51 protein-coding genes and 1 tRNA gene (2 of these 52 only partly in view) are annotated in these 57376 nt (G+C 64.3%); 17 read left to right on the top strand and 35 right to left on the bottom strand.

Annotated elements, in window-relative coordinates:
* Positions 1-388, top strand: the 3' portion of a protein-coding gene (locus FJ546_RS04600) for an HAD family hydrolase (RefSeq protein ID WP_140888271.1). Its footprint begins 335 nt before the window's first position; only the last 388 of its 723 coding nucleotides appear in the window; its start codon lies off the left edge, out of view; it ends in the stop codon at positions 386-388.
* On the opposite strand, the gene FJ546_RS04595 is transcribed toward FJ546_RS04600, so the two are convergent.
* Together FJ546_RS04595 and FJ546_RS04590 are read right to left on the bottom strand one after the other, a co-directional pair.
* A complete protein-coding gene (locus tag FJ546_RS04595; RefSeq protein WP_181167815.1) occupies positions 372-1202 on the bottom strand; it encodes a methyltransferase in 831 nt (276 codons plus the stop codon). The genes FJ546_RS04600 and FJ546_RS04595 overlap by 17 nt on opposite strands.
* A gap of 16 nt (positions 1203-1218) precedes the next feature.
* Complete coding sequence (locus FJ546_RS04590) at positions 1219-3246, bottom strand: long-chain fatty acid--CoA ligase (protein ID WP_140888270.1); 2028 nt, start codon at positions 3244-3246, stop codon at positions 1219-1221.
* Positions 3247-3713: 467 nt separating this feature from the next.
* On the opposite strand from FJ546_RS04590, the gene FJ546_RS04585 reads away from it, so the two are divergent.
* From FJ546_RS04585 to FJ546_RS04565, 5 genes are read left to right on the top strand one after another with little or no spacing between them, the layout of a single operon-like run.
* Entirely contained in the window at positions 3714-5312 is a 1599-nt protein-coding gene (locus FJ546_RS04585) for an ABC transporter substrate-binding protein (RefSeq protein ID WP_038651939.1), read from the top strand.
* A 45-nt stretch (positions 5313-5357) separates the two neighbouring features.
* On the top strand, positions 5358-6365 hold the full coding sequence (locus tag FJ546_RS04580) for an ABC transporter permease subunit (protein WP_140888269.1): 1008 nt from the start codon (positions 5358-5360) through the stop codon (positions 6363-6365).
* 26 nt (positions 6366-6391) lie between these two features.
* Complete coding sequence (locus FJ546_RS04575; RefSeq protein WP_246686755.1) at positions 6392-7276, top strand: ABC transporter permease subunit; 885 nt, start codon at positions 6392-6394, stop codon at positions 7274-7276.
* Positions 7276-8127 carry an ABC transporter ATP-binding protein gene (locus FJ546_RS04570; RefSeq protein ID WP_095771745.1) on the top strand — a complete coding sequence of 284 codons (852 nt, stop codon included), beginning with the start codon at positions 7276-7278 and terminating at the stop codon, positions 8125-8127. Before FJ546_RS04575 ends, FJ546_RS04570 begins: the two co-directional genes overlap by 1 nt.
* Entirely contained in the window at positions 8124-8954 is an 831-nt protein-coding gene (locus tag FJ546_RS04565; protein ID WP_140888267.1) for a dipeptide ABC transporter ATP-binding protein, read from the top strand. Before FJ546_RS04570 ends, FJ546_RS04565 begins: the two co-directional genes overlap by 4 nt.
* Positions 8955-9100: 146 nt before the next feature.
* On the opposite strand, the gene FJ546_RS04560 is transcribed toward FJ546_RS04565, so the two are convergent.
* The 4 genes from FJ546_RS04560 to FJ546_RS04540 all read right to left on the bottom strand — a co-directional run bounded on the left by FJ546_RS04560 (position 9101) and on the right by FJ546_RS04540 (position 13203).
* Positions 9101-10375 (bottom strand): cysteine desulfurase-like protein, encoded by a 1275-nt coding sequence (locus tag FJ546_RS04560; RefSeq protein ID WP_140888266.1) that lies wholly within the window; start codon positions 10373-10375, stop codon positions 9101-9103.
* Positions 10376-10423: 48 nt separating this feature from the next.
* Complete coding sequence (locus tag FJ546_RS04555) at positions 10424-11098, bottom strand: amino acid ABC transporter permease (RefSeq protein WP_010913215.1); 675 nt, start codon at positions 11096-11098, stop codon at positions 10424-10426.
* A gap of 150 nt (positions 11099-11248) precedes the next feature.
* Positions 11249-12046 (bottom strand): ABC transporter substrate-binding protein, encoded by a 798-nt coding sequence (locus tag FJ546_RS04550; RefSeq protein ID WP_140888265.1) that lies wholly within the window; start codon positions 12044-12046, stop codon positions 11249-11251.
* 395 nt (positions 12047-12441) lie between these two features.
* On the bottom strand, positions 12442-13203 hold the full coding sequence (locus tag FJ546_RS04540) for an HpcH/HpaI aldolase/citrate lyase family protein (RefSeq protein ID WP_140888264.1): 762 nt from the start codon (positions 13201-13203) through the stop codon (positions 12442-12444).
* Positions 13204-13326: 123 nt separating this feature from the next.
* Here FJ546_RS04540 and FJ546_RS04535 point away from each other — a divergent pair, with 123 nt between their 5' ends.
* Positions 13327-14421, top strand: a complete 1095-nt coding sequence (locus FJ546_RS04535; RefSeq protein ID WP_140888263.1) for an LLM class flavin-dependent oxidoreductase — start codon at positions 13327-13329, stop codon at positions 14419-14421.
* Here the strand turns inward: FJ546_RS04535 and FJ546_RS04530 are convergent.
* The 13 genes from FJ546_RS04530 to FJ546_RS04470 form a co-directional block, all read right to left on the bottom strand.
* On the bottom strand, positions 14418-14831 hold the full coding sequence (locus FJ546_RS04530; RefSeq protein ID WP_095787228.1) for a RidA family protein: 414 nt from the start codon (positions 14829-14831) through the stop codon (positions 14418-14420). The two genes, FJ546_RS04535 and FJ546_RS04530, sit on opposite strands and share 4 nt — an antisense overlap.
* A 65-nt stretch (positions 14832-14896) precedes the next feature.
* Complete coding sequence (locus FJ546_RS04525) at positions 14897-16045, bottom strand: acyl-CoA dehydrogenase family protein (RefSeq protein ID WP_140888262.1); 1149 nt, start codon at positions 16043-16045, stop codon at positions 14897-14899.
* 78 nt (positions 16046-16123) lie between these two features.
* Positions 16124-16936 (bottom strand): enoyl-CoA hydratase family protein, encoded by an 813-nt coding sequence (locus FJ546_RS04520; RefSeq protein ID WP_140888261.1) that lies wholly within the window; start codon positions 16934-16936, stop codon positions 16124-16126.
* On the bottom strand, positions 16933-17403 hold the full coding sequence (locus tag FJ546_RS04515; RefSeq protein WP_010913223.1) for a MarR family transcriptional regulator: 471 nt from the start codon (positions 17401-17403) through the stop codon (positions 16933-16935). The genes FJ546_RS04520 and FJ546_RS04515 overlap by 4 nt, the downstream gene beginning before the upstream one ends.
* Positions 17397-18170, bottom strand: a complete 774-nt coding sequence (locus tag FJ546_RS04510) for an SDR family NAD(P)-dependent oxidoreductase (RefSeq protein WP_140888260.1) — start codon at positions 18168-18170, stop codon at positions 17397-17399. Before FJ546_RS04510 ends, FJ546_RS04515 begins: the two co-directional genes overlap by 7 nt.
* Positions 18167-20461, bottom strand: a complete 2295-nt coding sequence (locus FJ546_RS04505) for a bifunctional salicylyl-CoA 5-hydroxylase/oxidoreductase (protein WP_140888259.1) — start codon at positions 20459-20461, stop codon at positions 18167-18169. The genes FJ546_RS04510 and FJ546_RS04505 overlap by 4 nt, the downstream gene beginning before the upstream one ends.
* Positions 20462-20602: 141 nt before the next feature.
* On the bottom strand, positions 20603-21202 hold the full coding sequence (locus FJ546_RS04500) for a VOC family protein (protein ID WP_095771756.1): 600 nt from the start codon (positions 21200-21202) through the stop codon (positions 20603-20605).
* A gap of 77 nt (positions 21203-21279) precedes the next feature.
* The gene (locus FJ546_RS04495) at positions 21280-22116 is read right to left on the bottom strand and encodes an ATP-binding cassette domain-containing protein (protein WP_140888258.1); all 837 of its coding nucleotides are present in this window, start codon (positions 22114-22116) and stop codon (positions 21280-21282) included.
* Positions 22109-22987, bottom strand: coding sequence for an ABC transporter ATP-binding protein (locus tag FJ546_RS04490; RefSeq protein ID WP_140888257.1), 879 nt, complete (start codon positions 22985-22987; stop codon positions 22109-22111). Before FJ546_RS04490 ends, FJ546_RS04495 begins: the two co-directional genes overlap by 8 nt.
* Complete coding sequence (locus FJ546_RS04485; protein ID WP_140888256.1) at positions 22984-23826, bottom strand: ABC transporter permease; 843 nt, start codon at positions 23824-23826, stop codon at positions 22984-22986. The genes FJ546_RS04490 and FJ546_RS04485 overlap by 4 nt, the downstream gene beginning before the upstream one ends.
* Positions 23819-24826 (bottom strand): ABC transporter permease, encoded by a 1008-nt coding sequence (locus tag FJ546_RS04480; protein WP_140888505.1) that lies wholly within the window; start codon positions 24824-24826, stop codon positions 23819-23821. Before FJ546_RS04480 ends, FJ546_RS04485 begins: the two co-directional genes overlap by 8 nt.
* Positions 24827-25039: 213 nt before the next feature.
* A complete protein-coding gene (locus FJ546_RS04475) occupies positions 25040-26569 on the bottom strand; it encodes an ABC transporter substrate-binding protein (protein WP_140888255.1) in 1530 nt (509 codons plus the stop codon).
* Between the two features lie 111 nt (positions 26570-26680).
* On the bottom strand, positions 26681-28255 hold the full coding sequence (locus FJ546_RS04470; protein WP_140888254.1) for an NAD(P)/FAD-dependent oxidoreductase: 1575 nt from the start codon (positions 28253-28255) through the stop codon (positions 26681-26683).
* Positions 28256-28375: 120 nt separating this feature from the next.
* On the opposite strand from FJ546_RS04470, the gene FJ546_RS04465 reads away from it, so the two are divergent.
* The 6 genes from FJ546_RS04465 (at position 28376) to FJ546_RS04435 (ending at position 38969) form a co-directional block, all read left to right on the top strand.
* Positions 28376-29167, top strand: coding sequence for a cyclase family protein (locus FJ546_RS04465; RefSeq protein WP_140888253.1), 792 nt, complete (start codon positions 28376-28378; stop codon positions 29165-29167).
* Positions 29168-29463: 296 nt separating this feature from the next.
* Entirely contained in the window at positions 29464-31035 is a 1572-nt protein-coding gene (locus FJ546_RS04455; RefSeq protein ID WP_140888252.1) for an NAD(P)/FAD-dependent oxidoreductase, read from the top strand.
* The gene (locus FJ546_RS04450) at positions 31035-31517 is read left to right on the top strand and encodes a MarR family transcriptional regulator (RefSeq protein WP_140888251.1); all 483 of its coding nucleotides are present in this window, start codon (positions 31035-31037) and stop codon (positions 31515-31517) included. The genes FJ546_RS04455 and FJ546_RS04450 overlap by 1 nt, the downstream gene beginning before the upstream one ends.
* 41 nt (positions 31518-31558) lie before the next feature.
* The gene (locus FJ546_RS04445) at positions 31559-33712 is read left to right on the top strand and encodes an indolepyruvate ferredoxin oxidoreductase subunit alpha (protein ID WP_140888250.1); all 2154 of its coding nucleotides are present in this window, start codon (positions 31559-31561) and stop codon (positions 33710-33712) included.
* Entirely contained in the window at positions 33705-35294 is a 1590-nt protein-coding gene (locus tag FJ546_RS04440) for an indolepyruvate oxidoreductase subunit beta family protein (protein ID WP_140888249.1), read from the top strand. Before FJ546_RS04445 ends, FJ546_RS04440 begins: the two co-directional genes overlap by 8 nt.
* 267 nt (positions 35295-35561) lie before the next feature.
* A complete protein-coding gene (locus tag FJ546_RS04435; protein WP_140888248.1) occupies positions 35562-38969 on the top strand; it encodes an acyl-[ACP]--phospholipid O-acyltransferase in 3408 nt (1135 codons plus the stop codon).
* Positions 38970-39171: 202 nt separating this feature from the next.
* On the opposite strand, the gene FJ546_RS04430 is transcribed toward FJ546_RS04435, so the two are convergent.
* The 9 genes from FJ546_RS04430 to FJ546_RS04390 form a co-directional block, all read right to left on the bottom strand.
* On the bottom strand, positions 39172-40452 hold the full coding sequence (locus tag FJ546_RS04430) for a DUF1501 domain-containing protein (RefSeq protein WP_140888247.1): 1281 nt from the start codon (positions 40450-40452) through the stop codon (positions 39172-39174).
* A 46-nt stretch (positions 40453-40498) separates the two neighbouring features.
* Positions 40499-41980, bottom strand: coding sequence for a DUF1800 family protein (locus tag FJ546_RS04425; RefSeq protein ID WP_140888246.1), 1482 nt, complete (start codon positions 41978-41980; stop codon positions 40499-40501).
* Positions 41981-42095: 115 nt separating this feature from the next.
* Positions 42096-42374, bottom strand: coding sequence for a hypothetical protein (locus FJ546_RS04420; protein ID WP_140888245.1), 279 nt, complete (start codon positions 42372-42374; stop codon positions 42096-42098).
* 109 nt (positions 42375-42483) lie between these two features.
* The gene (locus FJ546_RS04415; RefSeq protein ID WP_140888244.1) at positions 42484-42939 is read right to left on the bottom strand and encodes a periplasmic heavy metal sensor; all 456 of its coding nucleotides are present in this window, start codon (positions 42937-42939) and stop codon (positions 42484-42486) included.
* Positions 42936-43382 (bottom strand): hypothetical protein, encoded by a 447-nt coding sequence (locus FJ546_RS04410; protein ID WP_246686745.1) that lies wholly within the window; start codon positions 43380-43382, stop codon positions 42936-42938. The genes FJ546_RS04415 and FJ546_RS04410 overlap by 4 nt, the downstream gene beginning before the upstream one ends.
* Before the next feature lie 119 nt (positions 43383-43501).
* Positions 43502-44038: an RNA polymerase sigma factor gene (locus FJ546_RS04405; protein WP_140888242.1), complete on the bottom strand. Its 537-nt coding sequence runs from the start codon at positions 44036-44038 to the stop codon at positions 43502-43504.
* Between the two features lie 45 nt (positions 44039-44083).
* Complete coding sequence (locus tag FJ546_RS04400; protein WP_140888241.1) at positions 44084-44542, bottom strand: acid-shock protein; 459 nt, start codon at positions 44540-44542, stop codon at positions 44084-44086.
* 222 nt (positions 44543-44764) lie between these two features.
* Positions 44765-44953 carry a YodC family protein gene (locus FJ546_RS04395; RefSeq protein WP_019863018.1) on the bottom strand — a complete coding sequence of 63 codons (189 nt, stop codon included), beginning with the start codon at positions 44951-44953 and terminating at the stop codon, positions 44765-44767.
* A gap of 141 nt (positions 44954-45094) precedes the next feature.
* Positions 45095-45170, bottom strand: a tRNA-Thr gene (locus FJ546_RS04390).
* A gap of 289 nt (positions 45171-45459) precedes the next feature.
* Between FJ546_RS04390 and FJ546_RS04385 the strand changes: the two genes are divergently transcribed.
* Positions 45460-46605 carry a hypothetical protein gene (locus FJ546_RS04385; RefSeq protein ID WP_140888240.1) on the top strand — a complete coding sequence of 382 codons (1146 nt, stop codon included), beginning with the start codon at positions 45460-45462 and terminating at the stop codon, positions 46603-46605.
* 15 nt (positions 46606-46620) lie between these two features.
* Here FJ546_RS04385 and FJ546_RS04380 read toward each other — a convergent pair whose 3' ends face one another.
* Together FJ546_RS04380 and FJ546_RS04375 are read right to left on the bottom strand one after the other, a co-directional pair.
* The gene (locus FJ546_RS04380) at positions 46621-48222 is read right to left on the bottom strand and encodes a cisplatin damage response ATP-dependent DNA ligase (protein ID WP_140888239.1); all 1602 of its coding nucleotides are present in this window, start codon (positions 48220-48222) and stop codon (positions 46621-46623) included.
* Between the two features lie 4 nt (positions 48223-48226).
* On the bottom strand, positions 48227-49234 hold the full coding sequence (locus FJ546_RS04375; RefSeq protein ID WP_140888238.1) for a ligase-associated DNA damage response exonuclease: 1008 nt from the start codon (positions 49232-49234) through the stop codon (positions 48227-48229).
* 123 nt (positions 49235-49357) lie between these two features.
* Here FJ546_RS04375 and FJ546_RS04370 point away from each other — a divergent pair, with 123 nt between their 5' ends.
* The 3 genes from FJ546_RS04370 to FJ546_RS04360 all read left to right on the top strand — a co-directional run bounded on the left by FJ546_RS04370 (position 49358) and on the right by FJ546_RS04360 (position 51345).
* Complete coding sequence (locus FJ546_RS04370) at positions 49358-50275, top strand: class I SAM-dependent methyltransferase (RefSeq protein ID WP_140888237.1); 918 nt, start codon at positions 49358-49360, stop codon at positions 50273-50275.
* Between the two features lie 120 nt (positions 50276-50395).
* Complete coding sequence (locus tag FJ546_RS04365; RefSeq protein ID WP_246686744.1) at positions 50396-50746, top strand: hypothetical protein; 351 nt, start codon at positions 50396-50398, stop codon at positions 50744-50746.
* Between the two features lie 71 nt (positions 50747-50817).
* Complete coding sequence (locus tag FJ546_RS04360) at positions 50818-51345, top strand: AAA family ATPase (RefSeq protein WP_140888235.1); 528 nt, start codon at positions 50818-50820, stop codon at positions 51343-51345.
* A 9-nt stretch (positions 51346-51354) separates the two neighbouring features.
* Here FJ546_RS04360 and FJ546_RS04355 read toward each other — a convergent pair whose 3' ends face one another.
* The 5 genes in view from FJ546_RS04355 to FJ546_RS04335 are tightly spaced (at most 30 nt apart) and all read right to left on the bottom strand, a layout consistent with a single transcriptional unit that may run on beyond the window.
* Entirely contained in the window at positions 51355-52296 is a 942-nt protein-coding gene (locus FJ546_RS04355) for a glyoxylate/hydroxypyruvate reductase A (protein WP_140888234.1), read from the bottom strand.
* A gap of 29 nt (positions 52297-52325) precedes the next feature.
* Positions 52326-53954: an ABC transporter ATP-binding protein gene (locus FJ546_RS04350; RefSeq protein WP_140888233.1), complete on the bottom strand. Its 1629-nt coding sequence runs from the start codon at positions 53952-53954 to the stop codon at positions 52326-52328.
* The gene (locus FJ546_RS04345) at positions 53951-55105 is read right to left on the bottom strand and encodes an ABC transporter permease (protein ID WP_140888232.1); all 1155 of its coding nucleotides are present in this window, start codon (positions 55103-55105) and stop codon (positions 53951-53953) included. The genes FJ546_RS04350 and FJ546_RS04345 overlap by 4 nt, the downstream gene beginning before the upstream one ends.
* The gene (locus tag FJ546_RS04340; RefSeq protein WP_140888231.1) at positions 55105-56202 is read right to left on the bottom strand and encodes a microcin C ABC transporter permease YejB; all 1098 of its coding nucleotides are present in this window, start codon (positions 56200-56202) and stop codon (positions 55105-55107) included. The genes FJ546_RS04345 and FJ546_RS04340 overlap by 1 nt, the downstream gene beginning before the upstream one ends.
* A 30-nt stretch (positions 56203-56232) precedes the next feature.
* Positions 56233-57376 carry the 3' portion of an extracellular solute-binding protein gene (locus FJ546_RS04335; RefSeq protein ID WP_246686743.1) on the bottom strand. 719 nt of this gene lie beyond the right edge of the window, so only the last 1144 of its 1863 coding nucleotides appear in the window; its start codon lies off the right edge, out of view; it ends in the stop codon at positions 56233-56235.

Below are 57376 nucleotides of genomic sequence, written 5' to 3'. Positions count from 1 at the left end.
CTTGGCGGTGCTGCACAAAAGATCCTACCGGCTTGGCGTCGCCACCAACGATTCCACCGGCGGCGCGGAAAAGACCTTGGTCACGCTGGGCGTAGCCCAGCTGTTCGACGCCGCCTATGGCTATGACGCGGTGGCCAATCCCAAACCCGCGCCCGACACCATCCAGGCCTTTTGCGACCTCACCGGCCTGAAGCCGGCGGAGATCGCCATGGTCGGCGACAACCGCCACGATCTCGAAATGGCGCGCGCCGGCAACTGCGGCCTGGCGGTGGGCGTGCTCTCCGGCACCGGCACGCGCGAATCGCTGGCCGGCATTGCCGATGTCGTCCTCGATTCCGTCGCCGACCTGCCGGACTTCCTGTCGACGCGGGTCAAGGAGACGGTTTGACCGCTCCTGCCAGCGCAGGTGCGGTCTCGGCCTCGAAACGAAAGACGCCGCTCGGCTTCAGCGCGGCGTCTTTCGCGTCGCCGAAATCCGGCACCTGATATTCGGCGAGCAGTCGCAGCCGGGACAGCGGCAGGTCATGGCGGCGGGGATCGCCGACCAGCACCTCGATACCGGCTGCCAAACAGCGATCGAGGAACGGGGTGACCCTCTGGGCAACCTCGTGGCCGTAGAACACGTCGCCTGCAAGCACGAGATCGACGGCCGGCGGCGGACCCGTGGTGATATCCTGGTGGACGATCCTGATCTCGACGCCGTTGGCGTCCGCGTTGAGGCCGATGGCGGCAACGCCGTTGCGGTCGATCTCGGCGGCGATCACCTCGCTTGCGCCGGCCATGGCGGCGGCAATGCCGACAATGCCCGAACCCGCCCCCAGGTCCAGCACGCGACGGCCCGCCACGGTCATCGAATTGTCGAGGATGTGGCGCGCCAGCACCGCGCCGCCGGCCCACGCATAGGCCCAGTAGGGCGGTTGCGGCTCTGGCGCGTCGTCGTCCGCGTCAGCATCGTTTTCAGCATCGACGAGCCGTCTCAACCCACTGCCGGGGTGCGCGGTGTAGAACCGGATTTCGGCAAGTCCTGGCACCGGCACAAGGCGCATGTTCGCCTTGATGAAGTCCGCCGGGTCGAGGCGCGGGCGGCGGCTTGGCAAATCCTTGCTCGGTCCCTCGTCGCCGGAGGGACGGCCCCTCGCTAAAGCGCGCTGCGCCTCGGCACTTTGTTTTGATGCATGTCGTTCTCCCAAAACCGAGGTCACTTTTGGGCGATGTGCATCAGGCCCGCAGTGCTCGCCGCAGGATCTTGCCGACCGGCGTCTTCGGCAATTCGGTCCTGAACTCGATATATTTGGGCCGCTTGTAGCCGGTCAGGTTCTCGCGGCAAAAAGCGGTGATGGCTTCCACGGTCAGGGCCGGATCCTTCTTGACGATGAACAGCTTCGGCACTTCGCCCGAATGCTCGTCCGGCACGCCGATCGCCGCCACTTCGAGCACGCCTGGATGCATCGCCACGACCTCCTCGAGCTCGTTCGGATAGACGTTGAAGCCCGACACCAGGATCATGTCCTTCTTGCGGTCGACGATCTTGGTGTAGCCGCGCTCGTCCATGAAGCCCATGTCGCCGGACTTGAAGTAGCCGTCCTTGGTCATCACCTTGGCGGTTTCGTCAGGCCGGTTCCAGTAGCCCGCCATCACCTGCGGTCCCCTGATGCAGATCTCGCCGACCTCGCCGAGCGGCAAATTGTTGCCGTCATCGTCGCGAATGGCGATTTCCGTTGAGGGCAGCGGCAGGCCGATCGTGCCGGTGAAGTCGCCGGAACTGAACTTGTTGGCCGTCGCCACCGGCGAGGTTTCCGACAGGCCGTAGCCTTCAGTGACAGGGCAGCCGGTCAACGCCCTCCAGCGTTCGGCAACGCCCTTCTGCACCGCCATGCCGCCGCCCAGTGTCAGCACCAGCGGCTTGAAGTCGAGTTTGCGGAAGTTCTCATTGTTGAGCAGCGCGTTGAACAGCGTGTTGAGGCCGGGGAAGATGTGGACCGGATACTTTGCCAGTTCCTTGACGAAGCCCGGAATATCGCGCGGATTGGGAATGAGCACGTTGCGAGCGCCTTGCTGCATGCCCATCAGTGCGTTCACCGTCAGCGCGAAGATATGATAGAGCGGCAGCGCGCAGATGAAGTTCGGGTGCGCGGGCTTCGGCTTGATCGTATAGGCGTCTTCCATCCACTGTGCGTTCTGCACGACATTGGAAAGCACATTGCGGTGCAGCAGCGTGGCGCCCTTCGACACGCCCGTGGTGCCGCCCGTATATTGCAGGAAGGCGACATCGTCAGCCGCGACCTTGGCCGGCTTGAAGCCAAGGCCGGCGCCGGCTTTCATCGCCGCGTTGAATTTGACATGCCCGGGCAGCGACCATGCCGGCACCATCTTCTTCACGCGGCGCACGACGAAATTGACGATCGAGCCCTTGAGGCCGCCAAGCATGTCACCCATGGCCGCCACCACGACATGCTTGACCGCGGTTCTGGCGATTACCGCCTGCAAGGTATTGGCGAAGTTTTCCAGGATGACGATGGCTTGCGCGCCGGAATCCTTAAGCTGGTGCTCCAGCTCGCGCGGCGTGTAAAGCGGATTGATGTTTACCACGACATAGCCGGCGCGCAGGATGCCCATCATCGCCACTGGATATTGCAGAACGTTAGGCATCATGATGGCGACGCGCGCACCCTTTTGCAGACCGTTCGATTGCAGATAGGCACCGAAGGCCGCCGACAACTGCTCGACATCGGCATAGCTGATGGATTTGTCCATGCAGGTGAAGGCCGGCTGGGCGGAAAACTGCTTGCAGGCGGCGATTAGGAAATCGCCGATCGAACTGTAGGGCAACGCACCGATCTCGGCCGCCACGTTCTTCGGATAGCTCTTGAGCCACGGCTTTTCGGGCAGGCCGGCGGCAAGTTCCGTAAGCGCCTTCGGCAACCGCTTGGCGACAGCCATCGCCGGTTTCGATGGCGGCGCTGCCTTTGCTGGCGATGCGGGCTTTGTTACCCCGGCCTTTGCGGGAGAAGCTTTTGCAGAAGTCTTCGTCGGCGAAGTTTTCGTCGCTGAGGGCTTTGCCGGGGCGGCTTTTGCCGCCGGCTTCGCAACGGCCTTGGCGGTGGCCGCCTGTGCCGTCTTGGCAGGCTTTGCGCCTGTGCTGGCGGTCGAGGCCTTGGCACCGGCTTTACCTTGGCCGTCGGCGGCGGCTGGTTTCGAGGCTGCCTTTGCCGACGCTTTCACCGGCGCCTTTGATGCTTTTGCCACCCGTTCCTCCTCGACAATTCCTGTTCGCCCGTTTCGGTCGCCTATGCCGCGCCCGCCTCCGAATTGACAGAGACGTCCTCCGTGCCGCCAGCATACCCATCTATGTATTGCCTCTATCGGCGGCGGTGCAAGTCTTGCCCTTGCGGCAAGGCACCGAAAGATTTGCCGTCGAAAATCTTTCCCGCCGGCGACACTTGGAACCGGCATCTTCCCGCATCGATGATCGGATGAGGGCGGACGCGGCGTCCATGTCGCCATATGCCAGATCAATAAAAAAATGCGGTCGTTAATAATCTCGTGAATGGAAAAAACTGCTAATTTTTTCTGTCATTTAGCAAAATGGCGGATTTTTTTCCTGCTTCCCGAGGGGTAGGCAAACGGGGTGTTCCAAAGCCGGAAAAACGGTGCTTATATGCGCGCTTCGCGAGCCTGATAGAGGGGCTTGGAAGAACATCAGGGAGTGCTCAATGAAAAAGAAACTCGCTTTTGCGGCCGCTCTGCTGGCCGCAAGCGTTCTCAGCGGCATGGCCAATGCAAAGACGCTCGTCTATTGCTCGGAAGCGTCGCCTGCCAATTTTGATCCGGGTACCACGACCGGCGGCAACGACTTCGATGCCTCGTCGCGTACCGTCTATTCGCGTCTGGTCGAATTCAAGCATGGCGGCACCGAAGTCGAGCCCGGCCTTGCCGACAAGTGGGAGATTTCCGACGACGGCTTGGTCTACACTTTCCACCTGCATCCGGGCGTCAAGTTCCAGACCACCGACTATTTCAAGCCGACGCGTGATCTCAACGCCGACGACGTCGTTTTCTCCTTTGATCGCCAATTCAACAAGGCGAACCCCTGGAACGGCGACAAGTATCTGCCGAACCTGACCTGGGACTACTACACCGGCATGGACATGCCGAAATACGTCGCCAAGTGGGAAAAGGTCGACGACCTGACGGTCAAGCTGACGCTGACCGAGCCGAATGCGCCGATGCTGGCGAACCTTGGCATGGACTTCGCTTCGATCGTGTCGAAGGAATATGCCGACCAGCTGGAAAAGTCCGGCAAGATGGCCGATTTCTCGACCAAGCCGATCGGCACGGGTCCGTTCCAGTTCGTCGACTACCAGCTGGATTCGGTCATCCGCTACGCGGCCCACCCGGATTATTTCAAGGGCAAGGAAAAGATCGACGATCTCGTCTTCGCCATCACGCCTGACGCCACCGCCCGCACCCAGAAGGTGCTCGCCGGGGAATGCGACATCGCGCCCTATCCGAACCCGGCCGACATCGCCACCATCAAGGCCAACAAGGACGTGACCCTGATGGATCAGGCCGGCCTGAACATCGGCTATATGAGCTACAACACCACCATCCCGCCGCTCGACAAGCCTGAGGTGCGCCATGCGCTCAACCAGGCGATCGATCGGGAATCGCTCATCAAGTCGCTGTTCCAGGATGCCGGCGCCACGCCTGCCGAAAACCTGATCCCGCCGACCATGTGGTCGTGGAACAAGGATGTGAAGACCGACGCCTACAATCCGGAAGCGGCCAAGAAGGTGCTGGCCGACGCCGGCCTGAAGGAAATCCAGCTCTGGGCATCCGACCGCGTTCGCCCGTACAATCCGAACTTCCAGCGCGCTGCCGAACTGATCCAGGCTGACTGGGCCAAGGTCGGCGTCAAGGCGGAGATCGTCAACTACGAGTGGACCAAGTATCGCTCGGAAGGCAAGAAGAAGGACCGTCCAGGCGCCTTCCAGATCGGCTGGACCGGCGACAATGGCGATCCGGACAACTTCTTCGCCACCCTGTTCGCCTGCTCGGCCATCGGCGTGTCGAACTACTCGAGCTGGTGCGACAAGGACTTCGAGGATCTGATCCAGAAGGCCAAGAAGACCAGCGACCAGGCCGAGCGCACCAAGCTCTATGAGCAGGCGCAGGTGATCTTCGCCAAGGAAGCGCCCGCCTTCCTGCTGGTCCACAGCCAAGTCTATGCGGTCGTGCGCAACAATGTCAGCGGTTTCAAGATGGATCCGCTCGGCATTCACCGCTTCGACGGCGTTGACAAGGCCGAATAAGGCTATAGAGCGGGGCGGCGCAATGAAGCGCCGCCCCCCTACATCATGCTGAAATATATCCTCCACCGAATTGCACTTTTGATCCCGACGCTTGTCGGCATCACGATCTGCGCCTTCGCCTTCGTCAGGCTGCTGCCCGGCGATCCTATTCTTGCCATGGCCGGTGAACACGGCGTGGCGCCGGCGCGTTATGAAGAGCTCAAGGAACAGTTCGGCTACAATCTGCCGATCTGGCAGCAATACACACGCTATGTCGGTGAGGTCGTGACCGGCGATTTCGGCGTCTCGATTTCGTCCAAGCGCCCGGTGCTCGAAGAGTTCAAGACGCTCTTCCCGGCGACGCTGGAACTGTCGTTCTTTGCCATGATCTTCGCCATGCTACTGGGCATTCCGGCCGGCATCTTCGCGGCGGTCAAGCGCGGCTCCTGGTTCGATCAGTCGCTGATGGGCACCGCGCTCGTCGGCTATTCCATGCCGATCTTCTGGTGGGGCCTGCTGCTGATCATCTTCTTCTCCGGTTACCTCGGCTGGACGCCGGTTAACGGGCGCATCGACCTGCAGTACTTCTTCAAGCCGATCACCGGCTTCATGACCATCGACACCTTGCTCTACGGCAAATGGGCTGCATTTCGCTCGGTATTGCGCCATCTGGTGCTGCCGACAATTGTGCTCGGCACCATTCCGTTGGCTGTGATAGCGCGCCAGACACGCTCCGCCATGCTCGAGGTGCTGGGCGAGGACTACGTGCGGACAGCCCGAGCCAAAGGGCTTTCGTCGGCCCGGGTCATCGGCGTGCATGCTCTGCGCAACGCACTCATCCCGGTGGTCACCACCATCGGCCTGCAGGTTAGTACGCTGCTCGCAGGTGCTATCCTTACCGAAACGATCTTCTCGTGGCCCGGCATCGGCAGGTGGATGGTCGAATCCATATCCAAGCGCGATTATGTCGTCGTGCAGTCTGGCCTGCTCTTGATCGCGCTTATCGTCATGGCCGTGAATCTGATCGTCGACGTGCTCTATGCCGTTATCAACCCACGCATAAGGGCGGCGTGATGAGCCAGTCGACCGAAATCGCCCCGATGGCCGCCGGCAGCCCGGATCGCCTCACCGGCCTCAGGACCTTCTGGTTTTATTTCTCGGTGAACCGGGGCGCCGTTATAGGCCTGTTCGTCTTCCTCCTTTTGGTGCTGGCGGCGCTCTTTGCGCCGCTGCTGGCTCCCTACGCGCCAGACATCCAGGACAAGACCGCATTCTTGCGGCCGCCTGCATGGCAGGCAGGCGGCAGCTCGCAATATCTGCTCGGCACCGATCCGGTCGGGCGCGACATCCTTTCACGCCTGCTCTACGGCGCGCGCTTCTCGCTGCTGATCGGCGCGGTCGTGGTCTCGCTGGCGCTCATCGGCGGCATCACGCTCGGCCTGCTGGCCGGCTATTTCCGCGGCTGGGTCGACGTGGCGATCATGCGCGTCATGGACCTCATCCTGGCCTTCCCGTCGCTGTTGCTGGCGCTGGTGATGGTCACTATCCTCGGTCCCGGCCTGTTCAATGCGATGCTGGCCATCGCGCTCGTGCTGCAGCCGCATTTCGCGCGCCTTGTGCGCGCCGCGGTGATGGCGGAGAAGAGCCGCGAATATGTCGTGGCGGCGAAGGTTGCCGGCGCCGGGCATCTCAGGCTGATGCTTCGCACCATCCTGCCCAATTGCCTGGGACCGCTGATCGTCCAGGGCACCTTGTCGTTCTCCAACGCCATCCTCGAAGCGGCCGCCCTCGGCTTCCTCGGCCTCGGTGCCCAGCCGCCGACGCCCGAATGGGGCACGATGCTCGCTTCGGCGCGTGAATTCATCCTGCGCGCCTGGTGGGTGGTGACCTTCCCAGGCCTGGCGATCCTGATCACCGTGCTTGCCATCAATCTGATCGGCGACGGTCTGCGCGATGCGCTCGACCCGAAACTGAGGAGGTCGTGATGGCGCTGCTGGACATCCAGAACCTCGTCGTCGAATTCCAGACCGCATCAGGTATGTTCCGGGCGGTCGATGGCGTTTCCTTGCATGTCGACGAGCGCGAAGTGCTGGCGATCGTCGGCGAATCCGGTTCCGGCAAGTCGGTCTCGATGCTTGCGGTGATGGGCCTTTTGCCGTGGACAGCCAAGGTCACGGCCGACCGCATGAGCTTCAATGGCCGCGATCTTCTGAAGCTGAGCCCTGCCGAGCGGCGCAAGATCGTCGGCAAGGACATGTCGATGATCTTCCAGGAGCCGATGGCCAGCCTCAATCCCTGCTTCACCGTCGGCTTCCAGATCGAGGAGGTGCTGCGTTTCCATATGGGCATGGACGGTGCGCAGCGCCGGGAGCGCGCCATCGAACTCCTCACGCAGGTCGGCATTGCCGAGCCGGCGGAACGGCTGAACTCGTTCCCGCACCAGATGTCGGGCGGCCAATGCCAGCGCGTCATGATCGCCATTGCCATCGCCTGCAATCCGAAGCTTCTGATCGCCGACGAGCCGACTACCGCGCTCGACGTCACCATCCAGAAGCAGATCCTCGATCTCCTGGTCTCGCTGCAGGCCAAATACGGCATGGGCCTGATCATGATCACCCACAATATGGGCGTGGTGGCCGAGACCGCCGACCGCGTCATCGTCCAGTACAAGGGCCGCAAGATGGAAGAGGCCGACGTGCTGTCGCTGTTTGAGCAGCCGAAGAGCAATTACACCCGCGCGCTTTTGTCGGCACTGCCGGAGAACGCCGTCGGCGACCGGCTGCCGACCGTCTCCGACATGCTGTTCGAGCCGGCGCCCTCGGGAGCCGCCGCATGAGCGTCAAGGTCGTCGAAGGCAAGAATATCGTGCGCGACTACCATGTCGGCGGCGGGCTATTTCGCGCGCAGCGCACAGTGCATGCGGTCAAGGGCGTTTCCTTCAGCGTCGACAAGGGCAAGACGCTGGCCATCGTCGGTGAAAGCGGCTGCGGCAAGTCGACGCTTGCCCGCATCATCACGCTGATCGATCCTGCGACTTCGGGGGAGCTGTTCATCGACGGCAACAAGGTCGACATCGCCAGGGGTGGATTGACCAAGGAGATGCGCCGCAAGGTGCAGATCGTCTTCCAGAACCCGTACGGCTCGCTCAACCCGCGCCAGAAGATCGGCGACGTGCTGGGGGAACCGCTGCTCATCAACACCGACAAGCCGGCCGAGGAACGGCGCGACCTCGCCATGAAGATGCTGAAGAAGGTCGGCCTTGGCCCCGAGCACTACAACCGCTACCCGCATATGTTCTCGGGCGGCCAGCGCCAGCGCATCGCCATCGCCCGCGCGCTGATGCTGAACCCCAGCCTGCTGGTGCTGGACGAGCCGGTCTCCGCGCTCGACCTCTCGGTCCAGGCGCAGGTGCTCAACCTGCTCGCCGACCTGCAGGACGAGTTCCAGCTCACCTATGTCTTCATCAGCCATGATTTGTCGGTCGTGCGCTACATCGCCGACGACGTGATGGTGATGTATTTCGGCGAGGCGGTCGAATACGGCCCGCGCGACGAGGTTTTCGCCGACCCCAGGCACAGCTACACCAAGACGCTGTTCGCCGCGACGCCGCGCGCCGACGTGGCGAGCATCAAGGCCAGGCTGGCGAAGAAGAATGCGGCCTAGACAACAAGGTCGCCATCGGAGGGCGGTAAGTCCAGAGGTCGTCATCCTAGGGTCTGCGCCGCGTCGCTTCGCTCCTTGCTTCGCCCGTGGATGACGACGCGGAGTTAGCCGTGTCCCTCGTTTCCCTGCAAAAGATGTCGGATGAACTACGACAGCCTGGCGATGATCGCGCGCAGCGCCTCGCCGAACTTATGGATTTCCTCCACCGTGTTGTAGTGGACCAGCGAGGCGCGGATGGCGCCGCTGTCCATCGACAAATTGAGGCGCTTCATCAGCCGCGGCGCGTACATGTGGCCGTCGCGGATGCCGATCTGCATCTCGGCCATCTCCTCGACGATGCGCTGCGGTGACAGTCTGCCGATGTTGAAGCAGAAAGTCGGCACGCGCTCGTTGATGCGGGCCTCGTCGGCGACGCCATAGATGGCCGCGCCGCAGCCTTTCAGCACGGCAAGCATCTCGCGCGCCAAAAGCAGCTCATAGTCGCGGATGGCGCCCATGCCGGCGACGATGTTCTCGCGCCGCGAGCGGTTGTTGGCCGGCGCAAGGTTGCGGCCGATCAGTTCCAGATACTGCACGGCGGCATCCATGCCCGAGACGTTCTCGTAGATGAAGGTGCCGGCCTCGACCTTGTAGGGCGGTTCGTCGGGGATGAAGTCCTCGCGAAAAGTCGGCAGCCGCTTGAGCGTTTCGAACCGGCCCCAGAGAAAACCCATATGCGGCGAGAAATTCTTGTAGCCGGAGCAGACGAGATAGTCGCAATCCCAGGCCTGCACGTCGATCAGCCCGTGCGGGCCGTAGTGCACGCTATCGAGGAACACTTCCGCGCCGGCCGCATGCGCGATCTCGGCCACGGATGCGACATCGACGATCGAGCCGATCGAATGCGCCGTCACCGTGCAGGCGACGAGGCGGGTGCGGTCGGAAACCAGCGGGCGCAAATCGTCGACATGCAGATTGCCGTCCTCGCGCATGCGCCACCATTTGAACTTGGCGCCGGCGGATTCCAGCGCCAGCCAGGTGGCGATGTTGGCGTCATGGTCCATGTCGGTGATGACGATCTCGTCGCGTTCCGAGAGCATCTGGCCGATGCCGAGGCTGACGAGGCGGATGAACGAGGTGGCGTTCATGCCGAAGCAGATTTCCGCCGGGCTATAGGCGTTGATCAGCAGCGCCACGCTTGTCCGGGCATCGGCGACGGACTGGTCGACGGTGACGCTGCGGCCGTAGCGGCCGCCACGCTGTACATTGTGCGAAACCAGATGGTTGGTCACCGCGTCGAGCACGCTCTGCGGGATCTGCGCGCCGGCGGCATTGTCCATGAAGATGAAATCGCCGGCCCGTCGCAGGGCGGGAAACATGGCGCGGATGGTGTCGACGGGGAACGTGGCGGCGTTCGCATTGTCGGTTTGGCGCTTGTTCACGGGCAGGCTCCTGCGAAGAATTTGGCGGGTGGAGATCGGTTGGCGAGGTCAGCGCGCCTTCTCGGTCTTGAAGCGGTCTTCAAGCAGGCTGACGAGGCGCACCATCGGCCAGAGGAAGATGAGATAGACAAGTGCGGCGCCGATCAGCGGCGAGGGGTTGGCGTAAAGCGACTGCGCGTTGGTCGCTTCCTTCAGGAGTTCCGGCAGCGCCACGGTGGAGGCGAGCGAGGTGTCCTTGAACATCGAGACGCAATTGCTGGTCATCGGCGGGATGACGACGCGGATCGCCTGCGGCAGCACCACTTTGCGCAAGGTCAAGAGGAACGGCAGGCCGAGTGCCTGCGACGCCTCGAACTGGCCTTTCGGAATGCTCTCTATGCCGGAGCGGAACACTTCCGCCGAATAGGCCGACATGATGAAGGCGAACGCCGTCACGGCGGACGCCCAGGACGACAGGCGGATGCCGAGGAAGGGCAGCGCATAGTAGATCAGGATCAGCACAACCAGCACCGGCAGCGCGCGGAAAATATCGGTGTAGCCGACCGCCAGCCAGCGCAGCGGCTTCGGCGCATAGAGCCGCACCAGGCTGATCAGCAGGCCGATGGGAATGCCTATGCCGATGCTCAAAATGCCAAGCAGCAGCGTGTTCAGGAAGCCGCGCAGCAGCGCCGGCAGGCTGGACATGATGACGTCGGGATTGAAGAAGGTGTCGATCAGCGACATGGGAGCGTTCCCGAACCCCAGAGACAGGGGTACTCAAAGTTGAAACCAATCGACCTCGCCATGGCGAGACGGTCCGCGCGGCAGCGGCGCCGGAGCAGGAAATGAATCGTGCCGGCCTGGAAAGCCGGCACGATTTCAGTGCATCTCCGCTCAGGCCTTCGGCAGCGGCATTTCCTTGACAGTCGAGGAATCGGCCGGCGCGTCGCTGCCGAACCACTTCTTGTGGATCGCGGCCAGCGTGCCGTCCTTCTTCATGGCGGTCAGCGCGTCGTTGAGCTTGCCGAGCAGCGGGTGGTCCTTGGTCATCATCAGCCCGTACTGTTCACCGGTCTTGATGCGCTGCTTGACCTTCAGATCCTTCATCTTGGTGAACGAGTATTCCATGCCCGGAATGTCGCTGACGGCGGCGTCGATGCGGCCGGCGCTGAGGTCGAGCAGCAGGTTCTGCTGCGTGTCATAGCCCTTCACATCGCTGAAGCCGTCGGCGTCCTGATGCGCCTTGACCCAGGTCTCGCCGGTCGAGCCGGAGAGCACGCCGACGATCTTGCCCTTGAGGTCGGCTTCGGCGTTAACAGCGCTGTCGGTCTTCGTCGCAATGCCCATGTCGGAATCATAGTAGGGCTGGGTGAAAGACTGCGACTTCAGCCGCTCGGCCGTGATGGTGATCGACGAGATGGCGACGTCGATGCGCTTCGACGTGGTGGCGGCGAACAGCGCCTGGAAGCCGAGATCGGCGATGTCGGTGATCATGCCGATGCGCTTGGCCGCTTCGTTGACGATGTCGACTTCAAAGCCCTCGAAGGTGCCGCTCTCGTTCTTGTACTCGAAGGGCGGATTGGTCGGATAGGCGCCGACATTGAGCACATCGGCGGCGGAAGCCGTGGCCGGGCCGGCGGCGATGCCGATGGCGGCGGCAAGCAGGATGAGATTGCGACGTGTCAGGTTCATTTGGTGTTCCCTCTGGGGTATCCCCTCTGGTTGTTGATCGGGCGGGCTCGCCCGCACGGTTTCTTGCCGTCCCACCTCCCAGCGGGGCGTCAATTCATGGCAGCGACCTGCGCGCGTGGTTGGCGATGGTCTCTGTATGCGGATCGCGGATCTGGCCGCGCACGCCGTCGAAAGCACAGCGCGCGCTGGATGATGACTGGGGCAGCATGAACGACAAGGACTGAAACCCCCGAAGCACCACGATGGACCGGCCGGCAACCCCTGCGGCACGGCCGTCGTCATCGATCTTGAATGCTTATCCAAAGTGGGACGCTTTTCAAGGCGAAAGTTTTAAGCTTAAAAAGCTTGGCGCGCGTGTTGCTCCGGCGATTCGCCTTTTGTCTGGCCGCGCCTGTCTATGCCAATTCGTCGCGCGCGGCGGCAGCGTTGGCCGCGGCGCCGGCGCCCAGAAACATCGTGTCGCTGGCCAGCACGAAGAAACTCGCGCCGATGGCTGCCCACCGGCTGATGGTCTGTGGGCTGGCGCAAAATATGCCTGATGTCTTTCCTTGCGCGATCGTCGCGCCGATGATGGTCCGGATCGCCGCATTGAGCTTGTCGGCGCCTTGCGGTCCGATCGCATCGATCGACACCGAAAGATCGCCCGGGCCGACGAAGATCACGTCGACGCCGTCGATGGCCGCGATCGCATCGACGTTGGCGAGCCCCTCCGCTGTCTCGACCTGGACCGCGACGACGGTTTTGTCGTTGGCGCCGGCAAGATATTCGGGAATGCGATAGCCATAGCCGGCGGCCCGGCCGGGTCCGACGCCACGCTCGCCCAGCGGCGGATAGCGCGAGGCTTTCACTGCTGCTTCGGCCTGCGCAGCGGTCGAGACGCGCGGCACCAGCACGCCTTGCGCGCCGCTGTCCAGCGCCGCCTGGATGGCGTCCGGCGCATGGCCGGGAACCCGCACCATCGCCGGCAGGTGATGGACGTCTGCCGCGCGGACCATGGTCTCGATCATGTCGCGCGAGATCTGCGCATGCTCCCAGTCGATACAGAGAAAGTCGAGGCCCGACAGCGCCATCACTTCGACCGCGACCGGATGGGGAATGGCGGCAAACGAACCGACGAGATGTGCCTTGCCGATGCATTTCCGGCGGAATTCGCTCATGCCGATCCCCTTTGTCGTCTGGCCCGAATTCATATCCGCAAACGGCGGCGAGGCGAAGCTATTTCAGGCTTGAAATATTTTACCGCGAGCCTAGCGTGTGGCCTCCCGCCGCGAGTTCCCGAGATGATCAAAGCACATCCCCTGCACGGCCCGAACAAACTGAAGCTCGGCGTCTTTTCGGCCAACGCCGATGGCGGGCTTGCCATCACCGATGTGGCGGAACGCTGGACGGCAAGCTGGCGGGACAATCTGACGGCGGCGCAAATTGCCGACCGCGCGGGGCTGGAATTCATGCTGCCGATCGCGCGCTGGCGCGGCTTTGGCGGTCGCAACAAGGTGCGCGAATGGTCGTTCGAAACCTTCACCTGGGCGGCAGCTCTGGCGGTGGCCACCGACCAGATCGGCCTGTTCATGACCGTACATGTGCCGTTGGTGCATCCGCTCTATGCCGCCAAGGCGCTGGCGACGGTCGACCACATCAGCCAGGGCCGCGCCGGCCTCAACATCGTCTGCGGCTGGAACCCGAAGGAATTCGGCATGTTCGGCACGCCACTGGTCGAGAAGGGCTACGACCAGGCGGCCGAGTGGATCGAGATTCTTGAGAAGCTCTATGCATCGGCCGAGCCGCTCGACTATGAAGGCAGCTACTATCAGCTGAAGGAAGCGGTGAGCCGGCCGGCCAGTGTGCAGCTTCCGCGCCCGGTGACGATGAATGCCGCTTTCGGCGGGCCGGGCCGCGACTTCGCCGCCGCCCGGTGCGATTATCTGTTCACGACCTTTTCCGAGATGAGCGATGCCGGCAAGCATGTCGCCGATATCGGCGAGCGCGCCGACAAGGTCGGCCGCGATGTCGGCGTCTACACCGTGGCTCATGTCGTCTGCCGCCCGACGATGGAGGAGGCGCAGGCCTATTACACGCGTTACGCGGTCGATCTGGCCGACCATGACGCGGTCGACGCCCATATGGCTGGCAAGAAGGAATTCTCGCAGTCGCACGACCCGCACGCCTATGACCGCTACCGCCAACGCTTCGCCGGCGGCGCCGGCACCTATCCGCTGGTCGGAACACCGGAAACGATCGCCACCGACATGGCCGCCATATCAGGGCACGGCTATCAGGGCGTCGCGCTCTCCTTCGTCAACTACACGCAGGAGCTGCCCTATTTCTGCGACCACGTGCTGCCGATTTTGAGAAAGGCGGGCCTGCGGATAACTTAGTCCGGACGAACGAGTTCGTCCGGTATCACAGCGGTGGCCTGGATCTCTACCTTGGCGCGGTCCTCGACCAGCGCCATCACCTGCATGGCGGCCATCGCCGGGAAATGTCGGCCGATCACCTCGCGATAGGCTTCGCCGAGGCCCCTGAGGTTGGCGAGGTACTCGGCCTTGTCGGTGAAATACCAGGTCATCGAGGTGATGTGCCGCGGCTCAGCACCGGCCTCGGCCAGCACAGCGACGATGTTTTGCAGCGTCTGCCGCACCTGGCCGACAAAGTCGTCGGTTTCGAACTGGCACTGACCGTTCCAGCCGACCTGTCCGCCGACGAAGATGAGCCGCCCACGCGCCGCGACGCCATTGGCGTAGCCGACCGGTTTGGCCCAGCCTTCCGGCTGCAGAATCTCATGCATTTGAAGCCTCCCGGTATTCCTGAAAACCAAGTCTCAAAATCGAGAGCCCGTCAATTTTCCCGCCGTCAGGCCGCGCCCATCACTTGCCGCGCGATGACCACTTTCTGCACGTCGGAGGCACCCTCATAGATGCGCAGCGCCCGGATCTCGCGATACAGGCTTTCGACGATGTGACCTTTGCGCACGCCGTCGCCGCCATGCAGTTGCACCGCCCTGTCGATCACCTCCTGCGCCTTGTCGGTGGCGAACAGTTTTGCCATCGCCGCCTCGCGTGTCACCCGCGCCGCGCCCATGTCCTTGGTCCAGGCGGCGCGGTAGACCAGAAGCGCCGCCGCATCGACGTCGAGGGCCATGTCGGCGATGTGACCCTGCACCATCTGCAATTCGGCCATCGGTGCGCCGAACAGTTTGCGCTCGGCCACTCTGCTGATGCTTTCTTCGAGCGCCCGGCGGGCAAAGCCGAGCGCTGCCGCACCGACGGTCGAGCGGAACACGTCGAGCACCGACATGGCGATGCGGAAGCCGTCACCTGGCTTGCCGATCAGGGCCGCGATGGGGACACGGACCTGATCGAAGGAAAGCCGCGCCAGAGGATGCGGCGCGATCACTTCGAGGCGCTCGGCGATGCCGAGGCCCGCAGTATCGCCAGGCACGATAAACGCGGAAAGCCCCTTGGCGCCCGGCGCCTCGCCGGTGCGGGCAAAGACGATGTAGAGATCGGCGATGCCGCCATTGGAGATCCAGGTCTTTTCGCCGGTGAGCACATAGCTGTCGCCGTCGCGGGTCGCCGTCATTTCGGTGTTGGCGACATCCGAACCGGAGCGCGGCTCCGACAGGGCGAAGGCCGAGATCGCCTTGCCGGCCCGCGTCTTCGCCAGCCATTGCTGCTGGTCGGCCGTGCCGAACAGGCTGAGCGCGCCGGTGCCCAGCCCCTGCATGGCGAAGGCGAAATCGGCGAGCCCGTCATGGCGCGCCAGCGTCTCGCGCGCGATGCACAAAGTGCGGACATCGAGCGGGCCGGGATTGTCGGTGTCAACAGCGGTCGACCTCAGCCAGCCGTCGCGGCCGAGTTTTTGCACCAGCTCGCGGCAGCCGGCATCGACGTCGTGGTGATCGACGGGGAGGTTTTTCTGGCACCACGCTTCCAGGCTTTCGGCCAGTTCGCGGTGGCGGTCTTCGAAGAAGGGCCAGTTGAGGAAGGAGCGATCAGGCATGTGTGCCTCCGCATTGCTTCGAACACAGCGCTCTACGCTGTCCCTCCAACATGTCGGTATTGACCGAAGAAAACATCCTCAATTCCCCTCGAACACCGGCTTTTCCTTGGCCACGAATGCCTTGTAGGCGCGCTCGAAATCGCGCGTCTGCATGCAGATCGCCTGTGCCTGCGCTTCCGCCTCGATCGCCTGGTCGAGACCCATCGACCATTCCTGGTTGAGCTGCGTCTTGGTGATGCCGTGGGCGAAGGTCGGGCCTGAGACGATGCGCGCCGCCATGTCGAGTGCGTCCGCCTCGAGGGAGGCCGCATCGACCAACCTGTTGTAGAACCCCCAGCGCTCGCCTTCGGCGGCCGTCATGGTGCGGCCGGTGTAGAGCAGTTCGGCGGCGCGACCCTGGCCGATGATGCGCGGCAGGATCGCGCAGGCGCCCATATCGCAGCCGGCAAGGCCGACGCGGGTGAACAGGAAGGCGGTCTTGGCTTCCGGCGTGGCGATGCGGATGTCGGAGCTCATGGCGATGATGGCGCCGGCGCCGACCGCCACGCCATCGACGGCGGCGATGATCGGCTTGCCGCAGTTCAGCATCGCCTTGACGAAATCGCCGGTCATGCGGGTGAAGGCGAGGAGCTGCTTCACGTCCATCTTGACCAGCGGGCCGATAATGTCGTGGACATCGCCGCCGGAGCAGAAATTGCCGCCATTGGAGAGGAACACCACGGCGTCGACATCGTCGGCATAGACGAGGTCGCGGAAGGTGTCGCGCAACTCGGCATAGCTGTCGAAGGTCAGCGGGTTCTTGCGCTCCGGCCGGTCGAGCCGGATCTTGGCGATCCTGTCTTCGACCTCCCACAGGAAATGCTTCGGCTTCAGCCCGGCCATCCCGGTCATTCGCGTCCCTCCCAGTTGCTGCGGAACGAGGTCAGCATGCCGGTCAGCCGGCGGGCATCCTCCTCGCTGACCTTGCCCAGCAATTCGCCGATCCAGCCCTCATGGGCGGCAGCGATGGTGGCAAAGGATTTGGTGCCTTCCTCGGTCAGCCGCACCATGGAGGTGCGGCGGTCGCCATTGCGGCGGGCCCGAGCGACCAGTCCTTCGGAAACCAGCCGGTCGACAATGCCGGTGACATTGCCATTAGAGACCAGCAGGAAGCGCGACAGGTCGCTCATCAGCATGCCCTCCGGCACGCGGTACAGCGCCGCCATCACGTCGAAGCGCGGCAGGGTCGTATCGAATTCTTTCTTCAGGCGTTCGCGCAGTTCGGCCTCGATCGTGCGCGAGGCGCGCAGCAGCCTGATCCACAGACGCAGTCGGTCCTTGCCGGGTCCCGACGGTGCGGGCAAGGGGCCGGCTACCATGTTTCGCCTCCTGAGATGGAAATTGCCTGTCCGGTGATCGATGACGCCGCATCGCCGCACAGCCACAGCACGGCGACGGCGACTTCCTGCGGCTGGATGAAGCGGCCTTGCGGATTGGTCGAGACAAGGCTCGCCCGCGCCTCGCCGGCCGAGCGTCCGGTCTTTTCAACGATACGCTGGATGGATTCTTCCAGCATGTCGGTCTCGACGAAGCCCGGGCACACCGCGTTGACGGTGACGCCGGATTTCGCGGTTTCCGCCGCCAGCGCCCGCATCAGCCCGACGACGCCGTGCTTGGCCGCCACGTAGGGCGCGACATAGGCATAGCCTTTCAGTCCCGCCGTCGAGGCAATGAACACGATCCGCCCCGCCTTGCGCGCGGCCATGCGGGCCAGCGCCGGCTTCACTGTCAGGAAGGCGCCGGTCAAGTTGACGTCGAGCGTCTTCTGCCAGTCGGCGAGCGTGATCTTGTGCGCTGCTGTGCTGCCGGCCATGCCGGCATTGGCGATGACGATGTCGAACGGCCCGCGCTCGGATTCCGCCGTCTGGTAGAGCGAGGCTATCGACGCCTCATTGGTGACATCGGCGGCGATGCCGAAGATACGGTCGCTTTCGCCGGCCACTTTGGCAAGCTCGGCGTCGCGCCGGCCGCAGATGGTCACGTCGATGCCGGCACCAGCCAACGCCAGCGCGATGGCCCGGCCGACACCGGAGCCACCGCCAGTGACCAGCGCATGCTTGCCTGAGATCGCTGGTGCCGCCGTCATACTTTCAGCCCCGCGACCGCATCGCGCTCGGCCAGCCGGTAGATCTGGTCGCGGCCAGGCAGGTAGGGATCCGGCCATTTCACGCCGCGGTCGCCGAGCGTCACCGCCGCGTGCAGCGTCCAATAGGGGTCGGCAAGATGCGGCCGCGCCAGCGCCACCAGATCGGCGCGTCCGGCCATCAGGATCGAATTGACATGGTCCGGCTCGTAGATGTTGCCGACCGCCATCGTCGCCATGCCGACCTCGTTGCGGATGCGGTCCGAGAACGGTGTCTGGAACATGCGGCCGTAAACGGGTTTTGCCGCCGTTGAGGTCTGCCCGGCCGAGACGTCGCATATGTCGACGCCGGCTTCATGCAGCAGCCGCGCGATCTCGACCGCGTCGGCCGGCGTGACGCCTTCGATGCCGACCCAGTCATTGGCCGAAATGCGCACCGAGATCGGCTTCTCCGCTGGCCAGGCGGCGCGCACGGCGTGGAAGATTTCCAGGGGATAGCGCATGCGGTTTTCCAGCGAGCCGCCATAGGCGTCGGTGCGCCGGTTGGTGACCGGCGTGATGAAGGACGACAGGAGATAACCATGCGCGGCATGGATCTCCAGCATGTCGAAGCCGCAACGGTCAGCCATCTCGGCCGAGGCCACGAATTGGTTGCGCACCAGATCCATGTCGGCGCGGTCCATCGCCTTCGGCATCTGGTTCTCAGGCGACCATGCGACAGCCGATGCCGCCATGACAGGCCAGTTGCCCGAGCCCAGCGGCACGTCGGTGCCTTCCCAGCCGAGCCGGGTCGAGCCCTTGGCGCCGGAATGGCCGATCTGGGCGCAGATCTTGGCCTCGGTTTCTGTGTGGACGAAGTCCACCAGCCGCTTCCAGGCCACCTCGTGCTCGGGCGCGTAGAAGCCGGGACAGCCGGGCGTAATACGGCCTTCCGGGCTGACGCAGGTCATCTCAATATAGACGAGTCCGGCGCCGCCCTTGGCGCGCTCGGCATAATGGGTGAAATGCCAGTCGGTCGGGCAGCCGTCGACGGCCTTGTACTGCGCCATCGGTGAGACGACGACGCGGTTCTGCAGCTTCATCTCGCGCAGCTTGAACGGCGCGAACATCGGCGCCCGGCGCAGCCTGTTGCCGCCGGCACCCGCCTGGCGCTGGAACCATTCTTCGGCACCCCCCAGCCATTCGGCATCGCGCAGCCGCAAATTCTCGTGGCTGATGCGCTGCGAGCGGGTCAGCAGCGAATAGTTGAATTGCACCGGATCGAGGCCAAGATAGCGCTCGACCTCCTCGAACCATTCGAGGGAATTGCGCGCCGCCGATTGCAGCTTAAGCACCTCGGTGCGCCTTGCGTCCTCATATTTGCGGAACGCGGCGTCAAGGTCCGGCTCGGTTTCCACATACTCGGCCAGCGCCACCGCGCTTTCCAGCGCCAGCTTGGTGCCGGAGCCGATCGAGAAATGCGCCGAGGCCGCCGCGTCGCCCATCAGCGCCAGGTTCTTATACGACCAGCGTTCACACAGAACGCGCGGGAAATTGATCCAGGCCGAACCCCTGATGTGGTTGGCATTGGTCATCAGCGCGTGGCCGCCGAGATGCTTGGCGAAGATGCGCTCGCACACCGCGATCGATTCCTGCTGCGTCATCGCGCCGAAGCCGAAGGCAGCCCAGGTCTGCTCGCTGCATTCGACGATGAAGGTCGCGGTCTCGCTGTCGAACTGGTAGGCGTGCGCCCACACCCAGCCATGCTCGGTCTTCTCGAAGATGAAGGTGAAGGCGTCGTCGAATTTCTGGTTGGTGCCGAGCCAGACGAACTTGCATTTGCGGGTGTCGATGTCCGGCTTGAAGATGTCGACGAAGGTGTTGCGCGCCCTGGAATTCAGCCCGTCCGCGGCGACGACCAGATCATGAGTCTCCATGTAAGGCTTGGGATCGGCGATATCGGTCTCGAACATCAGCTTGACGCCGAGCTCGCGGGCGCGGCGCTGCAGAAGGATCAGCAACCGCTTGCGGCCGATGCCGCAGAAACCGTGACCTGACGAGACCGTGCGCACGCCGTCGTGGATGACGGCAATGTCGTCCCAATAGGCAAAATGCTTCTTGATCCAGACGGCGCTGACCGGATCGTTCTTGGCGAGGTTCTCAAGCGTTTCGGCCGACAGCACGACGCCCCAGCCGAACGTGTCGTCGGCGCGGTTGCGCTCGAACACCGTCACATCGTGCGCGGCGTCCCTGAGCTTCATCGATATGGCAAAGTAGAGGCCGGCTGGACCGCCGCCGAGAACCGCAACCTTCATCTGTGCGATCTCCTCTTCGCTCGCTGCCTGGTGAGTATCGCGCCGGCGGCAAAATATTTCAAGCTTAAAGTTTTATGTCGAAATCATTGTGCCGATGCCGGGCAAAGCGCTTGCATGTCGTCCCGCAAGCGCGCCAAAGAGTCACTTTTCCGGGTTCTTCGGGCTCCACAGCACCGTCTCGGCACCTTTCTCATAGGCCATGCCGTCGGGGTAGCTGATCGCTTCCAACTGCAATCCCCAGGGCGCCTGGAAATAGAGAATGGTCTGTCCGGCGGCGGGCCCTTGCTTGACCGGCAGGGGCCCCATGCGTGTCTTGACGCCCTTGCCATCGAGATAGGCTTTGGCAGCGGCGACGTCGTCGACATAGAGGGCGATATGGAAGCCGCCAATGTCGCTGTTCTTCGGCGTCAGATCCTTCTGGTCGGGCGCGGTGTATTTGAACAGCTCGATGTTCGAGCCATAGCCGCAACGCACCATGGTGACCTGCTCGATGACGGCCTTGGGATCGACGCCCAGAAGGTCCTGCATGAAAGTGCCCTTGTCGTCGGCGAACGGGCCGAACGACATTGCCTTCTTGCAGCCGACCACCTCGGTGAAGAAGTCGACCGCCTGCTTCATGTCGGGGACGGTGATACCGGTGTGATCGTGGCCGCGCATGCCGGGGATCGAATCCGCCGAGGCCATGCCGGCGCCGCCAAGGACAGCAGCGGCAAGCGTTGCATTTCGAAGTATCGTCTTCATGTCAGCCCTCTCCATTGGCGGGATCTGGGTCTTTGCGGTCGCATGTCCGAACCCCGCTTTTCGGCATGCGTATGCATTCATGTCGGGGCCTTGGCGGCGGCCGGAATGTCCAGCCAGCCGGCGTCGATTTCGGGCAGCGGAATGGCTGCGATGAGGTCGCGCGTGTAGGCCTGCCTGGGATTGTCGAACAAGGCTTCGGTGGCGCTGGCTTCGACAATCATGCCTTCGCGCATGACGATGACTTGCCGGCACAGCCGCCGGATGACCGACAGGTCGTGGCTGATGAAGGCGACGGTCAGGCCCATCTCCGCCGCCAGCTTCTCCAGCAGGGTCAGGATCTGCGCCTGCGTCGACACGTCGAGGCCGGAGACGATCTCGTCGGCCAGCACGAATTTCGGCGACAGCGCGAGCGCGCGGGCAATGCCGACACGCTGGCGCTGGCCGCCCGACAGTTCGTGGCGGTAGCGGCTGGCAAAGCTCTGCGGCAACCCAACCCGCTGCAGCGCCTCGGCGACACGTTCCTTGAGCCTGTCGCCAAGGCCGTTCTGCTTGAGCGGCGCGGCGATGATGCTGGCGATGGTGCGGCGCGGATTGAGCGACGACATCGGATCCTGGAAGATCATCTGCAGGTTGCGGCGCAACGGCCGCAACTCCGCTTCCGGCAGATGCGTGATGTCGCGGCCGTCGAAGCTGACGCTGCCGGCGCTCGGCTCCAGCAGCCTGACCAAGGCGCGGCCAAGCGTCGACTTGCCGGACCCGGACTCGCCGACGATGCCGGTCACAGAGCCCTTCGGCAAGTCGAAGTCGAGCCCTTTCAGGATTTCAGCCAAAGGCGCACGGCCGATCAGCGGCTTGCGCGTCATGTCGGGCAAGGCGACCTTCAGCCCGCGTACTGAAAACAGCGGCTCAACCATGCGGCCGCCTCCACGCCAGGTCTGCTGCTGCGATCTCGGCGGCAAGCCCAGCCAGCACCACCTCGTCCACCGGTTTCAATGAAGCATATGGATCGGTGTAGCGCGGCGTCGCCGCCATCAGCGCCCGCGTATAGGCGTGCTGCGGGGCGGCGAAGAGCGCCGCCGTATCGGCTTCCTCCACCACCTTGCCGGCATAAAGCACCGAGACCTTCTGGCTGATCTTGGCGACGACGCCGAGATCGTGGGTGACGAACAGGATCGCCGTGCCGTGCTCGCGCTGCAACGCGGCGATCAAGCGCAGGATCTGCTTCTGAACGGTGACGTCGAGCGCCGTGGTCGGCTCATCGGCGACGATCAGCCGGGGTTCGGCTGCGAAGGCGGCGGCGATCAGCACGCGCTGGCGCATGCCGCCGGAGAGCTCATGCGGATAGCTCTTCAGCACGCGCGCGGGGTCGCGGATCTGCACCTCGTCCAGCAACTGCCGGGTGCGCGTGTCGGCCTTCTCGCCGCTCCAGCCGAGAATGCGCACCAGCCGGTCGGTCATCTGCGGGCCGATGCGGCGCGACGGATTGAGCGCGGTCAGCGGGTCCTGCGGGATCAGCGCCGTGCGGGCGCCGATCAGCGTGCGCCGTGCCTTGGGCTGAAGCCTGCCGAGGTCTTCGCCCTCGAGCAGCATGTCGCCTTCGACGACGCGCACGCTTGACGGCAACACGCCGAGCACCGCCTTGCCGATCATCGTCTTGCCGGCGCCGCTCTCGCCGACGAGCGCGCGCACCTCGCCGGGCTGGACGGAAAGCGACACCGAGCGCAGCACGCGCTGGCCGTTCGGCAGCACGGCGCTGAGATTGGCGATGTCGAGACAGGCGCTCATCGCAGCACCGGGTCGAAACGCGCCTTCAGCGCTTCGCCGAACTGGCTGAACGACAGCACGGTGAGGATCAGCGTGATCAGCGGAAACACCAGCACCCACCAGGCCTGGTGGATCGACAGCCGGCCCTCGGCAATGATGCCGCCCCAGGTCGGGTCATCGGTCGAGATCGACAGATTGACGAAGGACAGGATCGCCTCGACGATGACGGCGATGCCCATCTCGAGCGACAGCAGCGCGACGATCGACGGCACCACATTGGGCAGCACTTCGCGCAGCATGATGCCGATGCGGCCATAGCCGGCGATGCGGGCATTCTCGACATAGTCCATGCGCGACTGGCCCATCGCCTCGGCGCGGATCACCCGGCAGAAGCGCGTCCAGTCGATGATGGCAATCGCCAGGATGACGGAGCTGAGGCCGGTGCCCAGCACAGCCACCAGCAGGATGGCGAACAGCACCGGCGGAAACGCCATCCAGATATCGACGATGCGCGAGATGATGCGGTCGGCCCAGCCGCCGAAATAGCCTGCGATCAGCCCGAGCGTCGAGCCGACGAGGCAGGCGGCGATGGCCGCCGCGAAAGCGACGATGAAGGCGATACGGCCGCCGAAGATCAGCCGGGACAAAAGATCGCGGCCGAGGCTGTCTGTGCCCAGCCAATAGCCGGGCTCGGCACCATCAAGCCAGAAGGGCGGCAGCCGCTCCAGCATCAAATCCTGCGCCAGCGGGTCCTGCGGCGCTACCAGCGGCGCGAAGATCGCCGCCAGCAGCGCCAGCAGCAGCCAGCCGCCGGCGAGCCATAGCCTGGGACCCAGTCCGCGTCTTGAGGCCTTATCCATGGCGCAGCCTCGGATTGAGCAGGGCGTACATCATGTCGACCACGAGGTTGATCAACACGAACAGCAGCGCGAAGACGAGCACGATGCCCTGGATCAGCGGCAGGTCGCGGTTGATGACGGCGTCGATCGCCATGTTGCCGAGGCCTTCATAGGAGAACAGCCGTTCGACGATGACCGTGCCGCCGATCAGGAAGGAGAACTGCACGCCGACCAGTGTCAGCGTCGGCAGGGCGGCATTCTTCAGCGCCTCTCGCAGGATGACCTGCGTTTCCGAAAACCCTTTGACCCGCGCCAGCACGACATAGTCGAGGTCGAGCACTTCCTTCAGCGATTGTTTCAGCAACTGCGATATGATCGCCGCCAGCGGCAGCGCCAGCGCCACTGCCGGCATCAGCATGTGCTTCAACAGGTCCCAGGTCAGGTCGAAGCGCAGCCGCAGCAAGCTCTCGAAGAAATAGAACTGGGTGACGAAGGGCAGGTCGAGCTGCGGCGACACGCGGCCGGAAATGTCGAAGATCGGCACCAGCACGCCGAACAACAGGATCAGCACCAGGCCCCACAGGAAATCGGGAATGGAAAGTGCCGCCCCGCTGGCGATGTCGATGCCAGCCTCCACCGCCGTGCCGCGCTCGCGCGCGCCGAGAACGGCCGTCGTGCCGCCGATCACCACCGCCATGATCAGCGCGACGATGGCCAGTTCCAGCGTCGCCGGCAGCCGGTTGAAGACGAGGCCGAGCACGTCCTGCCGCAGCGAAATCGAGGTGCCGAAATCGCCCCGGACAACGCCGGACAGCCAGATGAAGAATTGCTGCACGATGGTCTTGTCGAGACCGTAGAGTGCCCGCAGCCGGGCGATATCGTCATCCGTCGCGCCGGGCGGCAGCATCATGGCGATCGGATCGCCGGGCGCGACGCGGATCACGACAAAGACGACGACGGCCACGCCGAACAGCGTGCTCAGCATCGTCAGAAGACGGATCAGAAATCGTTGCAGGAGCATGCCGGCGTAAGCCCAGTGCGTTTCGGGTGGAACGAACGGCCCCTCATCCGGCCGCTTCGCGGCCACCCTTCTCCCCGAAGGGAGAAGAGGTCGCGGAAGGCTGAGCCCGTCTCTTCTCCCCGCCGGGAGAAGCTGGCCGCGAAGCGGCCGGATGAGGAGGCCTGTGTAAGTTGGAGAAGACCCGCCGTCCTGACAGCGTGCCTTTCGTAAGTCTCAGGCCGGGGTCATCAGGGCCGGCAGCAGCGCGCCGGAAATGTGCTGCACGACATTGACCTTCTTCGAGTGCACGATCGGCTGTGCGTACTGGATGAGCGGCAGCACATAGGCCTCTTCGGCAATGTACTTGTCGACCGCTTTCCAGCCGGCGATGCGCTTGGCCTCATCCTTCTCGCCCCAGAGCGGGCCGATCTTGGCATCGAGGTCGTCGGTCTTCCAGGACGAGTGCGGCGAGGGTCCAAACATGGCGAAACCGGTCGAGGTGGTCGGATCGCCGATGGAATTGCCCCAGTTGTAGAAGGCCGCCGGCGCCAGCTTGTGAGCGGCGCGCAGTTCATAGTGCTTGGCGATCTCGTAGACCTCGATCTCGGCCTCGATGCCCACCTTGCGCCACATGCCGACGATCGCCTGCACCATCTCGTAATCCTTGGGCTTGAAGCCCTTGGTGGTCTGGATGGTGAACTTCGCCGGCTTCTTGGTCGAATAGCCGGAGGCGGCGAGCAATTCCTTGGCCTTTTCCTGATTGTGCTCGACCTTGATCGACGGATCGTAGGCCGCGTATTCCGGCGTCTCCAGCGTGTCGATCGGCTGGCCGTAGCCACGCAGCAGCCGCTTGACCAGAAGCTCCTTGTCCACGGCCATGACGGCTGCCTGGCGGACATTCTTGTCGAGCATAGCGTCCTTGTTGTTGAAGAAGATCATGCCGATGTCGGAGACATTCTTGATCGAGCCGGCAAGTCCGTCCTTGGCGATCAGGCGGTCATATTCTTCGTAGGGAATTTCGAGCGTCACCTGCGACGAGCCGGATTCGATCTCGGCGACGCGGCTCGCGGCGTCGGTGACGAACTTGATCGTCACATTCTCGAAAGCCGGCTTGCCGCCCCAGTAATTCGGATTGGCCTTCAGCCGCAGGAAGGCGTTGCGCTCGAACTTTTCCACCATGTAGGGGCCGGTGCCGATCGGCGCCTTCTCGAAGCCTTCGGCGCCGACCTTCTCGTAATAGGCCTTCGGCAGGATATAGCCGGTCAGGAACGACATCCATTTGAAATAGACCGGATCGAATTGCACAACGTCGCCCGTGATCTTGTTGCCGTCGATCTTGAAATTGCTGACGTTCTTCCAGACGAACTGGATCGGGTTGCCGGTCTTTTCGTCGCCCGCGCGCTGCAGCGACCAGACGACGTCCTCGGGCGTGAAGGGTGAGCCGTCATGCCATTTCACGCCCTCGCGCACCGTCATCATCACCTTGGTGCGGTCGTCGTTCCAGCCCCATTCGGTGAGCAGGCCGGGCGCGAAGGACAGGTCGGGCTTTTGCGGGATGAACTGGTCGAACACCGACTGGTAGAGGCCCTGGATCGTCGGGTTGACGGCCGAGGGTCCGGTTGTCGGATCCCAGGACGGCAGGTTGACATTGTAGGCGATGGTCAGTTCGCCGGCCGCCGCCTTGGCTATTTTCGGCAGGCCAACCGCGGCCACGCCGAGTGCCGCGGCACTGTATCCCAGCAATTCGCGTCTGTTGATTTTCATGGTCGTTCCCCTTGTTGGTTATTGTCTTAGCGCGGCACTATCCGTTCATTGATTCAGGCTTCGTGGGCAGCAGCGCCTTGCCTCTCGTCACCTCGATAAAATCGTCGGAGCCTACCTCCCGCCAAGCTGTTGCGCGAGCATGAAACCCGAGGCCGCACCGGTGCCGGCACCCGGCCATGTCGCGGCTCCCGTCAGATGCAGATTGCCGACCGGCGTGTTCCAGCCGGCATAGCCGCGCGCCGGGCGGAACAAGAAGTTCTGCGCCAGATGGTGGCTGCCGCAGACCTGGTCGCCGCCGACCAGGTTCGGGTTCTCGCGCTCGAGGTCGATGGGCGAGAACACGGACCGGCCGAGGATTTTGCTCCGCAGGCCGGGCGCATAGGCCTCGATGATGTCGAGCACGCGCTCGGCATAGGCGTCCTTGACCTGGTCCCAATGCGCGGGCGCAATCTTGCCGGCAGCATCGCCTGTTATCTCGGCAGGCAGCATGCGCACCTGCACCCACAGCACATGCTTGCCCTGCGGCGCGCGTGAGGGATCGATCGCGGTTGGCTGGCCGACGACCAGCACCGGTTCGTCCGGCAGCATGCCGGCCATTGCCTGCTGATAGGTGCGCGACATGGCGTCGAGCGAGGGCGACAGATGAACATAGGCGAACTGCCGCAACTCAGACCCGGCTCGCCAGTCCGGCAGGTCGTCAAGCGCCAGGTGGATCATCATCGTGCCCGGCGCATACCGAAACTTTCTCATCGCCGTGTCGAAGCCGGCATTGCCGGAACCGCCGGGCAGCAGCGTGCCGGTCAGCGCCTTTGGCGCGACGCCGGCGATGATGGCCTTGGTGGCTGTGTGGGTCTCACCGGAAGCGAGCCTAACACCGGTCGCCTTGCCGGCGGAAACGGTGATCTCGGCCACGTCCGCGCCGGTGACGATCTTGCCGCCGGCGGACGTCACCATGCCGGCCAGCGCCCGGATGATGGTGTCGCCGCCGCCCTTGCCCAGCACCATGCCGAAGCTCTGGTTGGCCATCGATTCCAGATAGGGGAACACCGCACCGCCGGCGATATCGGGGGCGAAGTCGAGATGCATGCCCCAGGTGGCGAGCGTCGCCCTCACATGGGGCGACTCGAAAGTTTCCTCCAGCCACGCGCGGGGTGAGGACAGCAACAGCCTTCCCGTGTCGAGCGCGCCGGATATGCCCTTCTTGCGCCACAGCTTCCACGCCGAGCCGGCCAGCGCGCGGGCGCTCATCGGCGAACCCAGCAGCCGGAACAGATGTTCGGCCTCCCCCGGGAAGGCGGCAACCAGCCTGCGCCATGTGGCGGCATCGGCGGTGGAGAAAGCGGCCATGCGCGTGGCGGTCTTTTCCAGGTCGTTGCTGACGCCGAACCAGCGTCCGTCCGGAAAGGCGCTGGCGAAACAGTCGGCGACCGGGGCGAATTCCAGGCCCTGCACTTTCAATTCATTTGCATATTTCCGGTGGAAGGCAGAGCCGGCAAAGAGGCTCAGATTCATCGCGCCGAAATCATGGCGGAAGCCAGGAAGAGTGAATTCGCGGGTCTGGACGGCGCCGCCAATCGTGGAATTGCGCTCGAAAATCCCGGTTTTCCAGCCTTTGAGCGCCAGATGCGCGGCGCATGCCAGACTGTTGTGGCCCGCCCCGACAAAGATGGCGTCGAACTCGCTCACGCCCCGTTCCCATTTCCTTTATGCTTAAAGATAATTGCAGATGCATATGTTTTCGTCTAGTAGGATATTAAGGGCCGAGACGAGCCTTGATCATCACTGTCAAAGAGGGAACAGAAGACCATGGACACCCAAAAACTCCTCGGCGAAGTCGCCGGCCGGCTGCTGTCAGGCGCCATCAAGGTGGTTGACCTCTCGGCGCAGCTCGGGCCGGACACACCGCTGATCAAGCTGCCGCCGGAACTCGCTGTCGACACGCCCAAGGTCGAGATCCATTCGATCTCCCGCTATGACAAGAACGGCCCTTGGTGGGCGTGGAACTGGCTGAAGCTCGGCGAGCATTCCGGCACGCATTTCGATGCGCCGCAGCATTGGATCACCGGCAAGGACTATCCGGACGGCGCCACCGACACCATTCCGGCGCAGAACTTTGTCGGCCCGGTCAATGTCATCGACTGCTCCAAGGAAGCCGCAGCCGACCACGATTTCCTGCTCACGGTCGACTACATCAAGGCGTGGGAAGCCAAGCACGGGGTCATCAACGCCGGCGAGTGGGTGGTGATGCGCACCGACTGGTACAAGCGCAATGGTTCGGAAGCCGAGTTCCTCAATGCCAACGAGACCGGCCCGCATACGCCCGGCCCGACGGCTGAGGCCATCCAGTATCTGATAGCCAAGGACATCAAGGGCTGGGGCTCGGAGACGATCGGCACCGATGCCGGCAAGGCCGGCGGCATGGAGCCGCCATTCCCGGCGCACACGCTGATGCACAAGGCCAACCGTTACGGCCTCGCCAGCCTGTGCAACCTAGACCAGCTGCCGCCGAAGGGCGCCATCCTGATCGCGGCACCGCTCAAGATCGAGCACGGCACCGGCAGCCCGATCCGCGCGCTGGCGCTGGTCTCGGGGCAGTAAGGAGATCTTCGGGAGAAGATCATGCAGGTTGGCGATAGAGTGAAGATGGGTTACGGGTGGCAGCCTTGCAGCGCTGGCGCTCACCCCCCTCTGTCCTGCCGGACATCTCCCCCTCAAGGGGGGAGATTGGCCGTAACAACGGCTTTCGCCAATCTCCAACTTTGCGGAAATGAGCAGGGCGCTGGAACTGCTAATCTCCCCGCTCGAGGGGGAGATGTCCGGCAGGACAGAGGGGGGCGCCGTAGAGCGCAATTCCACGCGATTGAACTCCACCGCCTGCCGTCTGCGAGCCCTCAATGAAAGCGCCCGATCACATCATCGTCGGCAGTGGCATCAACGCGCTGGTCTGCGCGGCGATGCTTGGCGGCAAGGGTGCCAAGGTGCTCGTCCTCGAACGCAACGACCGCATCGGCGGCTGCATGCGCACCGAGGAGATCACCGCGCCCGGCTTCGTCCATGACGTGATGGCGACGACCTTCGTGCTGTTCATCACCTCGCCGGCTTTTGCGGCATTGGGCGGCGACCTCGCCCGGCACGGGCTGGAGTTCTGCCACACCGACGCGCCGACCGGCGTGCTGCGGCCGGACGGCAGCCATGCGGTGCTGAGCACCGACCGCGCCGCCAACGTCGCCGCATTCAATGCTATCGCGGCGGGTGACGGCGACCGGCACGCCGACGATGTCGGCGGCATCGAACGCAATGCCGGCCTGCTGTTCGGCCTGCTCGGCGGCAGTCTTTGGTCCTATCCGACGGCCAAGCTTTTGGCCGGCGATGCTTGGCGGCGCGGCCCGCGCGGCCTTGCCGCCTTTCTCGGCGAGGCGCTGGCGCCGGCACGCGGCTGGCTGGAAAGCACCTACCAGTCCGAAACCATCCGCGCGCTTTGGGCGCCCTGGGTGCTGCATGCCGGGCTGGGGCCGGAAGATGCCTTCTCCGGCCAGATCGCCAAGGTAATCGCCTTCGCGCTCGAAGCCGCAGGCGCCCCGATCGTCAAGGGCGGGGCAAAGAACCTGCTGTCGGCCTTCGAGGCATTGATCATCGAGCGCGGCGGCGTCATCTCCACCGAAGCGGACGTCGCCTCCATCATCCTGGCTGGTGGGCGCGCCACCGGTGTGCGGTTGGCCTCGGGCGAAACGGTCCATGCGAAGAAGAGCATCATCTGCTCGGTGACGCCGACGCAGCTTTATGGCCGGCTGCTAGGCAGCGAGGCGCCCAAAGCCGATATCGAGGCAACGCGGAAATACCGCTACGGCAAAGGCAACTTCCAGATCCACTACGCCCTCGACAAGCCGCCGGCATGGCGCGGCGAAGGCCTGGACAAGGTGGCGCTGCTGCATCTGACGCCAGGCCTGGATGGCGTATCGAAAGCCTGTAACGAGGCGGTGCGCGGCTTGCTGCCGGAAGTGCCGACCATCTGCGTCGGCCAGCCGCACGCGCTCGACCCGTCGCGCTGCCCGCAAGGCAAGGCCATCCTCTGGCTGCAACTGCCAGAGGCGCCGCGCCACATCAAGGGCGATGCCGCCGGTAAGCTGCAGGCCCTGGCTGATGGGCAATGGACCGACGCATTGCGCGAGGCCTATGCCGACCGCGCTGAAGCGATCCTCGCCAGCCACATCGATGGCTTCAAGGACAGCGTGATTGCGCGCCGAGCCTATTCGCCAGCCGATCTCGAGGCGATGAACATCAATCTGGTCGGCGGCGATCCCTATGGCGGATCCTCGACCATCGACCAGTCCTTCCTGTGGCGGCCGTTCAAGACCAGCCGCAACCACCAGACCGGCATAAAGGGGCTTTATCATATCGGCGCCTCGACCCATCCGGGCGCGGGTCTCGGCGGCGGTTCCGGCTTTCTCCTGGCGGGGAGGCTGTGATGGAACAGAAGGTGGCGGAAAAGCGCCAGCGCATTTCGACGCTCGGCCAGATCGGCCTGCAGCAATTCGCGCCCTATCTGATGAACCGCATCATGGGCCGCTACAACGCCACCTTGCGCGATGATTTCCGCAGGCAGGGTCTGACGATCTCGCAGGTGCGCACGCTGGCCGTGCTGTCGGTCACCGATGGCGTCACCGTCAACGACCTCTCGGTCTATACGGTGATCGAGCAGTCGACCTTGAGCCGCACGCTGGACACGCTGGAGGGGCAAGGCTTCGTGCGGCGCGAGCAGGGCGTCACCGACAGCCGCATCCGCCATGTCTTCCTGACCGATGAGGGCCGCGCCGAGTTCACCCGCGCCTGGCCGGCCATGCATGACGCGTTCGAGGCGATGTTCGACGATATCGACGACGCTGAATATGCGGCACTCATCGCCACGCTTTTGAAGATGCTCAAGAACATTCGCAAGCACGACATCTAGACGTACGCGCCGGTTCGCGGCGGCAACGGAAGGAGGCAGAGATGGCCGAACGGTCTTTCGCCAAGGAAGTCGAGAAACTCAGGCTCGGTGCCGGCGAGGAGTTTGCCGGCGAGGGCATCCTCGCCATCACCAAGGCGCTGCTGCAATGCGGCGTCGGCTATGTCGGCGGCTACCAGGGCGCGCCGATCAGCCATCTGATGGATGTGCTGGCCGACGCGCAGGACATTCTGGGCGAACTCGGCGTGCATTTCGAGGCGAGTGCTTCCGAAGCCACCGCCACCGCCATGCTCGCCGCCTCGGTGCATTATCCCATCCGCGGTGCCGCGACCTTCAAATCGACCGTCGGCACGAATGTCGCCTCCGATGCGCTCGCCAATCTGGCGTCGGGCGGCGTCACCGGCGGCGCGCTGATCATCGTCGGCGAGGACTATGGCGAGGGCTCCTCGATCATGCAGGAGCGCAGCCATGCCTTCGCCATGAAGAGCCAGGTCTGGCTGCTCGATCCACGCCCCAACCTGCCGTCGATCGTCAAGGCGGTGGAGGACGGATTCGAGCTGTCGGAAGCCTCCAACACGCCGGTCATGCTGCAGGTGCGCATCCGCTGCTGCCACGTTCACGGCCATTTCACCGCCAAGGACAACAAGCGCCCGCCGATGACGGTCGCCGATGCACTGGAAGCACCGCGCCGCGACACCGGCCGCATCGTGCTTCCGCCCGCCTCCTTCCTGCATGAGAAGGAGAAGGTGGCGAAGCGCTGGCCGGCCGCCGTCGATTTCATCCGCAAGAACAGGATCAACGAATTCTTCGGTTCGGATCACGGCTCGGTCGGTATCATCATGCAGGGCGGCATGTACAATTCCGTCATCCGCGCCTTGCAGCGTCTCGGCCTTGCCGACACCTATGGCGAGACGGACGTGCCGCTCTACGTGCTCAACGCCGTCTATCCCTTGATCGACGACGAGTTCCTGTCTTTCTGCGAGGGCAAGCAGGCGGTGCTGGTCGTCGAGGAGGGCCAGCCAAACTACATCGAACAGGCCTTCGCGGCGATGCTGCACAAGGCCGGGCGTGGCTCCAGGCTGGTCGGCAAGGAATATCTGCCGATGGCCGGCGAATATACCGGCCAGGTCATGCTTGACGGCATCGGTGCCTTCCTGCGCGCCGAGGCGCCGCATCTGCTGCCCGGTGAAGTGCGCGCGCCCAACAAGGTCGGCGACGGCGTCGACACCGCGGACCTGATCAATGTCGTGCCAGGCCGTCCGCCGGGCTTCTGTATCGGCTGTCCGGAGCGGCCGATCTTCGCCGCGACAAAGCTGGTCGAGCAGGAACTCGGCAAACACCACATCGCCTCCGATATCGGCTGCCACCTGTTTTCGATCATGCCGCCCTTCGAACTCGGCGCCACCACCATGGGCTATGGTCTCGGCCCGGCCTCGGCGTCGGCGTTCAACTCGCCCGACGCCAAGCGCCGCTCGATCTCCTTCGTCGGCGATGGTGGCTTCTGGCACAACGGCCTGACCTCCTCGATCGGCAATGCCGTGTTCAACAAGAATGACGGCGTCATCGTTATCGTCGACAATTTCTACTCGGCCGCCACCGGCGGGCAGGACATCCTGTCATCCCGCGCCGGCAACAAGACCAAGTCGACAAAACATCCGATCACCGAGGCGGTGAAGGGCATGGGCGTCAAATGGCTGCGCCATGTCGACCGCACCTACGATGTCGGCAAGATGCAGGACACGTTGCGCGAGGCACTGACGACGGAGGAGAAGGGGCCGAAGGTCATCGTCGCCTCGTCAGAATGCATGCTGAACCGCCAGCGCCGCGAAAAGCCGCTGGTCGACAAGGCGATCAAGGGCGGCGAGCGCGTGATCAAACCGAAATTCGGTGTCGACGAGGACATTTGCACCGGCGACCACGCCTGCATGCGGTTGTCGGGCTGCCCGTCACTGTCGGTGAAGTCGCTCGACGATCCGCTGCGCGATGATCCGGTGGCATCGATCGACCAGAACTGCGTCGGCTGCGGCAATTGCGGCGAGGTCGCCGATGCCGCCGTGCTCTGCCCGTCCTTCTACCGCGCCGATGTCGTGCACAATCCGAGCCGCTGGGACCGCTTCCTGGAAAGCGCGCGCCGCGCCACCATCAGCCTATTGCAACGCCGCCGCGAAAGCCGGCGCCTGACCTTCGCCGATGCTTGACGCTGTTCCCCCATTCCGCGCCAAGACCAGCGAACAGGACGACGAGCGCGTCATCAAGCTGGCCGTGCTGGCGGTCGGCGGCCAGGGCGGCGGCGTGCTGGCCGACTGGATCACCGATGTTGCCGAGCGCAATGGCTATGTCGCGCAATCGACCTCGGTCGCCGGCGTCGCGCAGCGCACCGGCGCCACCATCTACTACGTCGAAATGGCCCGTGACACCGGCCGGCTGCCGGTCTTAGCGCTGTCGCCCTCGCAAGGCGATGTCGACATATTGATCGCCGCCGAGCTGATGGAAGCCGGCCGTGCCATCATCCGTGGTTTCGTCACGCCGGAGCGCACCACGCTGATAGCCTCTTCGCACCGCATAGCCGCGGTATCGGAGAAGATCGAGCCGGGCGACGGCCGGGCCTCATCTGCCAAGGTGCATGCGACGGCGGAAGCCGCATCGAAGCGCTTCATCGCCTTCGACATGGAAAAGATCGCCGCCGACAACGGCTCGATGATCTCCGCCAGCCTGCTTGGCGCGCTGGCGGGCTCGGACGCACTGCCCTTCACGCGCGAAAGCTACGAGCAGGCGATCGGTGCCGGCGGCCGTGGCGTCAAGGCCAGCCTCGCCGCCTTCGGCGTCGCCTATGACCGGGCGCGCGGCACGGCCGCACCGGCGCCGAGGCCGGCAGGGCCGGCCATTGTCGAATCCGCCCTGGGCACAGGGCGCGTGAGCGGCCCGCAAAACCTGCTGCAAGGCTGGCAGGCGCTCGGCGCCCGCATCGACCTGATGCCCGTGGCGGTGCGCGACATGGCATTGCGGGGTCTGAGGAAGGTCGTCGACTACCAGGACATCGCCTATGGCGGCGAGTATCTCGACCTGCTGGACAAGGCCGTCGCACTGGACCGCGCCGACCATGCCCATGCGCTGTCCATCGCCGCCGCCAAGCACCTCGCCAACGCGCTGTGCTATGACGACATGATCCGCGTCGCCGACCTGAAGACGCGCTCGACCCGTGACAAACGGGTGCGCAAGGAAGTCGGCGCCAACGACGGTTCGATCCTGCAGGTCACCGAATATTTTCATCCGCGCATCGAGGAGTTCTGCGGCACGATGCCGGCGGGGCTGGGCAGCTATATCGAGAGCCGGCCGAAGCTTGCCGCTTTCCTCGACCGCCGCATCAACCATGGCCGCCGCATCCGCACCGACAGCTTTGCCGGCTTTGCGGCACTCTGGTTCATCGGCGGCCTGCGCCGCTGGCGCCGCGGCCTGCTAAGGCACAAGGTCGAGACCGCGCATCTCGATCGCTGGTACGCGCTGGCGCTCGCCCATGTGCCCCAGGACTATGCGCTCGCCGTCGAAATCCTCAACTGCCGCCGGCTGATCAAGGGCTACAGCGACACCCATGTTCGCGCTCAGTCCAAATTCGACCGCGTGCTGTCGGCGCTTGCCATGCTCAAGGGCCGCGACGATGCCGCCGACTGGATCCGCCGCCTGCGCGAGGCGGCGCTGAAGGACGAAAAGGGCGACATGCTCGACGGCGCGCTGAAGACAGTGGCGACGCTCGGGCCAGGTCCGGCAACCTCGGCGCCCTAACCCCGAGATACCAGAGACGTCAGCGGTTCCGGCTCCGTTTCCAAGCGCAATGAACGCCGTTCATTTTTCGCTTGAACAATGTTCAAGATGTGATAGTGTGCGTCTATGAACGACGTTCATTTCTGGCGGACCGAAAGCCACGATATGGACATCGGGCACTGTAAGGAAGTTTAACCAGCTCATGACTATCACTGAGCTTGAAATAGCGCCTGCAACCCGCAGGACCTCCGGCGAATAGCCGCAGGGTTCCGCCAAATGGAAATCGCCATGAACACGCATCTGATGTTGTCCCGGCGCTTTGCGCCTCTGTTCTGGACGCAGTTCCTGTCCGCCTTCAACGACAACTTCCTCAAGAACACGCTGGTGTTCCTGATTCTTTTCACGCTGGCCGCCGACCAGGCGGCCTCGCTGGTCACTTTGGCGGGCGCCGTCTTCATGGCGCCTTTTCTGCTCTTGTCCGCCCTTGGCGGCGAGATCGCCGACCGCTTCGACAAGGCGCTGATCGCGCGCCGGCTCAAATTCGCCGAGATCGCCGCCGCGGGTGTCTCCGTCGCCGGCATCGCGCTGTCGTCTATTCCCGTGCTGATGACGGCGCTGCTGATGTTCGGCATCATCTCGGCGCTGTTCGGGCCGATCAAATACGGCATCCTGCCCGATCACCTCGAGCGCAAGGAACTGCCCAAGGCCAACGCCTGGATCGAGTCGGCCACGTTTGCCGCCATCCTCGGCGGCACCATCGCCGGTGGCGTCGTGTCGGCCGATGGCATCGGCGTCATGGTGTTCGGGCCGATCATGATGGCCCTGGCCGTCGGCTGCTGGTTCGTCAGCCGCTACATTCCTCCCACGGGTTCCGCGGCACCTGACCTCGTCATCGACAGGAACGTCTTTCGCTCGACCTGGCGCCAGGTCAGCGAGTTGCGGACCGACACGCGGATCTGGCGCGCCGGCCTGATGACCTCATGGTTCTGGCTGATCGGCGCCATCGTGCTTTCTATCCTGCCGACCTTGATCAAGGCTTCGCTCGGCGGCAACGAGATCGCCGTCACCGTCTATCTCGCTGTGTTCGCCGTCTCGATCGCCATCGGCTCGGCGATCGCCGCATGGATGTCGCAGGGGCGTATCGTGCTTCTGCCCGCACCGGTCGGCACGGCGCTGCTGGCGCTGTTCGGCCTGCATTTGGCCTGGACCATATGGAGCATGCAGCCTTCGCCGAAGGCGCAAACCCTTGCCTTGTTCTTTGCCGGGCCAAACACCATCCGTGTGGCGATCGACCTCGCCGGCATGGCCATCGCCAGCGCCTTCCTCGTGGTGCCGACCTTCGCCGCCGTGCAGGCCTGGTCGCCCGAGGCGCGCCGCGCCCGCGTCGTGGCTGCCGTCAGCATCGTCAATGCCGGCTTCATGACCGTCGGCGGCATCCTTGTCGCCGCGATCCAGACGAAAGTCTCCACCGGCGGCATCCTGTTCGGTCTGGCCGCGGCCAATGCCGTCGCCGCCTGGCTGATGCTGAAATTCCTGCCGACCAACGCCTTCCGCGATTTCGTCTCCATCCTGTTCCGCGCCTTCCTGCGCCTGGAGGTCGAGGGCATGGAGAACCTCAAGGCGGCCGGCAAGGCGCCGATCCTGGCGCTCAATCATGTCAGCTTCCTCGACGGCCCGCTGGCGCTGACGCTGACCGACGAGGAGCCGGTCTTCGCCATCGACCACGCCATCGCCCAGGCCTGGTGGATGAAGCCGTTCATGAAGTTCGCCCGTGCCTTGCCGCTCAATCCGGCCAAGCCGATGTCGACCCGCACGCTGATCAAGATCGTGCAGGCCGGCGATCCGCTGGTCATTTTCCCCGAAGGCCGCATCACCGTCACCGGCGGGCTGATGAAGGTCTATGATGGCGCCACCATGGTGGCGGACAAGACCGGCTCGATGGTCGTGCCGATCCGCATCGACGGGCTGGAGAAAAGCCCGTTCTCCCGGCTGACGTCGCAGCATGTGCGCCGCCGCCTGTTCCCGAAGGTCAAGGTCACCATACTGGAGCCGGTCAAGCTGCAAGTGCCGCCGGAACTGAAGGGCCGCAAGCGCCGCGCCGCGGCGGGGTCTGCACTCTATCAGGTCATGTCGGATCTCGTCTTCCGCACCCAGGACATTGACAGGACGGTGCTGGAGAAGATCATCCTGACGGCGAATGAACGCGGCATGAAACGGCTCGCCGTGCAGGATCCGGTCACCGGCTCGCTGAGCTATGGCAAGCTGCTGACAGCGGCCGCCGTGCTCGGCGAGAAATTCCAGAACCTTTACACCGATCAGCAGACGCTCGGCATTATGCTGCCCAACGCCAACGGCTCGTGCGCCACGCTGCTCGGCGTGATGTCGTCCGGCAAGGTGCCGGCGATGATCAACTTCACCGCGGGTGCCGCCAACATCCTTTCCGCCTGCAAGGCCGCTGAAGTGAAGACCGTGCTCACGTCCCGCGCCTTTGTCGAACAGGCCAAGCTTGGCGCCGTGGTCGAAGAGATCGGCCGCTCGGTCGACATCGTCTGGCTCGACGATCTGCGTGCAACCATCGGTCTCAAGGACAAGCTGCTTGGCCTGTTGCGCAAGTCGACACCGCGCGCGCCGCGCAAGCCTGACGACCCGGCGGTAATCCTGTTCACCTCAGGCTCGGAAGGCACGCCGAAGGGCGTCGTGCTCACCCATCGCAACATCCTGGCCAATGCCGCCCAGGCGGCCTCGCGCATCGACTTCCACTCGGGCGACAAGGTGTTCAACGTTTTGCCAATCTTCCATTCCTTCGGCATGACGGCCGGCACGGTGCTGCCGTTGATCTCGGGCGTGCCGGTCTATTTCTACCCGTCGCCGCTGCACTACCGCATCGTGCCGGAATTGATCTACGCATCCAACGCGACGATCATCTTCGGCACCGATACGTTCCTCAGCGGCTATGCCCGCACAGCGCACCCCTACGACTTCCGCTCGATACGCTATTGTTTTGCCGGCGCCGAACCGGTCAAGCCAGCGACGCGCATGACCTATATGGAGAAGTTCGGGGTGCGTATCCTCGAGGGCTACGGCGTGACCGAAGCGGCGCCGGTGATCGCCATCAACACACCGATGTACAACAGGTCCGGCAGCGTCGGCAAAATCATGCCCGGCATGGAATACCGCCTGGATTCGGTACCCGGCGTGGATGAAGGCGGGCGTCTCTACGTGCGCGGCCCAAATGTCATGTCGGGGTATCTGCGCGCCGAGAAGCCGGGTGTGCTGGAACCGCTGGTCGACGGCTGGCATGACACCGGCGATGTCGTCTCGGTCGACGAGGGCGGCTTCATCACCATTCGCGGCCGCGCCAAGCGTTTCGCCAAGATCGGTGGCGAGATGATTTCCCTCGCCGCCGTCGAGGCGCTGGCGGGTGAATTGTGGAAAGGCTCGTTGTCGGCGGTCGCTTCCGTGCCGGATGCGCGCAAGGGCGAGAAGCTCATTGTCATCACCGAGGCTCCCGGCGCCACACGTGCCGAGTTCCTGGCCTTCGCCAAGGCGAATGGCGCCATGGACCTGATGGTTCCCGCCGAAGTGCGCGTCGTCCCGAAAGTTCCGGTGCTCGGCTCCGGCAAGCTCGACTTCGCCGGCGTGACCAAACTGGTGCGGGGGCAGGAGGCGCCGGCCGCCAAGGTCGAGGCCGCCTGATCGAGGCGACATGCTCGACGACGCCGCGCTGAAAGTCGCGGCGTCGCTTGGCGAGCACTCTGCCCGCTTACGAATATGTGATCGGACCACTCACCCGGCATTCAGCCGGCCGAGTGGTATGTTGTCCTCGGGAACGCAACCATGGAGGACACGATCGGGCGCTTCCCCAAAGATAGCGCCCCCGTGACGCCATCGTGCTACTTCAAGCGACGAGATCCCGCATCGGCTTCACCGCCGCCGACTCGGGAAACACCTTGTCGCCGAGCACGGCGGCGGACAGGCCGAACTGGTCGGCGAGCAGGCCTTTCAGCACCGCCCTGACATCGCTGGTCGGGGCGAGGTCGCGTTGTTGGTAGAGTTGCGCCGGCTTCAATCCCGGCCAGTCCGCGATGACATTGCCGCCCTTGATCGCGCCGCCGGCGAGCAGCACCACCGTGCCGGTGCCATGATCGGTTCCGACCGTGCCATTGATCTGCGCCGTGCGCCCGAATTCGGTGACGGCGACGATCGCCGTGTCCTTCCAGCGCTCGCCGAGACCCTTCTCGAATTCCTCGAAGGCGCCGTCGAGGCCGCCGAGCAAGGTGGCGAGCCGCCCGGTCGCGCCGCCTTCGTTGACATGCGTGTCCCAGCCATCGAAGGCAAGCGCCGCAACACGCGGCCCGTCATCGGCCGCGATCAGCTTGGCCGCACCTTGTGCGGCCTGCCGCATCCCGGCGGCGCTGCCGAGACCACCCTTCGGCCTCATCGCCCCATCCTTCGGCTTAATCGCCCCATCCTTCGGCTTAATCGCGTTGCCGCCGATCTGGTCGTCGAGCGCCATGCGGTCGGCATCGAGGCCCTTTTGCAGGGACACCGCCAGCACCGGATCGCGATGCTGGTAGAGGTCGAGAACCCGCGCCGCGAGGTCGCCGGCCGGCGCCGGCAGCGATTGCGGCGCCCAGCCGAGCACGGGAGCCGCGCCGCGGATCACCAGCGGCGTCGATGGTCCGACGGCCAACCCGCCAAGCGTCGCCACGCGGTCGCCCGCCGGCAGGCTCTCCAGCGCCCGGTTGAGCCATCCGGTGGCGACGTGGCCCGGCCCGGCAAAGCCGCTTTCCAGCACGTCCTGGCCGTCGAAATGCGAGCGTTCGCGATAGCCGGTCGCGGCCGCGTGCACGACCGCCGCCTGCTTGTCCTTGAACAGCCGCGCGAAGACCGGCATCGCCGGATTGACCGCGAAGAAACCATCGAGCGGCAATGCCGCGTGCGGGCCGGTGAGCGACAAAGCGATGTCGCCATGCAGGCCGGCATAATCGGGATCGCCGATCGGACCGACCGCCGACAGGCCGTCGAGCGCGCCGCGCAGCACGATGACGATCAGCCGCGGATCGCGATTATCGGCGGCGCGGGCGAAGCGGGGCAGATAGGCCCAGGCAAACAGCGCGCCGCCGGTCATCAGCACGGCGCGGCGGGAAGGGTGAGGGATTTCACAAAGCAGGCTCATGACTTGGTCTCCATGGGAGTTGTCGGCGCCGGACCTGTCGCTCGCGCTATCGTCTCTGGAATTCGGGCGCCATCAAGAGCAGCGCCAGGCCTTGCTGCTTGGACTCGGCGCGGGCGACCGCCTGCCGCGTTTCCGGCGAGGCGGAGGGACCGATGACGGCGTCGAGCATGTCGTTGGGATTGCCGATATCCTTGACCTGGCGGGCCGCCTGCCAGGCGATGTCGAGGCGGATCTTCATGCCTTCGGCCGAGGCCCAGCTGTCCGCCTGGTCGGAAAAACCGTTCGGCCCCGGCGGTTGCCAGAGCGGCTCGCCCAGCGCATTGAGCCAATTGAGCGACTGGCCGGGATCGTTCGCCGGACCCGGACCTGCCGCCCGGCGGATGGCGGCGATATAGTCGAAAGGCGAGCGCATCTTGGCCAGCGGCGTCGACCAGGCCTCCGGCATGTCGATGAGGGTCGCCGCCAATGCCCGGAGACTGCCGTCGCTCTTGGCGAAAACCTTGGCCAGGCGCGCGACAGCCGCGGGCGGCGGGTCGTCGGCTATGAAATGACGGGCAAGTTCCGTGGCGATGTGCTGCGCCGTCGCCGGATGGCGCGCGATGTCGTTGAGCGCCGCCTCGGCCTGGCCCATGCCGCCGGCCGGATAGGTCTTGCCCAGCAGCACCGCATCGCCCGGCTCATGTGCGTTGGCGTTGAAGACGGAACTGCCGGGCTCGCCGAGCCGGCCTTCGCGCCCGGCCATCGTCCAGCCGGTCAGGATGCGTGCGAAACTGGTGACGTCGGCCTGGGTATAGCCGCTGCCGACGCCCAGCGTGTGCAGTTCCATGATCTCGCGGGCGAGGTTTTCGTTGAGGCCGCGCCGGCGGTTCTTGCCGGCGCGCGAGTCAGGGCCGATCGATTGCTGGTTGTCGAGATAGAACAGCATTGCCGGATGCCGCTCCACCGTCATCAGCATGTCGGCGAAACGGCCAAGCACGAAGGGCCGGATGGCTTCCCGCTCGAAGGCGCCGGCGCTCGCCCGCACGATGTTGTCCTTCGCCACGGAGACGCAGAAATGGTTCGACCAGAAATACACCAGGCGTTCGACGAAGCCTGCCTCGGCGCGAAAAGCCTTGTCGAGGCGCGCCTGAGCTTCAGCGCGAAACAGCGTGGCCTCGATTGGCGGCGCGGGTTTGGCCGGCGGCGCGGGCGGCGGAGCAGGTTGGGCAGGCGCACCCCGTTCCGGCGTGGCCGGGGCGCTCGCCATTGTGGGCTGCGCCGTTGCTGCGACCATGCGCTCGCGGTCGAGCTTGCGTTGGAAGTTTGCCGCCATGCTGGCCTGGATGGCCGGCGTGCTGCCCGGCAGGCGCGCATAGGCCGGATCGTCGAGCGAGATCATGGCAATGTCGGCCTGCCGCAGTTCCGCCTTCAGATAGCCGCGCGGGTCGTGGGCCACCCTGTCGCGGTCGCCGGGCCTTGCCCCGAGCCCGAAGCGGTTGAAAGCGACGAGCACTGGATCGGGCGGGGAATTGGAGGCCGGGATAGCCAAGTCAGCTCTCCATTGCTGGGGCTTCCCGCGCACCGCGCCGGAAGCCAGTTCGAGCCGTTTCGTGCCTGTTCAACTGAGGTCGTGGGGCCGGCGATATTGTCGACCCCCGAGGCCCTTACCAGCGATGCCAGCGGTGCCAGTGACGGTGCGGATGCCACCCATAGAAGGCCGGGCGATGCCAATAATGGTAACCGGGGTAGACGACCACGCGATTGGGGACGCAGCGTCCCCAGGGATTGGGATGCCAGCCAGGTCCGCAACCCCAGGCGACGTGCTCGACCAGCGCCGGGGCGGCAAGCGGCGCCAGCGGCATCGCCGAGGATGCCGCGACCGTAGCCACCGTCCCGGTCATCGCGAGAGCGGCGGTGGCCGCGTATTTTGTCAGATAGTTCATGACCATGCTCCGAAGTTGTCCGAGGTTGAAACCTGTCGGCGCCAGATGGCCCGGCAGGTCCTGCCCTTCATCTCGTTAAACGGGCGCCATCGGCATTTTCCGTCGGTCGTCACGGCGATTTTTTTGGCGGTGTCGACGGCTGCGGCCCGGCGCGCCTTGAGAGCCCTTCCGCCAGCAGGCTGCGATCCTCGGCGGAGCCTGCCGCCGCGAACTCGATGATGCGCTGCTCCAGTCGCGTGCGCACGGTGACGTCGGCATTGCGGGCCTTCTCCAGGGCGGCCGCCAGGGCCGCCGTGTCGAGGACGGGCTGCCGCAGCAGATCCGCCGCCTCGCGCCTGGCCTGCTGGCCGTCGCGAATGATTTCGCGCGACTCTTGGCGGACGTCGCGCAGCGCCTTGCGGAACAGCGTGCGCTGCTGGTCGGGAAGCCGGCCGCCGGCCGCCTCCAGCGAATAGCCCTGGGCCGGCTTGCCGCGTTTTATCCAGACGGCCCCGCCGGCAAGCGCGCCGGCCAGGAAGACATTCAGCACCACCGATGCGATGAGGAGATTACGGCCGGTGCTCATAGGTCTTCCTCGATCGTGTCGGGCCCGGCATCGCCGAACGCCGTCGCATTGGCGTCGAGCACATAATGGTCGGGCTGAACTTCGGGGGTGACGACGGTCACCAGGGCCAGTCCGGCAATGGCGCCGGCCAGCCCTATGCCGGCGAGCCCCAGCCCCAGCCACCAGAAGCGCTGATGCCGCCGCCGGACGATGTACCGGTCGGCGGTCCGCAGGATCGTGTCGTGCAGCGCCTTGCCGGGGTGCGGGACGCGATAACTGTCGAGCAGGGCGTCGAGCGTATCGGCCCGTCGCGAGATGGCCTGGCCTGTCTCGCTTGAGGCAAAGGCGGTGGCGGCGTCGCGCTCCGCTTGTGGCCAGCGCCGCAGATCGCCGCCATAGGCTTCGGCGAGCGCCGCGAAACGCCTGGCGTCCATTGCCGGTCCGTCCTCGATGTCTTCAGCCATCTGTCTTCCCCTTGCCCCTTGGTGCCGCGTGCCCACGCGGGTTGGAAACGAGGCCGACCGGCCCCCACCGGACGCCCATAAAGCGCGGTAAATGTCCGCCATTCATGGCCGCGGTCTTCTCAGTCATGGACGCCATCCCTGGCCAGGATCATCTGCAGGGCCCGCCGGCCGCGCGAGAGCAGGCTCTCCAACGCATCGACGCTGATCGCCAGGGTCGCGGCCGCCTCTATGTTGGACATCTCCTGATAGTAGACCAGGATGATCGCCTCGCGCTGGCGTGGCGCGAGCGCCTGCAAGGCCTGCTCGATCCCCTGCGGCTCTTCGCGGGCGTCGGGAAGCGGGGCAGGGTCGACCATGTCCGGCAAATCGTCGGTCACCAGTTCGCGGCGCCGGCGCAGCCGGTCGTAGCAGAGGTTGAGCGTCACCCGGTGGATCCAGCTGTCGAAGCGTGCATTGCCGCGCCGCCAGCTCGCGGCGTGGCGCCAGATGCGCACGAAGGTCTCCTGCGCGACATCCTCGGCCTCCGCCGCATCGCCCAGCATGCGCACGGCGAGCGAAAGGATGCGCGGCAATTTGCGTGCGACGAGCGTCTGCACGGCCGCCGGGTCGCCGGCACCGACCCGACGAACCAACTCCTCGTCCGGATCGGCGCTCATCGGCTGGCGCACTCCCGATTTCCATCACGCGTCATGGCCTCTTGGTCATTGCTCCGGCTTGGGAGCGGATTTGTGGCCTGGCATCTCGTCGGCCGTCAGAACGCCGTCGCCATTCTTGTCCAGCTTGGCAAAGCGCTTGGCGAAGAACGCATCGAGCTCGGCACGATCGATGAAGCCGTCATGGTTCGAATCGATGCGCGCGAAGGATTTGGCGGCATCGCCCTTGATGTTGCGCTTGGCCTGGAAAGCCTCCCACTCCAGCAGGCTGATCTTGCCGTCGCCATCCGTGTCGGCGGCCATGATCGCCTTCTCCCGCCGCTTCTGGAACTTGGCCAGCGTGATGTCGGACTTGGCCCTTGGCGCGGCCGGGGCGGCGGCTGGCGGCGTGGCGCCAGGAGACGTGACGCCAAGAGGCGTAGCAACTGGGGGCTGCGTCGCCGTCTGGGCGAGGGCCGCAACGGTCAGCAGGCTCAAGGCGGCGGCAAGGATCGAACGGCTTATCATGCTTCGGCGTCTCCGGTTGGCGCGTCGGCCACGGTCCATGCCGCGGTCACGCTTCAACCGTTAAACGCAGCGACGACGGAAATCCGTCGGTCGCCTGCGCCGATCATTCGATCCGGCGATGCCGCCTCGGTGCCGGTGCCAAAAGCAGCGGCCATGACACCCCATCCGGCGTCATACGAATGCACGCCGGTTTAGCCACCGCCCTTGGCGAACGGGCAGGAGCTATGCCGATGGGTCGGCGGCCACCAACTGGTCCGGTTTGAAACCCGCATGCTGCGGAATCCAGACATCGCCCTCGCGGTTGAACCAGTGGCACAGATACATGCCGGAAGCGGCACCGTCGCTGACCGTCATCTTCGGCCCTCCCGACTTCAGCTTGACGACGTCTCCGGTCTTGAAAGTGTTGGGCATTTTCGACCTCCCATGCTGATGCCCGCGAGTTTCCCACCAAAGCTGAGTCTCGACAATGGCGCATCTGGGAACCATTGCGCGATCCACCGCATAGGCAGCGGTCAAGTACCGATTGCGGCATAGGGAGGATAGGAAGGGAACTGGTGCCGCTTGCGTGACTCGAACACGCGACCCCCGCATTACGAATGCGGTGCTCTACCAACTGAGCTAAAGCGGCCCGGGAAGCCGAGGCCTCCAAGATGGGCTGGGTGATAGACTCAACCGGCCGCGAATTCAAGATGCCACTTGGCAAATCATGCAGGAGCGCCCGCCGCGATCGAAACCAGGGGTTTGCGCCTCCAAGCGCGCGAGAATCGCCGGCATGTTCCGATTTTGTTTGCCGGAATATCGCCAAGATGGACTTTGGACGGCCCGTCGAGGCAGAATGCGGCCGCGCGCCCGTTGATTGATTGGTCGCCTACGGCTAACCATCACGGAAGTTGGGGCAATTTGCAGAGGGATCCCGCTTGGACGCGATCGAAAAAGCGATCCGGAACGCCTTGGAGAAGGGCAATGCCGAGGACCGCGCGTTCCGCGAGAAGGTCTATCGCTCGGCCTTTGCCGCGCTTGACCGTGCGCTCCAGGCCAATCCCGGCGTGACCGTGGAAGTCGCCATCAAGCGCCGCAAGGCGATCCAGGCAACGATCACCGAAATCGAATCCGAGTTCCTGCCGGCGGTGCCGGATGTCGGCCTGGAGGTCGATGCCCCGGCGGCCGAGCCCGCGGCCACCGCGGCGCCCGCCATCGAGGTCGGCGACAAGGCGCCATCGCCCGCCGTCACCGTCGACGGCCCCGCGCAGCCCGCTTCCGATGCGCCGCGATCGCGCGTGCTGCCGGTCGTTCCCGACATCATGCCGGACGCGACGCTTCCTGGCGTGCCGGCCATCGACATGTCCGCTCCCGCCGCTTCGGGTACCGCGACGGAAGTGGCGCCCGATCGCGATGAGCGGCGCATTCGCGGGCGCCGCCTGCCGTTGACCGCCATTTTCTTCACCGTCACCCTGCTTGCGGCGATCGGCATCGGCGTGTTCTTTGCCATCCAGACCGGCGTGTTCAAGACGGCGGCGCAGCTCGATACGGCGCCGCCGGAGGCGCCGCCAACCGTCGAGGGCGACGATTTCACCCCGGCCGACGGCGCCAACGCGCCGGCCAAGCCTGGCGCCGCGGACCAGTCGCGCAACTGGATCAATGTGTTCTCGCCGACCGACCCGACGCATGTCGCAGCCCCTTCGGACGCCAAGGCCTCGGTGATGAAGGACGATACCGGTCCGTTCCTGCGCATCCAGTCCGGCCCCTCCGGTTCGGCGATCGCCTTCGATGTCGGGCAGGGCGTGCTGGAGAAGCTCGCGGGCAAGCACGCCGTGTTCGACATCATCGCGCGTGCCGAGGACGGCAAGGACACGCAGATTTCCGTCGACTGCAATTTCGGCGAGCTCGGCGATTGCGGCCGCAAGCGCTACGCGGTCGGCCAGCAGCGCAACGAATATCTGTTCGACGTGCAGTTCCCCAACAAGCATCCGGGCTCAGCCGGAACCATCGCCGTCAATTCCGATTTCGACAAGCAGGGCAAGGCGGTCGACATCTACGAGATCCGCGTCTCGATCGAGCCGTAAGAATATCGGCCGCATCTAGCGGTCGAGCAGCGCCTGCAGCGTCTCGATGCGGTCGGCCTCGTTGGCCGGCTTGTCCCAGCGCAGCCGTGAAATGCGGGGAAAGCGCATGGCGACGCCGGATTTGTGCCGGGTCGAGCGGTTGAGCCCCTCGAAGGCGACTTCCAGCACCAGCCCATTGTCACGATCCGCCCGCACCGAACGCACCGGGCCGAAACGCTCGACCGTGTTGTCCCGAACATATTTGTCGATCTGCTTCAGCTCCTCGTCGGTGAAGCCGAAATAGGCCTTGCCGACCGGCACCAATTCCTCCTCGCCCTCGGCTCCGGACCAGACGCCGAACGTGTAGTCGGAGTAGAAACTCGAGCGCTTGCCATGGCCGCGCTGGGCGTACATCAGCACCGCGTCCACCGTGTGCGGATCGCGCTTCCACTTGAACCACGGGCCTTTCGGCCGGCCGGCGACATAGGGCGAATCCCAGCGTTTCAGCATCACGCCCTCGATGATCGGATGCGGCGGCGCGCGGCGCAGGTTCTCCAGCGCCTGCCAATCCGCGAAGTCGACGAAGGGCGACAGGTCGAAACGGCTGGGGTCCAGCGTTTTCACGAAGGCTTCGAGGCGGCCACGCCGCTCGCGGAACGGCAATACGCGAAGGTCTTCGTCGCCGAGCTGAAGCAGGTCGTAACAGCGCATGAAGGCCGGATATTGCTGCTGCATCTTCGGCGTCACCGTCTTGCGGTTCAGCCGCTGCTGCAGGTCCGAGAAGGTCCCCGTCGCCTCTCGCGGGTCGCCGACAAGCAATTCGCCATCGAGCGTCGCGGAAAAGTGCATGGCATCGGCGAGGTCGGGAAAGGCGCCGGAGACATCGTCGCCAGTGCGTGAATAGAGCCGGCGGACGCCACCTTCCGCCACCGCCTGGACGCGGATGCCGTCCCATTTCCATTCGGCGGCGTAGTCCGCCGGATCGAGTTTTTCGAGATCGCCGTCGCCGACCGGGTTCGACAGCATCACCGGACGGAACAAAGCCATCGCCGTGTTGCGGGGTTTTTCGGCCTTGCCTTCCAGCCAGGCGAACAGCGGCGTATAGGGCGGCGACAGTCCGTGCCAGAGCTCCTCGATCTCGGAGACGTCGACCTTGCCGAAATCCGCCAGCGCCTGTTTGGCCAGCCGCGCCGAGACGCCGATGCGCAGGCCGCCGGTGACCAGCTTGATGATGGCAAAGCGCGCTGAGATGCCGGCGCTGTCGAGCAAGCTCGCCAGAACCTTCGGCCCGTCGGAGCGGCTTGCCGACTGCAGTTTGGCCACGACCTCGCCAAGCGTCGGCTCGCGGTTGGGGATATTGCCCGGCGTCTGCGGCCAGACCAGCGACACGGTTTCGGCGAGATCGCCGACATAGTCGTAGGAATAGCCGAACAGCACAGGGTCCATGCGTTCGGTGACCAGCATGCGCAGCATCGCCGGCTTGACCGCGGCTATAGTAAGGTCGCCGGTGATGGCCGCCAGCGCCAGCCCGCGATCCGGATCCTCGACGGTTCGGAAGTAATCGACCAGCAGCGTCAGCTTGCCGTTGCGCGACGGCGTCAGCACCAGGCGGTCGAGCAGTTCGGCGAAGCGGTTCATGCCTTCAATCGCCCTCGTCCTCATAGCCCACCAGATGCAGCGGCCGGGCGACGATGCCTTCGAGCTCGCACCAGCGGACCAGCGCTTCCTCGCGGCCATGCGTCACCCAGATCTCCTCGGCGCCGGTCTCCTTGATGGTGGCGGTAAGTTCGTCCCAATCGGCATGGTCCGAAATGATCAGCGGCAGTTCGACGCCACCTTGCTTGGCGCGCTGGCGGATCCGCATCCAGCCAGACGCGAAGCACGAGATCGGATCGGGAAAGCGCCGCGCCCAGCGATCGGCGAAGGCCGATGGCGGGCCGACGACGATGGCGCCAGTGAAGTCGTCCTTGCCGTCCTCGACCGTTGCCGGCTCGAGGATACCCAGGTCGATACCCTGGCTCTGATAATATTCGCTGAGCCTGGCCAGCGCGCCATGGATGTAGAGCGGCTTGTCATAGCCGGCATCGCGCAACAGCCGCATCACCCGCTGCGCCTTGCCCAGCGCATAGGCGCCGATCAGATGCGAGCGTTCGGGAAACTGCGCCGCCGATTTCAACAGGCGGGCGATCTCCTCCGTATCAGGCGGATGGCGAAACACCGGCAGGCCGAAGGTCGCTTCGGTGATGAACACGTCGCAGCGGATCGGCTCGAACGGCGCGCAGGTCGCATCCCCTTGCCGTTTGTAATCGCCGGAGGCGACGATGCGCGTGCCCTGATGCTCGACCGATATCTGCGCCGAACCCAGCACATGGCCGGCCGGATGGAAGCTGACGCTGACGCCGTTCAGCGCGATCGTCTCGCCGAGCCGTGCGGCTTGCGTCGTTGCGGCAAAGTCCTCGCCGTAGCGCAGACCCATAATGTCGAGCGTCTGCTGCGTCGCCAGCACCGAGCGGTGGCCGGAGCGTGCATGGTCGGAATGGCCGTGCGTGATCAGCGCCCGGCCCACTGGCCGCACTGGGTCGATGAAGAAATCGCCCGGTGGACAGTAAAGGCCTTCGGGCTGGGGATGAAGCAGGTCGGCGGCGCGCATGGTCCCCAAGATAGGATATAATTCCGCTGCGGGAAGCCGTTTGTCGGAGACTGCTGACTCTCAGGCCAGCTTTGCTCTACAGAGATGGCGGCCCGGCTGCCATCCGCCGGCGGAACCATCATCATGAAACCGCTTCAGACATCGTCCGGCGATTTGAACGCCGATCGCCGTGCCGACTATGCCGAGATGCTCTTTGCCTCCGGCGATACCACGGCGGCGGCCGAGCTGCTGCTCGGCGCATTGGATCTGGCGCCGCAATGGGCAATGGGCTGGTTCCGCCTTGGCGAAATGCACGAGGCATCGGGCAGGCTCGACCTGGCGGCGCAGGCCTGGGCGATGTCGCTGAAACTGGATGGGGCCGATCGCCAGGGCGCCGCCCTCAAATTGCAGCTGATCGGCAAGGGGCCGGTTGCCGCAGCGCCGCCCAGCGCCTTTGTCGAAGCGCTGTTTGACCACTATGCCGAGACATTCGAGGAGATGCTGGTCGGCAAGCTCGACTACCGGCTCCCCGAATTCATCGAGCAGATGATTCGCAAGGCAAGGCCGGGCCGCTTTCGCCTGGCGCTCGACCTGGGCTGCGGCACCGGGCTGATGGGCGAGAGGCTGAGGCCGATCGTCGACCGGCTGGAAGGGGTCGATATCTCGGCCAGGATGCTGAAGAAGGCGCGGGCGAAAGGCATCTACGACACGCTGACGAAAGCCGATCTGCAGGGATTCTCTCATTCAGGCGAAAAGCCCGATCTGGTGACATCGGCCGATGTACTGATCTACATCGGCGCGCTCGATGGTCTGGTGGGCACCATTGCCGGCCTGCTCGCCGAAGGCGGCCTGTTTGCCTTTTCCGTCGAGATCCTGGCAGACGACGGCGACTTCGCGCTGCAGCCCTCGCGGCGCTATGCCCATTCTCAACCCTATGTCAGGCGGACACTCGAGGGCAAAGGGCTTGCGATCCTGGCGCTGGAGCCAACCATCATCCGGCAGGATCGCCGCGAACCCGTCCAAGGGCTGGGCGTTGTGGCGTGGAAGCCTCACGCCGTTTGAAGTGAGCATGAACACCATCCCGCTGCTGCGAAAAAGTCCGATTTGCGTGCGCGACTGATATTTGCGATCTGGTCGCATCAATGCGGGATATCAGGAGGAGCATATCGGATGCGCTGGAACATGATGATCTTGGCATCTTGCCTGGCAACGGCCGGCTGCGTCGGCAACTCGATGTCCGAGCGGCAGGACGCTAACGTAGAATCCTCCCTGCAATACGACACCGTGCCGTGCGACCAGTTGCTGGCGCAGCGCAATGGCCTGGCGCAGCAATACAACCTTCCGGTGACCGCGAAGCCGACCTTCTCCAATCCCGCGATGGGTTTCGGTCCGTTCACGCCCGACATGCGCTCCAAGGCCAAGCGCGACAGCGACAAGGCGTCAGGCGAGATCGATGCCATGAACCGGTCGATCGAGCGCCGCGACTGCGGCAAGCCGGACAATCAGAAGAAGAAGTTCGCCCTGCCTGGCTGAAGTTAGAAGCTGCAGATGTCCGACGAGAGCGATCGTCGGCAGCATGCTTGGGTCCGCGTAGGGGACGATCAATGAAACTCTCGGACCTTGGCGACCGCATCTGCATTCTGGGGCCGTCCAACAGCGGCAAGTCGACCCTGGCCGTCGCGATTGCCCGCAAGCGTGGCCTGGAGCCCGTTCACCTCGATCTGCTTCATCATCTGCCCAACACAGACTGGGAGCCGCGTCCAAAGACCGAATTCATCGCCTTGCATGACACCGCGATCGCCGGCGAGCGCTGGGTGATGGACGGAAATTACTCGATCTGCATGCCGCAACGTTTCCGGCGGGCGACGGGAGTGATCCTGCTGGATATCTCCACGCCGGCAAGCCTGCTGCGTTACTTCAGGCGAAGCTGGTTTGAGAAGAACAGACGCGGAACCCTGGAGGGCGTACGCGACAGCGTCAAATGGGACATGATCCACCATATTGCCGTGACCACGCCGAAAAACCGCCGAAGATACCAGGCGATGTTCGAGGAGCTCGATTTGCCGAAGCTGCAGTTGTCCTCCGTGAGAGCAATCAAGCGGTGCTTCAGCCAGTGGGATCTGGCGATGTAAGAACCCTGGCTAATATCCCGCCTTGCGATCCACCAGATTCTCGAGCTTCTCGCCGCGCTCGAAGGCGTCCATCTGGCGCAGCATGGTCGGCACCAGGTGCATGGGATCGGAGGTCGCCGCGGCGTGCGGCGTCATGAACACCTTCGGATGGTTCCACAGCGGGCTGGTCTTCGGCAGCGGTTCGACCTCGAACACGTCAAGGCTCGCCTCCTTCAGCGTGCCGTCATCCAGCGCCCGCACGATATCGGCATCCTTCTGCAGGCGGCCGCGTCCGGCATTGATCAGCACCGAGCCGCCGAGGCCGTTGCGCTTGCGCAATTCCTTCAGCACGCCGTAATTGATGATGCCTTGCGTGTCCGGCGTCAGCGGCAAAAGCACGACAAGGATATCTGTCGCCTTGAGGAAGGGGATCAACCCGGCTTCGCCGGAATAGGTCGCCACCCCTTGCATCGGCCGCTCGGTGCGCGACCAGCCATTGACGGCGAAGCCGAGCGACAGCAGCACCAAGGCCGCGGCGCGGCCGAGATTGCCGAGGCCCATAATGCCGACCGATATGTCGCCGGCTGGCCGCTGCTGCGGCTCGTGCCAGGTCTTCTTTTGCTGCTGCTGCCGGTAGAGCAGGCCCTGGCGATGATGATCGAGCACCCGCCAGACGACGTATTCGGTCATGTATTGCGTGAGGTTGTCGGCGACGACCTTGACGATCGGCACGTCGGGCAGGCCTGGATCGGCGAAAATATGGTCCACGCCGGCGCCGATGGAGAAGATGGCGCGCAGATTGGGCAGCGACGACAGCAAATTGGGCTTCTGCTTCCACACAACCGCATAGGTGATCGACGGATCCTTGGCGCCGTCCGGCTCCAGCACCACCTCGCGCTCGGCCGACAAAAGCTCGCGCCAGCGCTGTGGATGAAAGCCGGTGACGGCAAGCAGGATGCGGCCTTTTTCCATCGCGGTATTCTAGTCCCTCTTTACGCAAATTACTCGCTGACGATGCCGACCGGCGCCGTCTCTATCTTGAAGGCGGCCGAGATCAGCGCCCGAGTATAGTCGGTTTGCGGATTTTCAAAAATCTGCTGGGAAGGGCCGGCTTCGACGATCTGGCCGTTGCGCATGACGATGACGTCGTTGGCAAGCGCCCGGATGACCTTGAGGTCATGGCTGATGAAGAGATAGGCGAGGTCGTGCTTGGCCTGCAGATTGCGCAGGAGGTCGACGACCTGCGCCTGCACGCTCATGTCGAGCGCCGATGTCGGCTCGTCCAGCATGACGAAGCGCGGGTTGAGCACCATGGCGCGCGCGATCGCGACACGCTGGCGCTGGCCGCCGGAAAACTCGTGCGGATAGCGGTTCCGGGTCGCCGGATCGAGGCCGACCTCCTTCAGCACGTCCGCAACCCTGTCGTCGCGTTCATCGGGCGACAGTTTCGGCTCGTGGATCTTCAGCCCTTCCTCGATGATCTCGGCGATCGACATGCGCGGGCTGAGCGAACCGAACGGATCCTGGAACACGATCTGCAATTCGCGCCTGAGCGGCCGCATGGCGTTGAAGGTGAGCTGGTTGATGTCGCGGCCGTTGAACCGGATGGTTCCCGTCGACGAGATCATGCGCGCCAAGGCCAGGCCGAGCGTCGTCTTGCCGGAACCGGATTCGCCGACCACGCCCAGCGTTTGGCCGGCGCGCACGGTGACATCGATGCCGTCGACCGCCTTCACATGGTCGACCGTGCGGCGGAAGAAGCCCTGCTTGATCGGGAACCAGACTTTTATGTCCTTGCCGGTCATCACCGGCTTGGCGTCGGCGTTGGCGGCCGGCGGCTTGCCCTTCGGCTCGGCTGCCAGCAGGTGGCGCGTATAGGGGTGCTGCGGATTGGCGAAGATGTCCTTGGTCGGTCCGGTCTCGACGATCTTGCCCTTGGTCATGACGCAGACCCGGTCGGCGATCTTGCGCACGATGCCGAGATCGTGGGTAATGAACAGCATCGACATGCCTTTGCGGCTTTTGAGGCCCGCCAGCAGTTCGAGGATCTGCGCCTGCACGGTGACGTCGAGCGCCGTCGTCGGCTCGTCGGCGATCAGCAGTTCCGGTTCGTTGGCCAGAGCCATGGCGATCATGACGCGCTGGCGCTGGCCGCCGGACAGCTGGTGCGGATAGGCGTCGAGCCGCTTCTGCGGATCGCGGATGCCGACCTCGTTGAGCAGCGCCAGCGTGCGCGCCTTGGCCGGGCGGTCGGCCATGCCCTGATGCAGCTTCAGGATCTCGACGATCTGCTGCTCGATCGTGTGCAGCGGATTGAGCGAGGTCATCGGCTCCTGGAAGATCATGGTGATCTTGTTGCCGCGCACCTGTCGCAACTGCTTCTCGCTCATCGCCAGCAGGTCGGCGCCTTGGAAAAGGATCTCCCCTGAGGGGTGGCTCGCCGTCGGATAGGGCAGGAGCTTCAGCACTGACAAGGCCGACACCGATTTGCCGGAGCCGGACTCTCCGACCAGTGCCACGGTCTCGCCCTTGGCGAGGTCGAAGGAAATGTGGTCGACCGCCGTCGACTGGTTGCCACCTTGCGCGAAGGCGACGCTGAGATCGCGGACAGAGAGCAGAATTTCGCTCATCTGAATGCCTTGCGCGGGTCGAAGGCATCGCGCGCGGCCTCACCGATGAACACCAGCAACGACAGCATCAGCGAGACGACGATGAAGCCGGAAATACCGAGCCAAGGCGCGTTCAGGTTGCTTTGCGCCTGCTTCATGAGTTCGCCTAGCGACGGGGAGCCCGGAGGCAGGCCGAAGCCGAGATAGTCGAGCGAGGTCAGCGTCGAGATCGAACCACTGGTCAGGAACGGCAGGAAGGTCAGCGTCGCCACCATGGCGTTGGGCAACAGATGCCGGAACATGATCGTGCGATTGGGCACGCCGAGCGCGCGGGCGGCGTTGACATATTCGAAGTTGCGGGCACGCAGGAACTCGGCACGTACCACCCCGACCAGCGCCACCCAGGAGAAGATCATCATCAGACCAAGCAGGATGAAGAAACCGGGCGGCAGGATGGCGGAGACGATGAGCAGCAGATAGAGCACCGGGATCGCTGACCAGATCTCGATGACGCGCTGGAACAGAAGATCGGTCCAGCCGCCGAAATAGCCCTGCATGGCGCCTGCGGCAACGCCGATCAGCGACGAGCCCGCGGTCAGGATCAGACCGAACAGCACCGAGATCCTGAAACCGTAGATAAGCCGCGCCAGCACGTCGCGCGCTTGGTCGTCTGTGCCCAGCCAGTTCCAGTTGCCGACAATGCAATCGGGATCGGCCGCCCCTTGCGGATACTGGCCGCAGCGCTTGTCCGCATCATATTGCCAGGATGGCTTTGCAGGCGCGGCATCGGGAATGGCATTGTTGACCGTGCGATAGGAGTAGCGGATCGGCGGCCAGATCATCCAGCCATTGGCGTTGATCTCGTCCCGGATGACCGGATCGCGATAATCGGTCACGGCATAGAAGCCGCCGAACTTCTCCTCGGGGTAGGCGACCAGCACTGGAAACAGGATCTCGCCCTTGTAGGAGACGAGGATCGGCTTGTCGTTGGCGATCCATTCGGAAAACAGCGACAGACCGAACAGCACAAGGAAGATCCACAGCGACCAGTAGCCGCGTCGGTTGGCCTTGAAGTTCTGCCAGCGCCGGCGGTTCAGCGGCGATAGCCAAGGCCGTTTGGCGCGTCTCGGTGTGGTCTCGACAACGGTGTTCTCGACAACGGCTTGGGACATCAGATGTCTCTCCGCTCGAAATCGATGCGCGGATCGACCCAGGTGTACATCAGGTCGGACAGCAGGCCGACGAACAGCCCAAGCAGCGAGAAGATATAGAGATTGGCGAACACCACCGGATAGTCGCGCTGCAGGACCGACTTGAAGCCGAGCAGGCCAAGACCGTCGAGTGAGAAGATGTTCTCGATCAGCAGCGAGCCGGTGAAGAAGGCCGAGATGAAGGCGCCGGGAAAGCCGGCGATGACGATCAGCATGGCATTGCGGAAGACATGGCCGTAGAGCACCTTGCGCTCCGACAGGCCCTTGGCGCGCGCCGTCACCACATACTGCTTGCGGATTTCCTCGAGGAAGGAATTCTTGGTGAGCAGCGTTGTCGTGGCGAAGGCCGACAGCACGAGCGCGGTCAGCGGCAACGTCATGTGCCAGATATAGTCGACGACCCTGTCCGGCCAGGACAACTGGTCCCAATTATCCGAAACGATGCCGCGCAACGGGAACCAGTCCCAGAACGAGCCGCCGGCAAACAGCACCATCAGCAGGATGCCGAACAGGAAGCCCGGGATCGCATAGCCGATGATGACGACGCCGCTGGTCCACATGTCGAACGCCGAGCCATCCTTGACCGCCTTGCGGATGCCGAGCGGGATCGAGATCAGGTAGGACAGGATGGTGATCCAGATGCCGAGCGAGATCGACACAGGCATCTTTTCGAGGATCAGGTTGAGCACCGATATGTCGCGGAAATAGCTATCGCCGAAATCGAACCGGATATAGTTCCACAGCATCATGCCGAAGCGTTCGAGCGGCGGCTTGTCGAAGCCGAACTGCTTTTCCAGCTTCTTGATGAACTCGGGGTCAAGACCTTGCGCACCGCGGTATTTCGAGCCGATATCGCCGGCGGCATCGACATTGCCACCGGCGCCGGCGTCGCCACCACCGCTGCCGAGGCGATCGCTGCCGCCCTGGTTGGTCAGACTGGCAATCACCTGCTCGACCGGACCGCCGGGCGCGAACTGGATCACGGCAAAGGAAATCGCCATGATGCCGAACAGCGTCGGGATCATCAGAAGGATGCGTCGCAGTATATAGGCGCCCATCAGCCCGCCAATCCTGCGCGAACGGTCATGTCAGGCTTTGCCAATTCTTGCCGCCTTGCCCTTGTCGACCCACCACAGCGCTTCGACCGGAAAGTCGAAATCGGGTTTCCGCTCGGGAAAGCCGAACATGTCCCAATAGGCGCTTCGATGATTCGCCAGGAACCAACTTGGAATCCAATCGCGCCGTGCACGCAAGACCCGGTCGAGCGCACGCATGGCGATTGTCAGGCTTTCGCGGTCCTTGGCGGCGCCGGCGGCGTCGACCAGGGCGTCGATGGCCGGGCTCGATGTTCCCGGCAGATTGCGTGTGCCCGACAAGGTTGCGGTTCGCGAGTGGAAAAAGGTTTCGAGGTCGTCACGAGTTGGCGTCGCCGGAAACCGGGCCGCAACCGAGATAAGATCGTAGTCGAACGAATTCTGCCGCAGCTGATACTGCGCGGCGTCGACCAGCCGGATAGAGGCATCGATGCCGACCGCCTTCATGTTTTCCACCCAGGGCGAGTAAACCTGCTCGAAGACCTCGTCATCGACAAGAAACTCTGCCGACAGTCGACCGCCCTTGTCGTTGACGACGAAATTGCCGGAGCGTTTCCAGCCGGCGTCAGTCAGGAGCTTGGCCGCCTTGCCAAGCAACTGGCGGTCGCGCCCGGAACCGTTCGACACGTCTTGTGTGACGGCTTCGCCAAAAGCCTCGCCCGGAATCTGGCCGCGTAGTGGCTCGAGCAAGGCTAGTTCCTGTGGCGACGGGACGCCCTCGGCACGAAAATCGGATTGCTCGAAGCAGGATTGCGAGCGCTCATAGGAGCCGTAAAAGAAATTGCGCCGCGTCCATTCGAAGTCGAAGCAGAGCCCGATCGCTTGCCGCACGCGCGGGTCGCGGAATTGCTCCCGCCGCTGATTGACGGCGGTGGCCTGCATGGAAGGCATCGTTTCGGCCGGGAATTCGCGCTTCACCACCTTGCCGGCAATGAAGGCGGGGAAGTCGTAGCCCGTCGCCCAGACTCGCGACACGAATTCTTCCTTGTAGAGGATCTCTCCCTTCTTGAACGCTTCGAAGGCAACGTTGCGATCCTGGTAGAACTCGACACGAATGCGCTGAAAATTGTTCTGGCCGCGATTGACCGGCAGGTCGTTGCCCCAATAGTCGGCCACTCGCTCATATTCGATCCAGGCC

This window comes from Mesorhizobium sp. B2-4-19 (assembly GCF_006441315.1).
GTDB lineage: Bacteria > Pseudomonadota > Alphaproteobacteria > Rhizobiales > Rhizobiaceae > Mesorhizobium.
Note: the sequence above shows the minus strand (reverse complement) of the source record. Positions and strands in the feature narration are given on the sequence as shown.

Coding starts and splice junctions, on each gene's coding strand:
- FJ546_RS04585 (WP_038651939.1), top strand. CDS start 3,714: ATGAAAAAGAAACTCGCTTTTGCGGCCGCTCTGCTGGCCGCAAGCGTT.
- FJ546_RS04580 (WP_140888269.1), top strand. CDS start 5,358: ATGCTGAAATATATCCTCCACCGAATTGCACTTTTGATCCCGACGCTT.
- FJ546_RS04575 (WP_246686755.1), top strand. CDS start 6,392: ATGGCCGCCGGCAGCCCGGATCGCCTCACCGGCCTCAGGACCTTCTGG.
- FJ546_RS04570 (WP_095771745.1), top strand. CDS start 7,276: ATGGCGCTGCTGGACATCCAGAACCTCGTCGTCGAATTCCAGACCGCA.
- FJ546_RS04565 (WP_140888267.1), top strand. CDS start 8,124: ATGAGCGTCAAGGTCGTCGAAGGCAAGAATATCGTGCGCGACTACCAT.
- FJ546_RS04555 (WP_010913215.1), bottom strand. CDS start 11,098: ATGTCGCTGATCGACACCTTCTTCAATCCCGACGTCATCATGTCCAGC.
- FJ546_RS04550 (WP_140888265.1), bottom strand. CDS start 12,046: ATGAACCTGACACGTCGCAATCTCATCCTGCTTGCCGCCGCCATCGGC.
- FJ546_RS04540 (WP_140888264.1), bottom strand. CDS start 13,203: ATGAGCGAATTCCGCCGGAAATGCATCGGCAAGGCACATCTCGTCGGT.
- FJ546_RS04535 (WP_140888263.1), top strand. CDS start 13,327: ATGATCAAAGCACATCCCCTGCACGGCCCGAACAAACTGAAGCTCGGC.
- FJ546_RS04530 (WP_095787228.1), bottom strand. CDS start 14,831: ATGCATGAGATTCTGCAGCCGGAAGGCTGGGCCAAACCGGTCGGCTAC.
- FJ546_RS04525 (WP_140888262.1), bottom strand. CDS start 16,045: ATGCCTGATCGCTCCTTCCTCAACTGGCCCTTCTTCGAAGACCGCCAC.
- FJ546_RS04520 (WP_140888261.1), bottom strand. CDS start 16,936: ATGACCGGGATGGCCGGGCTGAAGCCGAAGCATTTCCTGTGGGAGGTC.
- FJ546_RS04515 (WP_010913223.1), bottom strand. CDS start 17,403: ATGGTAGCCGGCCCCTTGCCCGCACCGTCGGGACCCGGCAAGGACCGA.
- FJ546_RS04510 (WP_140888260.1), bottom strand. CDS start 18,170: ATGACGGCGGCACCAGCGATCTCAGGCAAGCATGCGCTGGTCACTGGC.
- FJ546_RS04505 (WP_140888259.1), bottom strand. CDS start 20,461: ATGAAGGTTGCGGTTCTCGGCGGCGGTCCAGCCGGCCTCTACTTTGCC.
- FJ546_RS04500 (WP_095771756.1), bottom strand. CDS start 21,202: ATGAAGACGATACTTCGAAATGCAACGCTTGCCGCTGCTGTCCTTGGC.
- FJ546_RS04495 (WP_140888258.1), bottom strand. CDS start 22,116: ATGGTTGAGCCGCTGTTTTCAGTACGCGGGCTGAAGGTCGCCTTGCCC.
- FJ546_RS04490 (WP_140888257.1), bottom strand. CDS start 22,987: ATGAGCGCCTGTCTCGACATCGCCAATCTCAGCGCCGTGCTGCCGAAC.
- FJ546_RS04485 (WP_140888256.1), bottom strand. CDS start 23,826: ATGGATAAGGCCTCAAGACGCGGACTGGGTCCCAGGCTATGGCTCGCC.
- FJ546_RS04480 (WP_140888505.1), bottom strand. CDS start 24,826: ATGCTCCTGCAACGATTTCTGATCCGTCTTCTGACGATGCTGAGCACG.
- FJ546_RS04475 (WP_140888255.1), bottom strand. CDS start 26,569: ATGAAAATCAACAGACGCGAATTGCTGGGATACAGTGCCGCGGCACTC.
- FJ546_RS04465 (WP_140888253.1), top strand. CDS start 28,376: ATGGACACCCAAAAACTCCTCGGCGAAGTCGCCGGCCGGCTGCTGTCA.
- FJ546_RS04455 (WP_140888252.1), top strand. CDS start 29,464: ATGAAAGCGCCCGATCACATCATCGTCGGCAGTGGCATCAACGCGCTG.
- FJ546_RS04450 (WP_140888251.1), top strand. CDS start 31,035: ATGGAACAGAAGGTGGCGGAAAAGCGCCAGCGCATTTCGACGCTCGGC.
- FJ546_RS04445 (WP_140888250.1), top strand. CDS start 31,559: ATGGCCGAACGGTCTTTCGCCAAGGAAGTCGAGAAACTCAGGCTCGGT.
- FJ546_RS04440 (WP_140888249.1), top strand. CDS start 33,705: ATGCTTGACGCTGTTCCCCCATTCCGCGCCAAGACCAGCGAACAGGAC.
- FJ546_RS04435 (WP_140888248.1), top strand. CDS start 35,562: ATGAACACGCATCTGATGTTGTCCCGGCGCTTTGCGCCTCTGTTCTGG.
- FJ546_RS04430 (WP_140888247.1), bottom strand. CDS start 40,452: ATGAGCCTGCTTTGTGAAATCCCTCACCCTTCCCGCCGCGCCGTGCTG.
- FJ546_RS04420 (WP_140888245.1), bottom strand. CDS start 42,374: ATGAACTATCTGACAAAATACGCGGCCACCGCCGCTCTCGCGATGACC.
- FJ546_RS04415 (WP_140888244.1), bottom strand. CDS start 42,939: ATGAGCACCGGCCGTAATCTCCTCATCGCATCGGTGGTGCTGAATGTC.
- FJ546_RS04410 (WP_246686745.1), bottom strand. CDS start 43,382: ATGGCTGAAGACATCGAGGACGGACCGGCAATGGACGCCAGGCGTTTC.
- FJ546_RS04405 (WP_140888242.1), bottom strand. CDS start 44,038: ATGAGCGCCGATCCGGACGAGGAGTTGGTTCGTCGGGTCGGTGCCGGC.
- FJ546_RS04400 (WP_140888241.1), bottom strand. CDS start 44,542: ATGATAAGCCGTTCGATCCTTGCCGCCGCCTTGAGCCTGCTGACCGTT.
- FJ546_RS04395 (WP_019863018.1), bottom strand. CDS start 44,953: ATGCCCAACACTTTCAAGACCGGAGACGTCGTCAAGCTGAAGTCGGGA.
- FJ546_RS04380 (WP_140888239.1), bottom strand. CDS start 48,222: ATGAACCGCTTCGCCGAACTGCTCGACCGCCTGGTGCTGACGCCGTCG.
- FJ546_RS04375 (WP_140888238.1), bottom strand. CDS start 49,234: ATGCGCGCCGCCGACCTGCTTCATCCCCAGCCCGAAGGCCTTTACTGT.
- FJ546_RS04370 (WP_140888237.1), top strand. CDS start 49,358: ATGAAACCGCTTCAGACATCGTCCGGCGATTTGAACGCCGATCGCCGT.
- FJ546_RS04365 (WP_246686744.1), top strand. CDS start 50,396: ATGATGATCTTGGCATCTTGCCTGGCAACGGCCGGCTGCGTCGGCAAC.
- FJ546_RS04360 (WP_140888235.1), top strand. CDS start 50,818: ATGAAACTCTCGGACCTTGGCGACCGCATCTGCATTCTGGGGCCGTCC.
- FJ546_RS04355 (WP_140888234.1), bottom strand. CDS start 52,296: ATGGAAAAAGGCCGCATCCTGCTTGCCGTCACCGGCTTTCATCCACAG.
- FJ546_RS04350 (WP_140888233.1), bottom strand. CDS start 53,954: ATGAGCGAAATTCTGCTCTCTGTCCGCGATCTCAGCGTCGCCTTCGCG.
- FJ546_RS04345 (WP_140888232.1), bottom strand. CDS start 55,105: ATGTCCCAAGCCGTTGTCGAGAACACCGTTGTCGAGACCACACCGAGA.
- FJ546_RS04340 (WP_140888231.1), bottom strand. CDS start 56,202: ATGGGCGCCTATATACTGCGACGCATCCTTCTGATGATCCCGACGCTG.